We start from the raw sequence: 57,080 nt of genomic DNA, 5'->3' as shown, positions 1-57,080 counted from the left end.
CGTGCACACGTCGGCCGCGAGCATGGCCCGGCGCACGCTTGCAAAGAGCTCGCGCACCGCGGCTTCCGGATGGGCGTTCGACCGGATGCCGTCGATTACCTTGGTGTCGGCCAGGTCCGGTTCGATCATCAGGTCGTCGATGTCGAACACCACCTTCTTGCCTTGGGCGTGCATCAGCTCGACGGCTTTCTCGAGGGCGGGGCTCCACGGGGTGCGCCAGAGGATCATCACGTCGTGCCGCGAGGTCAGCTCGAGCCGCGACGCGAGCTCATCCTGCCGGACCCACTCGGCCGGGACCCCGTTCATGCGTGCCGCATCGACATGCCGCGCGACGCGGTACAGGTGCCCGGGCGTGTCCGCCTCACCCGACACATAGAAGATCGAGAACACCCGGCTGGGCAGCGGCGCACGCGCCGGCTCGGCTTCTTCGACGCCGAGCAGACCGGCACGCCGCCCCTCCTTTGCACCGACCAGCGTGTAGTGGAGCAGCGGATTGAAACCTGCGGCGTCCGGGTAACGGGCCGCGTATTCAGTGCCCGAGAACCACGGGCCGGGGTTGCGCCCTTCGGCCGCGCCGTGGGTCGCGTAGTGCTCCGCGGGGTCGGTGCCGGCCGATGCGACATCGGGGTAGGTCTGCAGGTACCAGTCCCGGTCGAAGTAGGGCGAGAAGCGGATGATTTCCACCGCGCCCAGGTCGACGGGCCGGCCGGAAAGCCGGCGTGCCAGCAACCGCAGGCGCCTGCGCATCTTGGCCTTCACGCTCAGTGCGGGGTCGCCCCGCAGGCGCGCGAAATGCCTCGTCAGCGATTCGATCCGGTCTTCCTTCAGGTCGGCGAGGTGCTTCCAGGCCAGGGCGGTGCGCTGCTGCAGGCTCTTTGCTTCGCTGCTTTCCTTCAGATCGCTCGCCAATCGCGCCACGAGGTTCCGCAACTCGGCCACGCGCCGGTTCGCCTGCTCGTGCGCGAAGCCCGTCGCGCGGGCGGCGGCTTCCGCCTGGGCGGCCTTCGCCTCCGCGTCGCTGGCCTGCCTGTTCAGGGCCTCCAGCCGCGCGGCCTTGTCTGCGACTTCCTGGGACAGGGCGTCCAGCTGGCCTTCGGCGCTGGCGCGGGCTTCGGCCTCGGCGAGACGGGCAGCCGCCACCTGGGCCAACTCCGCTTCGATCGGCGCGCGCTGGGCATTGGCCTCATGCAGGCGCTGATGCAGTTCGGCCGAACCGAGCTGCTCGCGTGTGGCGACGAACCAGCGCGTCCCGAGGTGCGAGAAGCGGGTTCGGGCAGCGTTCGCGCGTTCGGGGTCGAGGTTGCACAGCGCCATGGCCGCGGCCGGTGCGCGATCGCCGACAGCGAGCACGCCGAGCCCGTGACCGTGCAGGAACTCGAAGGAGGGATAGTGCCGCGCCTGTTCGGCAAAGAAGCGGAAGACGCCGAAATTGCCGCTGCGCACATTGGTGTCGTGGAACAGCACGACGGCCCTGTCCGACAGCTTGGGAAGCCAGGTCTCGAAGTCGTGCCTGACCGCCTCGTAGGTATGGAAGCCATCGATGTGCAGCAGGTCGATGGAGCCGTCGGCGAAGTACGGCAGCGCATCGTCGAAGGTGGACTTGAGCAGCTCGGAGAAGGCGCTGAAGTGCTTGTCGTGGAAGTCGCGGAGTTCGTGGTAGACCTGCGCATCGAAGTGCCCGGCATGCGCGTCGCCGGCCCAGGTGTCCACGGCGTAGCAGCGCGTCGCCGACTTGAGCCGGGCCACGGCCTCGCAGAAAGCCGCATACGACACCCCGTTGTGTGTGCCCAGTTCCACCAGCAGGTCCGGCTTGCATGCGGCCACGATCCAGAACGCGAACGGCGTGTGTGTCCACCAGGCGCTCGCCTTGCCGAGCAGGTGGGGCGTCCAGAACAGCGGGTCGAGCACCGGATGGGTCAGCACGTCGAGCGACTTGTCGACCGTGGGAAGGATGAGGGTGGGTTCTTTCATTTTTCTGCCGGACGCATCCGGACCTCCGCAAGAGAATCAATCGATGAAGCCGCTGCGCGCCGCTACGTCAGCGCGCGAGCTGCCACGGCTGGCCGACACTGGTGGCGAGGTGCGCACCCGTGAGCCAGTCGAGCTGGACGTTCGGGTTGTGATACGGGTCGTGCTCGAAGCGATCGATCCATTTGGTGCCGGCGTGCGCCTGCTCGGATCGCGCCCGGCGTTGCCTTTCCTCGGATACGTGGTCATGCCCGCGCGAGGCGCTTTCCAGGTGCAGCAGCGAGGCAAACGGCGTGCAGATGTTGCGGTAGCCCGCGTCGCTCACCTTCAAGCACAGGTCGATGTCGTTGTAGGCGACCGGCAGGTGCTCGCTGTCGAATCCGCCCACCTGCTCGAACACCGTTCGACGCACCGCCAGGCAGGCCCCGGTGACCGCCAGGTAGTTGCGCGTGCCCGCGAGCCGCCCTTCCATGCCAGTCTCGGTGGCGCCGTCGGTACGGCAGACGTGCATCGCCAGCGGGCCGCGCTGCAGGATGACGCCGGCGTGCTGCACCGTGCCGTCGCCATAGAGGAGCTTCGCGCCCACGCAGCCGATGTCCGGGCGCATGACCTCGCCAACCATCTCCCTGAGCCATCCACCCTCCAGTATCTCGATGTCGTTGTTCAGGAAGAGCAGCACCTCGCCCGTCGAGGCCTGCACGCCCGCGTTGTTGATCGACGAGAAATTGAAGGGGCCGGGCACGCGAAGCACGCGCACACGCGGGTCCGCACGGAGTTCGGCGAAGAGCGCAAAGGTCGCCGGCTCGACGCTGTCGTTGTCCAGGATGATGACTTCGAAATCGGGATAGTCGGTCTTGCCCAACAGGCCGTCCATGCAGGCTCTCACCAGAGAGGCGCGGTCGCGTGTCGGGACCAGCACGCTCACGCGCGGGGCGGGCTCCGGCAAGGGGCGGCGCACATGGTTGACGAATTGCGCGATCGGCGAGGGCAGCACCTCGACCGCCACGCCGGCCTGCGCGAACGCTGCCTGCGCCGCCACCTGCCGGGCCGCGGCGGCATAGGCCTCGACGGCGCGATGGGCTTCGGCCGCATCGGCCACCGGCGGCACGCGCCGGTGATACAGCACCGACGGAATGTGGCGGACCTGGCTGCAGTGCAGCGGGAGGGCCACACGGCAATGGAGGTCGTAGCGGGCGGCCGGTTCGAATTCGGCGCGAAACCCACCGGCCTCGAGGATGTGGGCGCGCTTCATCACGCACAGCCCGTCCAGCAGATCGAAACCGAGCTGGGCCTCGGGATCCCAGGCCGACTTGAAGCGCGGCTTGCATCGCGCTCCGTCATGGCCGCTCCAGTCCTCGTCCGCATAGACGACGGCGGCATCGGGCCATTTCGCGAGCGTGAGCTGCAGCGACGACACCGCGTGCGGGGCGAGCTGGTCGCCGGCGGCGATCACCCCGAACCAGGTCTGGACCGCATCCGCGAGTGCGCGCTGCTGCAACGCCAGGGCGCTTGGCGGCTCGCTCGCAGCGACGATGCGGACAGGGACCGCATCGCGAACGAACGACAGCGCGCGGGCGACTGCGGCGCTGCGCGACGCCGCGCACGCTACCACCACGTCGAACTGGCGACAGGCCTGCGCGGCAAGCGAAGCCATCGTCTCGCGCAGCGCCTCGTCGCTGCCACTGTCGGCGATGGCGAAGGTCATGCCGTCCCCGTACGCAAGCCTTTCCAGGTCTGCGCGCAGCGCTGGCTGTTCGGTCTCGTGGCGGGATGCCTCTGCATCAGTCCATGCGCGGTAGGCGGCGTCGGTGAACGGTGAGAACCGGCACGCCGCGGCCCAATGGGCGTATCGCGCTTGATCGATCGGCAAGATTCCCCCTAACGCTGCAAGAGATGGCAAGACAGGGGCCCCGGCGTGCGCACCCCCTTAATGCAGGATAGCGACGCGGAGGAGGCGGAAGCGTAACAAGCCATGCAACAGTCGTTGCGCAGCGGTTCCATTCGTTACTTGAACGGGGGAGTTCGCCGGCCCCTGTGCGGCCGGACGCTCAGCCGGGCGCGGACGGCGAGTCGTACCCGTTCGGATTGCCCTGCTGCCAGCGCCAACTGTCGGCGCACATCTGGTCGAGCCCGCGCTGCGCACGCCAGCCCAGCGTGGCCGCTGCAAGCGATGGATCGCCCCAGTAGGCGGGCACGTCGCCAGGCCGGCGCGGCCCGATCTCGTGGGCCAGTGCGCGACCGCTCGCGCGCTCGAAGGCGTGCACCACCTCCAGCACCGAGGCACCGCGGCCGGTGCCGAGGTTCAGCGTGACCAGGCCGGCACCGCGTTCGGCGTGCCGCAGCGCCGCGACATGGCCTTCGGCGAGGTCCATCACATGCACATAGTCGCGCACCCCGGTGCCATCGGGCGTCGGATAGTCGTTGCCGTGGATCACCAGCTGGTCGCGCCGCCCCACCGCCACCTGGCACACGAAGGGCATCAGGTTGTTCGGCTTTCCTTGCGGATGCTCGCCGATCAGGCCGCTCTCGTGTGCGCCCACGGGATTGAAGTAGCGCAGCAGCGCAATGCGCCAATCGGGCTCCGCCTGATGCAGGTCGATCAGCGCCTCTTCCACCATGCGCTTCGAGCGTCCGTAGGGATTGGCGGGCCTGCAGGCAGCGTCCTCGGGGATCGGCGATTGGTCGGGCTCGCCGTAAACGGTGGCGGACGACGAGAAGACCAAGGTCCGCACGCCGGCCTGCCGCATCGCCGCGGCGAGCACGAGGCTGCCGTGCACGTTGTTGTCGTAGTAGGTGAGCGGGTCGGCGACCGAGTCGCCCACCGCCTTGAGCCCGGCAAAGTGAATCACGGCCGAGAAGTCCCTCCCGGCCAGTACCCGGTCGAGCAGCGCGCGGTCGCGCACGTCGCCCTCGATCAGCTCCGGCCGCGTGCCCGTGATGCGCTGCAGTCGGTCGAGCACGCGGATGTCGCTGTTGCCCAGGTTGTCGAGGATCACCGGCACGTACCCCGCCGCAGCGAGCGCCACGCAGGTGTGGCTGCCGATGAAACCCGCGCCGCCGGTGACCAGAACGTGGTGGGTGGAAGCCATGAGAACCTTTTACGGAATATGGATGGCGCCGATTCTCTACGAGCTTTCCCCGAGCCGGTTGGCACGCGCTCACTGCGCGCCCGTGTGCGAGAATCAATTGATTACATCTTTGCCGTGCTCCCATGCAAAACGAAGAGACAAGCTACCCGGGCATCGATGCCCCCGCCGAGACGCCCGCGACCGTGACCGCCGCCCCCGCCGCGCCGGTGCGCAAGCGGCCCAAGCCCGGCGAGCGGCGCGTGCAGATCCTGCAGGCGCTCGCGGCCATGCTCGAGCAGCCCGGCGCCGAACGCGTGACCACGGCAGCGCTGGCGGCGCGGCTCGATGTCAGCGAGGCCGCGCTCTACCGCCACTTCGCGAGCAAGGCGCAGATGTTCGAAGGCCTGATCGACTTCATCGAGCAGAGCGTCTTCACCTTGGTCAACCAGGTGCTCGAGCGCGAGGGCGTTTCGGGCGCGCAGCAGGCCGCGCGCATCCTCACGCTCGTGGTGCAGTTCGCCGAGCGCAACCCGGGCATGACGCGCGTCATGGTCGGCGACGCGCTGGTGTTCGAGAACGAGCGGCTGCAGCAGCGCATGAACCAGTTCTTCGACAAGATCGAGGCCACGCTGCGCCAGGTGCTGCGCGGCGCGGCGGCGGCAGAGGGCTCGGCCACGCCGAGCGTCGATGCGCAGGTGCGCGCCGCGGCGCTCACCGCCTTCGTCGTCGGCCAGCTGCAGCGCTTTGCGCGCTCGGGGTTCCGCCGTTCGCCATCAGAGCACCTCGAAGCCACGATCGCGCTGATCGTTTGAGCCGGCGCTGCCTCCTATGGGGGTGATAGCTGAATACGATGTTGCGGCGTCGTCTTCATTGACAGAATAGATGGGCTGCCACAACACAGAGGAAAGCCCACATGACCGATCCCCGCACGCTCACGACCGAGAACGGCGCGCCCGTCGAGAACAACCAGCAATCGCAGACCGCCGGCCCCACGGGCCCGGTGCTGATGCAGGACCACCACTTGATCGAGAAGCTCGCGCGCTTCGATCGCGAGCGCATTCCCGAGCGCGTGGTGCATGCGCGCGGCTCGGGCGCCTTCGGCCACTTCGAGGTCACGGCCGATGTGTCGAAATGGACCAAGGCCAAGTTTCTCGCAGGGGTCGGCAAGAAGACCGAAGTGCTGGTGCGTTTCTCGACCGTCGCGCTCGAGCTCGGCTCGGCCGACACGGTTCGCGATCCGCGCGGCTTCGCTGTCAAGTTCTACACCGAAGAGGGCAACTACGACCTCGTCGGCAACAACACGCCGATCTTCTTCATCCGCGATCCGCTGAAGTTCCCCGACTTCATCCACTCGCAGAAGCGCGATCCCTACAGCCACGTACAGGAGCCCAACAACGCCTGGGACTTCTTCTCGCATTCGCCCGAGGCCACGCACCAGTTCACGTGGCTGTTCGGCGACCGCGGCATCCCGAAGAGCTACCGCCACATGGACGGCTTCGGCTCGCACACCTTCCAGTGGGTCAATGCGCAGGGCGAGGCCTTCTGGGTCAAGTACCACTTCAAGACCCACCAGGGCATCGAGACCTTCGTCGCCGAAGAGGCGCAGCGCGTGGGCGGCGAGAACCCGAACCACCACCACCTCGACCTGCTGCATTCCATCGAGCGCGGCGAGTTCCCGAGCTGGCGCGTGCAGGTGCAGATCATGCCGGTGGCCGAGGCGCGCACTTACCGCTTCAATCCCTTCGACCTGACCAAGGTCTGGTCGCACAAGGACTATCCGAAGATCGACATCGGCGTGCTCACGCTCGACCGCAACCCCGACAACTACTTCGCCGAGATCGAGCAGGCCGCGTTCAACCCCGCCAACTTCGTGCCCGGCATCGGCCCCTCGCCCGACAAGATGCTGCAGGGGCGCCTGTTCAGCTACGGCGACACGCAGCGCTACCGGCTCGGCATCAACCACACGCAGTTGCCAGTGAACCGCCCGCGCGCCACCACCGCGCAGAACTACGGCCGCGACGGCGCGATGCGCGGCGACGGCAATGGCGGCCGCGGCCCGAACTACGAGCCCAACAGCTTCAGCGACGCGCCCAAGCAGAGCAACGAGCCGGTGTATGCGCCGCTCGAAATCCATGGCTGGACCGGCAGCCACGCCTGGCAGCAGCACCCCGCCGACAACGACTTCGTGCAGGCCGGCGACCTTTATCGCCTGATGGACGAAACCGCCAAGGAGCGACTCGTGAACAACATCGCTGGCGGCCTTGGCGCGGTGACGCGGCAGGACATCATCGACCGCGCCGTGAGCTACTTCCGACAGGCGGATGCCGACTACGGCGCACGGCTCGAGAAGGCCATCCGTGCGGTGCAAGCGAAGATCAAGGGCGAGGAAGTCAGCGTGCAGGTCGGCAAGCCCGCGCACGACAGCAGCAACAGCTGAGCGCGCAGGTGCCTTTCTCCCTCCCCCGCTGGGGGAGGGCGGGGGTGGGGGCCAGCGGCGTCACCACAGGGCGCATCGCTGTGCCCCCATCCCAACCTTCCCCCAGCGGGGGAAGGAGCAAGACATCAATCGCTGACCGCCACGCCCACCTTGGCGCCCGCAGCCACGATCTCGCCCCAGGTCGCATCGTCCAGCCAGATGCCGTCGCGCTCGCGTGCCACGCGCGCGGCGCGTTCGGGTTCGCCGGCGATCTGCACCTGGTCGAAACCTGCCCCGGGCGGGCTCTGGCGCAGCCAGTCGACGAACGCCGTCGCTTCCTGCGCGAAGCTTTGCTGGGTGCCGAGCCGGGTCGGGTCGATCAGGATGGTGAGCATGCCGTTGAGCACCGTGCGCGCGGCATCGGCCGGCCGGTGCCAGGTGCCGCCGCCGCTGAGCGCACCGCCCAGCAGCTCGCAGGCCATCGCCATGCCGTAGCCCTTGTGCTCGCCGAAGGTCATCAGCGCGCCGAACAGGCCGTTGGACTGCGGCACCACCACCACGCCCGGGTTGTGGGTCGGTGCGCCGCGTTCGTCGATCAGGTAGCCGTCGGGCACCTGTTCGCCCTTGTTGTGGGCGACGCGCATCTTGCCCTGGGCAACGCGGCTGGTCGCGAAGTCGAGCAGGAACGGCTCGGCGCCCGCGAGCGGAATGCCGATGCAGCATGGGTTGGTGCCGAAGCGCCCGTCGCCGCCACCCCAGGGCGCCACCACGGGCCGCGAGAGCACGTTGACGAAGTGCATCGACACCAGCCCTTCGGCCGTCGCCATTTCCGCGAAATGCCCGATGCGGCCCAGGTGGTGCGCATTCGCGAGCGTGAAGATGCAGCTGCCGTGCTGCTTCGCGCGCTCGATGCCCAGAGCCATGGCCTGCACGCCGACCACCTGGCCGTAGCCATGCTGACCGTCGAGCGCGAGCAGGGTGCCGATGTCCGCATTGACCTTCACGGCCGCGTTCGGCACCAGCCCGCCCTCGGCCACCGCATCGACATAGCGCGGCAGCATGCCCACGCCGTGCGAGTCATGGCCACTCAGGTTGGCGAGCACCAGGTTGGCTGCCACCTGTTGAGCTTCGGCCGGCGTGCTGCCGGCGGCTTCGAGGATGCGCGCGCAATCCGCACGCAGCGCGGCAGCGGGAAGGGTTTGGGGCATTGGATGGACTCTGTTGGATTGTTCAATGGCCGCGCAGCGAGGCCCGTTCAGGAAACACCGCGGAACCGGCTCTGCCGGGCCGCTGGTGTTGCCCCCTTGAGGGGGAGGCGGCGACACGAAGTGCGCCGCTTCGGGGGTGGGCTACATCACGGCGCCGACTTGCCATGGGACGAATTCGTTTTGGCCGTAGCCGTGTTTTTCGCTCTTCGACGGTTCACCGGATGCCGTCGCCAGCACCAGTTCGAAGATCCGCTGGCCCATTTCCTGGATCGAGCTCGTGCCGTCGACGATCTCGCCGCAGTTGATGTCCATGTCTTCTTCCTGCCGCTGCCACAGCGCCGAGTTGGTCGCGAGCTTTAGCGACGGCGAGGGCGCGCAGCCGTAGGCCGACCCGCGCCCCGTGGTGAAGCAGATGACGTTCGCGCCGCCCGCCACCTGGCCGGTGGCGCTTACCGGGTCGTAGCCGGGCGTGTCCATGTAGACGAAGCCGTGCGCCGTGACCGGCTCCGCGTATTCGTATACCGCCTCGAGGTTGCTGGTGCCGCCTTTGGCCACGGCGCCGAGCGACTTCTCGAGAATGGTCGTGAGGCCGCCTGCCTTGTTGCCCGGCGAGGGGTTGTTGTTCATCTCGCCCTGGTTGATCTCGGTGTAGTGCTCCCACCACTTGATGCGGTCGACGAGCTTTTGCCCCACTTCGCGCCGCACCGCGCGGCGCGTGAGCAGGTGCTCGGCGCCGTAGACCTCGGGCGTTTCGCTCAGGATGGCCGTACCGCCATGCGCCACCAGCAGGTCGACCGCGGCGCCCAGCGCGGGGTTGGCGCTGATGCCCGAATAGCCGTCGGAGCCGCCGCACTGCAGACCGATCGTGATGTGCGCCGCGCTGCAGGGCTCTCGCTTCACCGCGTTGGCGCGCGGCAGCATCTCGTTGATCAGCGCGATGCCCTTCTCGACCGTCTTGCGCGTGCCGCCGGTGTCCTGGATGTTGAAAGTGCGAAAGTTCTCGCCCTCGGCCAGGTGGCCGGTCGCGAGCCAGGCATTGATCTGGTTCGCCTCGCAGCCCAGGCCCACCACCAGCACGCCCGAGAAGTTCGGGTGCGTGGCATAGCCCGTGAGCGTGCGCTCGAGGATCTGCATGCCCATGCCCTGCGTGTCCATGCCGCAGCCCGTGCCGTGCGTGAGGGCCACCACGCCATCGACGTTCGGGTAGTCCGCCAGCGCCGCGGGGTTCGTCCGGCGCGAGAAATGGTCGGCGATGGCGCGGGCCGCGGTGGCCGAGCAGTTCACGCTCGTGAGCACGCCGATGTAGTTGCGCGTGGCCACGCGGCCGTCCGCACGCCGGATGCCCATGAACGTCGCCTCGCGCTGCGCGGGCGCGGGCTTCACGTCGGCGCCGAAGGCGTAGTCGCGTTCGAAGTCGCCCTTGTCGGGGCCCATGTCGAGGTTGTGTGTGTGCACATGCTCGCCGGGGGCGATGGGCTTGCTCGCGAAGCCGATGATCTGGTTGTAGCGGCGAACCGGCTCGCCGGCGCCGATGGCGCGCGTCGCTACCTTGTGGCCCGCCGGAATCAGGCCGCGCACCGCCAGGCCCTCGACCGTGGCGCCGCCGACCAGCTGGCTGCGCGCGATCACGACGTCGTCGGCCGCATGAAGGCGAATGAAGGGATTCATCGTGGAACTCGTTGTGATGTCGTTGTGGTGTGGGGATCAGAAGAACATTCTCGGCAGCCAGAGAACCATCGACGGCATGTAGGTGATCGCCGCCAGTGCCAGCAGCAGCGGAATCAGCCACGGCAGGATCGCCATCGTCGTGCGCTCGAAGCTCAGGCCCGCCACGCGCGCCAGCACGAACAGCACCATGCCCATCGGCGGATGCAGCAGCCCGATCATCAGGTTCAGCACCATCACCAGGCCGAAGTGGATCGGGTCGACACCCAGCTGGATGGCGATGGGCAGCAGGATCGGCACCAGGATCGTGATCGCGGCCGTGGGCTCGAGGAAGCAGCCCACGAACAGCATCAGCAGGTTGGCCAGCAGCAGGAACACCCAGGCTTCCTTGGTGAAGCCCAGCACCCAGCTCGCGATGTCGGTGGTCACGCCGGTGGCGGTGAGCATCCAGCCGAAGATCGACGCGGCCGCCACGATGAACAGCACGGTCGACGTGGTCTCGACGGTGTCGAGGCAGACCTTGACGAACATCTTCCACGACAGCGTCTTGTACCAGGCGAAGCCGAGGATCATGGCCCACACGCAGGCCGCGATGGCGCCCTCGGTGGGCGTGAACAGGCCCGTGCTCATACCGCCGATCAGCAGCACGGGGGTCATGATCGGGAGCAGCGCCTCGAAGCGGAAGATGCGGTCGAGCACGAACAGCGACGCCAGGCCCGCAAACACCGTGAGCTGCGGCGGCGTGCCGAGCTTGGCCACCAGCAGCCACAGCATGAGCGGCCAGCCGACCACCACGGCCATCTCGCACATCGCCTTGAAGAAGCGCGTGCTCGAGAACTTGATGTCGCCGCCCCAGCCGTTGCGGTGCGCGAAGTAGGCCACCGTCAGCATCATCAGAATGGCCAGCAGCACGCCCGGAAGGATGCCCGCCAGGAACAGTGCGCCCACCGACACGTTGGCCATCATTCCGTAGATCACGAACGGCAGGCTCGGCGGAATGATCGGCCCGAGCGTGGCCGACGCCGCGGTCACGCCGACCGCGAACTCGGTCGAGTAGCCGTGCTCCTTCATCGCCTTGATCTCGATCGTGCCGAGGCCTGCGGCGTCGGCGATGGCCGTGCCGCTCATGCCCGCGAAGATCACCGAGCCCAGCACGTTCACATGGCCCAGGCCGCCCTTGAGCCAGCCCACGAGCGCGAGCGCGAAGTTGTAGATGCGGGTCGTGATGCCCGCGTTGTTCATCAGGTTGCCTGCCAGGATGAAGAAGGGCACCGCGAGCAGCGGAAAGCTGTCGATGCCGCTCACCATGCGGTGAATCACCACGAACGGCGGCAGGTTGCCGCTCACGAGGATGTAGGCCAGCGAGGCGCCGGCCATGGCCACGGCCACCGGAATGCCGCCCGCCATGAAGATCAGGAAGAAGATTTTCAGCATGCGCTTGTTCTTGTTGGAGGTTTCACCGGTCCGCGAGCGTGGACTCGGGGTGTTCGAGCACGCTGTAGCCGCGCTTCCAGTGCAGGCGCATCACCTGGACCGAGCGCCAGGTCATCGCCGCAAATCCGAACAGGCACAGCGCGTAGACGATGTTCATCGGCGCATCGACGATGGTCATGCGCGTGTTGTTGCCGATCTTCAGCATCATCTGCACCGTCATGACGACCGCGGCCGCGAAGAAGGCCGTGCGCAGCACATCGACCGCGCGCGAGAGCCAGCGTCCCATCGCCGCGGGCATGTGGCGGTAGAAGAAGTCGACCTGGATCTGGTTGTTCTTCGCCACCCCGATTGCCGCGCCGACGAACACCACGCCGATCAGCATGTAGCGCGCCACCTCCTCGGTCCAGGCGGCCGAGTCGTTCAGCACGTAGCGCGTGACGAACTGGTAGAACACGGTGAGCCCGAGCGCCCAGAAGATCGCCAGGGCGATCCAGCCCTCTGCGATCGTGTCGGAAAGATCGACGACCTCGTCTTCCGCATGGAAGTGGCCGTCGTCGTCGATGATCTTCTGTTCTGCAGTCAACGCAATCTCCTGGGGGCTCGGCCGTGGCTTACTTGATGTTCGAGATGCGGTCGTAGTCCTGCTGGCGGTAGCCGTGGTCGGTCGGCTTGGTGTTCTTCAGCACGGCTTCGCGGAACGCGGCCTTGTCGACCGTGATCACGTTGAGGCCCTTCTTCTTGAACTCGTCCACCAGGCGCGCTTCCGAGGCGATGACCTCGCGGCCCGTCTTCTCGGCGGCCTCCTGCATCACGTCGGTGAAGATCTTTTTCTCGTCGGCCGACAGCTTGCCCCAGAGCTGGCCCGAGACAATGGTCAGGAGCGAGTCGACGATGTGGCCCGTCAGCGAGATGTTCTTCTGCACCTCGAAGAACTTCTTGGCCTCGATGGTGGGCAGCGGGTTCTCCTGCGCGTCGACCGTGTTGTTCTGCAGCGCGAGGTAGACCTCGGCAAACGCGATCGGCGTGGCGTTGGCGCCCAGCGCCTTGGGGAAGGCCAGGTAGGCAGGCGCATCGGGCACGCGGATCTTCAGGCCCTTCATGTCTTCGGGCTTGGCCACCGGGCGGGCCGCGTTCGAGGTGACGTGGCGCGCGCCGTAGTAGTTGAGCGCCGTGATGTGGTTGCCTGTCTTGTCGTCGTAGCCCTTGGCGAGTTCCTTGAAGACGTCGCTCTTGGCGTACTTCAGCTGGTGCTCGGCGTCGCGGAAGATAAACGGAAAGTACGACACGGCCAGCGGCGGATAGCTGCGGCCCGCGAAGCTCGCGCCCGACAGGATGATGTCGACCGTGCCGAGCGTCAGGCCCTGGTTGATGTCGGCTTCCTTGCCCAGGCTCGAGGCGGGGAACACCTGGATGTCGTACTTGCCGTTGGTGCGCTTCTTGATCTCTTCGGCGGCCCAGACCGAGTACTTGTGGAAAGGCTCCGAGGTTTCGTACACGTGGGCCCACTTGAGCTTGGTCTGCGCGGCGGCGATGCCGGCCGTGCCCAGCGCGGTGGCGGCCAGGGCACAGGCGGCAATGGCTTTGAGGATGTGGCGTTTGCTGTTCATCGGTTTGTCTCCGTTGTGTGGATGAGAAAGAAATGCTGGCGGGTCAGGAGGCTTTCGCGCGGCGCCAGCTCGCGCTGAATCGGTGGTGGGAGTTGTCCAGGTGGGCGTGCATCGCGGCGCGCGCGGCCTCGGCGTCGCGGGCGGCGATCGCGTCGCGGATCGCCTCGTGCTCGGCGATCGCCGAGCGCCACGAGGCCACCGTCTCGAAATACCCGCCCAGCCGCGTGAAGATCGGGCCGTTGCGCGAGTCCCAGAAGCTCTGCACCGTTTCGACCAGCACCGCATTGCCGCTGGCGCCGACGATGGCCAGGTGGAACGCACGGTCGCCATCGAGCGGCAGCACCTCGCGATCGGCAAGCTCGCACATCGTCCTGATGGCGCGGCTCATTGCATCGACATCCTTGCGCTTGCCCTGGACGGCAGCGATGGCGGCGGTCTCGCCCTCGATCACGCGGCGCGCGCGGATCAGCTCGAGCGGGCCCCATTCGGTGGGCGCCACCGGCTTGCTCGCGCGGTGCGTGCGGTCGAGCACATAGACGCCCGAACCGGTGCGCACCTCGACCCAGCCCTCGACCTCGAGCGCGATCAGCGCCTCGCGCACCGACGGCCGGCTCACGCCCAACTGCTTGGCCAGGTCGCGCTCGGCCGGTAGCCGCGCGCCCACGGCAAACTCGCCCTGCCCGATCAGCGCGCGGAGCTGGTCGGCAATCTGGCGGTACAGGCGCTGGGGTTCGACGGTCTGGAGCGGCACGGTGGACGGTTAAGGGTTGTCCTGAATTGGACAAGTGGTAAGGCCAATTCAGAATACGATCCGCACCGCGCCGTCGCCATCGGGCCAAACCCTGAACACCGCCTTGCAGGTGCCCCACTTTTTCCATTCAAGGAGACATGCATGAGACTCAAGGGCAAGACCGCGCTGGTCACGGCCGCCGGGCAGGGCATCGGCCACGCGAGCGTGCTCGCGATGGCGGCCGAAGGCGCGGAAGTCTGGGCGACCGACGTCAACGAGCAGCTGCTCGAACGCTATGCGGGCGTTGCCAACGTGCGCACCGCCCGCCTCGACGTGCTCGACCGGACGGCGATCGACGCCTTCTTCGCGCGCGTGCCCACGCTCGACGTGCTGTTCAACTGCGCGGGCGTGGTGCACAACGGCACCGTGCTCGACGCTACCGACCGCGACCTGGAATTCGCGTTCAGCCTCAATGTGCGCGCGCAGTTCTGGACCATCCAGGCGGCGCTGCCCGGCATGCTGGCGGCCGGCCGCGGCAGCATCATCAACATGGCGAGCGTCTGCTCGAGCATGAAGGGCCTGCCCAACCGCTTCGTCTACGGCACCACCAAGGCCGCGGTGCTCGGCCTCACCAAGAGCGTGGCGGCCGACTTCGTGGCGCGCGGCATCCGCTGCAATGCCGTGTGCCCCGGCACGGTCGACACGCCCTCGCTCGGCGAGCGCATCAACGCCAATGCCGATCCCGACGCCGCGCGCCTGGCATTCATCGCGCGCCAGCCGATGGGCCGGCTCGCGCAGGCCGAGGAGATCGCGCCCGTGGTGGTGTTCCTCGCGAGCGACGAGTCGGTGTTCGCCACCGGCCAGGCCTTCACCGTCGACGGCGGCATCACGATATGAACCGGCTCGACTTCGACGGCCGCCATGCGGTGGTGACCGGCGGCGCCACTGGCCTGGGCTACGGCATCGCCGAACGGCTCATCGCCTCGGGCGGCAGCGTCACGCTGTGGGACCGCGACGAAGCCGCCGCCGCCAAGGCTGCCGCTGCGCTGGGCCCCAATGCCTTTGCCGTGCGCGTCGATGTGGCCCAGCACGATTCCGTGGTTCGGGCGTTGGCCGACACGCTCGCGCAGTCGCCGCGCATCGACGCGCTGGTCAACAGCGCCGGCATCACCGGCCCCAACACCAAGCTGTGGGACTATCCCGTGGACGACTGGCGCCAGGTGATGGAGGTCAACATCAACGGCGTGTTCCTCTGCTGCCGCGAAGTGGTCGCGCAGATGCGCACACAGGGCTACGGCCGCATCGTCAACATCGCTTCGGTGGCCGGCAAGGAGGGCAACCCCAATGCCAGCGCCTACAGCGCGAGCAAGGCCGCGGTGATCGCGCTCACCAAGTCGCTCGGCAAGGAACTGGCCGACACCGGCATCCGCGTCAACTGCGTAACGCCCGCGGCAGTCAAGACTGCCATCTTCGACCAGATGACGCCCGAGCACATCGCGTTCATGCTGTCGAAGATCCCGATGGGCCGCTTCGGCACCGTGGAGGAAGTGGCCGCGATGGTCGGCTGGCTTTGCACCGAAGATTGCGCGTTCGCCACCGGTGCGGTCTTCGACCTTTCCGGCGGCCGTTCGACCTATTGAGTATTTTTCGATTCCCCAAGAAAGGACAGCATGAAACTCGTTCGCTATGGCAACCCCGGCAAGGAGAAGCCCGGCCTCATCGACGACGAAGGCCGCCTGCGCGACCTGAGCGCCCTGGTCGCCGACATCGGGCCCGACCAGCTCGGCGACGCCGCGCTGGCAAAGCTGCGCCGGCAGAAGATCGACAAGCTGCCGCTGGTGCGCGGCAAGCCGCGCTTCGGCTGCCCGGTTGCCAACGTCGGCAAGTTCATCGCCATCGGCCTGAACTATGCCGACCACGCCGCCGAGTCGGGCCTGCCGATCCCGAAGGAGCCGGTGGTCTTCATGAAGGCCACCAGCTGCATCCAAGGCCCGAACGATCCGGTCATGCTGCCGAAGAACTCGGTCAAGAGCGACTGGGAGGTGGAGCTCGGCGTGGTCATCGGCGCGCGCGCCAGCTACGTGTCGCAGAAGGACGCGCTCGACTACGTGGCCGGCTACTGCACCATCAACGACGTGAGCGAACGCGAGTTCCAGATCGAGCGCGGCGGCACCTGGGACAAGGGCAAGGGTTGCGACACCTTCGGCCCGATCGGCCCCTGGCTCGTCACGCGCGACGAAGTGCCCAACCCGCAGAAGCTGTCGATGTGGCTCGACCTCAACGGCAAGCGCATGCAGACGGGCAGCACCAAGACCATGATCTTCAGCATCGCCAAGATCGTGAGTTACCTGAGCCAGTTCATGACGCTGATGCCCGGCGACGTCATCACCACCGGCACGCCGCCCGGCGTGGGCCTGGGCATGAAGCCGCCGCTCTACCTGAAGAAGGGCGACGTGATGACGCTGGGCATAGAAGGGTTGGGCGACCAGCGGCAGGACGTGATTCCGTTCAAGCGCTGACGCACGACACGCTGCGCGCGCCTCAGCGCAGCGCGCGCAGCAGCGCGTCGTAAACCAGCCGCACGCGCGCCGGCACCGGCGCGCGCTGCGAGCGGTAGACATGGATCGGCCAGGGCTCGGGCGCCTCGGCCTCGAGCACCGCCACCAGCTCGCCCGATGCCAGCAGCGGTTCGGCCAGCGGCGCCACGAGCTGGCCGAAGCCCAGGCCCGCGCGCACCGCGGCGCATTCGGCATCGACGTCGTCGGTCACGAACGCGGGCGCGGTGATCGGCATCTGCCGCCCCTTGCTGAAGAACCATGACCATGGACGGCCCGCACTGCGGTCGATCAACCCCGTGAGCGGCAGCCGCGACAGGGCTTCGAGCGTTTCGGGCACGCCGGTGCGCGCCACCAGGGCCGGCGCCGCCACTACGTAGAGCGCCATCTTTCCCACCACGCGTGTGACGAAGCGCGCATCGCGCACCGGGCCGGCGCGCACACCGATGTCGATCTGTTCGTCCACCACGTCGGCATGCTGCTCGGACAGTCGCAGGTCGAGCACCAGCCCCGGATGCTCGGCGAGCATCGGCGCCAGCGCCTCGGGGATCAGCCGGCGGCCGAACACGTTGGGCGCCGTCACGCGCACCGTGCCCGCATGCTGCGAGAGCGCGCGCCGGTCGGTGCGGTGGAACAGCGCATCGACGCCGCCGACCGCCGCGCGCGCGCGCTGCGCGAGTTGGCGGCCGAAGTCGGTGAGCTGCACGCCGCGCGTGCTGCGATGGAACAGCGGCTCGCCGAGCTCGTCCTCCAGCTCGCGCACCGCGCGCGTGACGACCTGCGGCGACACCGACAGCCGCACCGCGGCCTCGCGGAAATTGGCGGCGTCGGCGGCGGCGCAGAACACGCGGAGGGCTTCGAGGCGGTTGCTCATGAGTATTCCTGATTTCGGAATTTTGAAGTCGTGCAAGTTTCATTTACGGGAACACGTGGATTTTCCACACTGCATGCACCTCTTCAACTTCCTCAAGGAAATTCCCATGACATCCGTTCAAGACAACATCCGCGGCAAGGTCGCCATCGTCACCGGCGCGAGCAGCGGGCTCGGCGAATCCACCGCACGCCATCTCGCGCAGCGCGGCGCCAGGGTGGTGCTCGCAGCCCGCCGCACCGACCGGCTCGACAAGGTCGTGGCCGAGATCCGCGAGGCCGGCGGCGAGGCGATCGCGGTGGCGACCGACGTGTCGAAGCGCGACGATCTCGAGCGGCTGGCCGCCGCCACGGTCGAGGCCTTCGGCCGTATCGACGTGCTGGTCAACAACGCGGGCGTGATGCCGCTGTCGCCGATCGAGCGGCTGAAGGTCGACGAATGGAACCGCACCATCGACGTCAACATCAAGGGCGTGCTCTACGGCATTGCCGCGGTGCTGCCGCGCATGCAGGCGCAGGGCAGCGGCCACATCGTCAACATCTCGTCGATCGCGGGGCTCAAGGTGTTCACGCCGATCGGCACGGTCTACAGCGCCACCAAGCATGCGGTGCGTGCGATCTCCGAGGGGCTGCGCGTCGAGGTGGGCGACAGCGGCATCCGCGTGACCATCGTCTCGCCCGGCGCGATCGAGTCGGAGCTGAAGTTCGGCACCACCGATGCCGAGACCGCCGCCGGCGTGCAGGCCTTCTACGAGGCGAGCCAGATCCCGGCCGATTCGGTGGCGCGCGCGGTGGTCTACGCCGTCGAGCAGCCTGCCGACGTGGACATCAACGAAGTGGTGCTGCGGCCGGTATCGCAGGCGTTCTGAGCGGCGCGGGCCACCGCCCGCCGGCCACTGCGATTAACCTAGGAAAACCGAAGGTTAATCGGCCTCAAATCCGGGAAGCCCCTGCAAAATAGAACGACCGTTCGTTTTATTTGAGGTTCCCGATGTCCGTCACCGCAGTCTCCGCCAAGCCACGCGCCGCCCAGAAGGGCCAGCAGACCAAGGCCGTGATCGTCGACGCCGCGCTCGCGCTGGCGGCCCAGATCGGGCTCGAGGGCCTCTCGATCGGCGCGGTGGCCGAAATCACCAAGATGAGCAAGTCGGGCGTGTTCGCCCACTTCGGCTCGCGCGAGGAGCTGCAGATCTCGGTGGTGCGCGAGTATCACGCACGTTTCGAGCAAGAGGTGTTCTATCCCGCGCTCGAGGCGCCGCGCGGCCTGCCCCGGCTGCGCGCGATGTTCGCCAACTGGATGAAGCGCACCTCGGCCGAGATCGACTCGGGCTGCATCTACATCAGCGGCGCCTCCGAGTTCGACGATCGCCCGGGCCCCGTGCGCGATGCCCTCGTGGAGTCCGTCAGCATCTGGCAGGCCGCCGTGCTGCGCGCCATCGTGCAGGCCAAGAGCGAAGGCCACCTGCGCGCCGATGCCGACGAGCGGCAGATCGCCTTCGAGATCCACGGCCTGATCCTCGCGCTGCACTACGAAGCGCGCTTTCTGCAGGTGCCCGGCTCGATCGCGCGCGCCAACGTCGGCTTCGACAACATCCTCGCGCGCGCGGCCACGCCCGAAGCGCCGCCCGCTGCTGCTGCCGCCAAGCCTGCCGCACGCCGCCTCAAGACGGTGCGCTGAGCGGCCACGATTTCGCTTTCTCGCTTTCCCCCTTCTTTTTTTACCCAGCTTCGACCAGGAGAGTCCCGGATGCCGACCTATACCCCACCCGTGCGCGACATGCAGTTCGTGCTGCACGAGATGCTGAACGTTTCCGACGAGCTCAAGGCACTCCCGGCCCATGCCGAGACCGACGCCGACACCATCAACGCGGTGATCGAGGAAGCCGGCAAGTTCGCGGCCGAGGTGACCTTTCCGCTCAACATCAGCGGCGATGAAGAGGGCTGCACGCTCGACAAGGCGACGCACGAGGTGAAGACGCCCACCGGCTTCAAGGAGGCCTATGCCAAGTTCGTCGAAGGCGGCTGGCCGGCGCTCTCGTGCGACCCTGAACATGGCGGTCAGGGCCTGCCCTACGTGGTCAACCAGTGCCTGTATGAAATGCTCAACAGCGCCAACCAGGCCTGGACCATGTACCCGGGCCTCTCGCACGGCGCCTACGAGGCGCTGCATGCCTACGGCACGCCCGAACAGAAGAAGACCTACCTGCCCAAGCTCACGAGCGGCGAGTGGACCGGCACCATGTGCCTGACCGAGCCCCATTGCGGCACCGACCTGGGCCTGCTGCGCACCAAGGCCGAGCCCCAGCCCGATGGCACCTACCGCATCACCGGCAGCAAGATCTTCATCTCGGCCGGCGAGCACGACATGGCCGAGAACATCATCCACCTGGTGCTGGCCCGCCTGCCCGACGCGCCCAAGGGCAGCAAGGGCATCAGCCTGTTCGTGGTGCCGAAATTCCACGTCAAGGCCGACGGCGCGCTCGGTGATCGCAACCCGATCTTCTGCGCCGGCCTGGAGCACAAGATGGGCATCCACGGCAACGCCACGGCGCAGATCGTGATCGAAGGCGCCACCGGCACGCTGGTGGGCGAACCGCACAAGGGCCTGGCCGCGATGTTCGTGATGATGAACGCCGCGCGCCTTGGCGTGGGCAACCAGTCGCTGGGCCTGACCGAAGTGGCCTACCAGAACGCACTGGCCTACGCCAAGGACCGCCTGCAGATGCGCTCGCTCTCGGGCGTGAAGGCCAAGGACAAGGAAGCCGACCCGATCATCGTGCACCCCGATGTGCGCAAGATGCTGCTCACCGCCAAGGCCTACGCCGAGGGCGGCCGCGCGCTGCAGATCTTCTGCACGCTGCTGCTCGACAAGGCGCACCACCATCCCGACGAGAAGGTGCGCAAGGACTCCGACGAGATCGTGGCGCTGCTCACGCCGATCGTGAAGGCCTTCATCACCGACAACGGCCACATCGCGACCAACGCCTGCATGCAGGTGTTCGGCGGCCATGGCTTCATCAAGGAATGGGGCATGGAGCAGTTCGTGCGCGACAACCGCATCAACATGATCTACGAAGGCACCAACACCGTGCAGTCGCTGGACCTGCTGGGCCGCAAGATCCTCGGCAACAACGGCGCGTCGCTCAAGAAGTTCGGCAAGCTCGTGGCGAAGCTGGTCGAGGAAGAGGGCGTGAACGAGAAGATGGCCGAATTCATCAATCCGATCGCGGGCCTCGGCGACCAGCTCACCAAGTTCACGACCGAGATCGGCTTCAAGGGCTTTCAGAACCCCGACGAAGTGGGCGCCGCCGCGGTGGACTACCTGCGCGTGGCCGGGCATTTCGTGTTCGGCTACCTGTTCGCGCGCATGGCGCAGGTCGCGCTGCGCGAGATCGCCGCAGGCAATGCTGATCCCTTCTACGTCGCCAAGCTGCAGACCGCGCGCTTCTACTTCGCCAAGCTGTTCCCCGAGACCGCGACGCTGATGCGCACCGCGCGTGCCGGCAGCAAGGTGCTGATGGACACCGACGCCGCGCTGGCCTGAGCCGACCATGAAAAAAGCAATGCTCGCAGCCCTCGTGCTCGCCGCGGTCTCGTCCGCGGCCATGGCCCAGGCCACGCCCGTGGGCCTGTGGCGCAACGTCGACGACAAGACCGGTGAGGCCAAAGCCGAGATCCGAATCGCCGAAGCCAACGGCGCACTCGTCGGGCGCATCGAGAAGTCGTTGAAGAAGGATGCGAAGCCCGACGCGGTCTGCGACGAATGCAGCGACGACCGCAAGGGCAAGCCGATCGCGGGTCTCGAGATCGTCCGCGGCGGCAAGAAGGCCGAGGGCAAGGACGTCTGGGAAGGCGGCCGGATCCTCGACCCCGAGAACGGCAAGGAATACCGCGCGAGCTTCACGCCCATCGATGGTGGCAAGAAGCTCGAGGTGCGCGGCTACCTCGGTCCGTTCTGGCGCACCCAGACCTGGAACCGCGTGCAGTAAGCCTGCTGCACGCAACCCATCCAAGAAATACGAAGCAACATGTCCCGATTTCAAGTGAAAAAGGTCGCCGTGCTCGGCGCCGGCGTGATGGGCGCGCAGATCGCCGCCCACCTCGTCAACGTGCGCGTGCCCGTCGTGCTGTTCGACCTGGCCGCTAAAGAAGGCCCGAAGAATGGCATCGTCACGCGCGCCATCGACAACCTCAAGAAGCTCAAGCCCGCGCCGCTCGGCGACGTCGGCGACGCGGTGCTGATCGAACAGGCCAACTACGACGACGACCTTGCCAAGCTCGGCGAGTGCGACCTCATCATCGAAGCGATTGCAGAGCGCATGGACTGGAAGCTCGATCTCTACAGGAAGATCGCGCCGCACGTGGCCAAGCATTCGATCCTGGCCTCGAACACCTCGGGGCTGTCGATCACCAAGCTCAGCGAGGCATTGCCCGAGGCGTTGAAGCCACGCTTCTGCGGCATCCACTTCTTCAACCCGCCGCGCTACATGTTCCTGGTGGAGCTGATCAACACGCCCACCACCGAGCCGCAGGTGCTCGACGACCTCGAGGCCTTCGTCACCAGCACGCTCGGCAAGGGCGTGGTGCGGGCGCACGACACACCCAACTTCATCGCCAACCGCGTCGGCATCGCCGGCATGCTGGCCACGCTGAAGGAAGTCGAGAAGTTCGGCCTCACGCCCGACGTGGTGGACGACCTCACGGGCAAGAAGCTGGGCCGCGCAAGTTCGGGCACCTTCCGCACGGCCGACGTGGTGGGCCTGGACACCATGGCCCACGTCGTCAAGACGCTGCAGGACAACCTGAGCGCCGAGACCGATCCGTTCTACGCCAACTTCGCGACGCCGCCGGTGCTCGCCAAGCTGCTCGAACTCGGCCACCTGGGCCAGAAGACCAAGGCCGGCTTCTTCAAGAAGGTCGGCCGCGACATCCTGCGCTTCGACCAGGCCAGTGGCGAGTACGTGCCCGCGGGCGCCAAGGCCGACGAGGTCTACGGCCGCATGCTCAAGAAGCCCGCGGGCCAGCGCCTGAAGCTGCTGCGCGAGGCCGAAGGGCCGCAGGGCCAGTTCCTCTGGGCGATCCTGCGCGACAGCTTCCACTATGCCGCCGTGCACCTGGCCGAGATCGCCGAGAGCGCGCGCGACATCGACTTCGCGATGCGCTGGGGCTTCGGCATGAAGCAGGGCCCGTTCGAGCTCTGGCAGGAAGCCGGCTGGACCCAGGTCGCGCGCTGGATCCAGGACGACATCGATGCGGGCAAGGCATTGAGCACCGCGCCGCTGCCGAAATGGGTGTTCGAGGGCCCGGTCGCCGAGGCCGGCGGCGTGCACACGCCCGAAGGTTCGTGGAGCGCGTCGCAAGGCAAGTTCGTGCCCCAACGCAAGCTGCCGGTGCATGCGCGCCAGCTGTTCCCCGAGAGCGTGCTCGGCGCCGACGCGACCGATGCGAACACCGCGGGCACCACGATCAGCGAAGAGGGCGACGTGCGCGTCTGGACGCTCGACGGCGAGGTGCTGATTGCCAGCATCCAGTCGAAGATGCATGCGATCAGTCCCGACGTGGCCGAGGCGCTCGGCGCCGCGGTCGAACTGGCCGAAGCCGAATACAAGGGCCTCGTGATCTGGTCGCCCGACGAGATGTTCTCGGTCGGCGCCGACCTGCAGGCGATGCTGCCGGCCTTCGTCGTCGCCGGGATCGGTGCGGTCGAAGGGGCCGAGGAAGAGCTGCAGAACGTGATGCTCAAGATCCGCTACGCCAGCGTGCCGGTGGTGTCGGCCGTGCGCGGCATGGCGCTCGGCGGCGGCTGCGAGCTGGCGGTGTATTCGGCCAGGCGCGTGGCGGCGATGGAAAGCTACATCGGCCTGGTCGAAGTGGGCGTGGGCCTGATCCCGGGCGCAGGCGGCCTGACCTACATCGCGCGCCGCGCGGCCGAGAACGCCGCGGCCTCGACCGGCAGTGACCTGCTGCCGTTCCTGACCGAAGGCTTCACCGCCGCCGCGATGGCCAAGGTCGGCACCGGCGCGCTCGATTCGAAAAAACTCGGCTACCTGCTCGACAGCGACGTGATCGTGCCCAACAAGGACGAGCTGCTGTACGTGGCGCTGCAGCAGGCCAAGGCCATGGCCGATGCCGGCTGGCGCCCGCCGCTGCGCCGCAGCTTCCGCGTGGCGGGCCGCAGCGGCGCCGCGACGATCAAGGGCCAGCTCGTGAACATGCGCGACGGCGGCTTCATCAGCGCGCACGACTTCCACATCGCGAGCCTGATCGCGCACGTGGTCACCGGCGGCGACGTGGATGCCGGTTCGCTCGTGACCGAGGAATATGTGATGGCGCTGGAGCGCAAGGCGTTCTGCTCTCTGATCGTGCATCCCAAGACGCAGGAGCGGATCATGGGGATGCTGAGCACGGGGAAGCCGGTGCGCAACTGAGCCGGCGAAGACCATGAGCGAAGACCTCGATCCGTCCGGTTCCCTCTCCCGCTTGCGGGAAAGGGCCAGGGTGAGGGCGAGAGCGCTTCGCGGAGCCCCGACCGACGCCGAATCGCTACTCTGGTTTCATTTGCGCGATCGCCGCCTCGGCGGCTTCAAATTCCGTCGCCAACGACCTATCGGCCCTTACTTTGCCGACTTCGCATGCCTCGAAACGAAGTTGGTCGTCGAACTGGATGGCGGACAGCATGCAGAAGCTGCCGTCTACGACGAGCGTCGTACACGCTTCATCGAAGCGAAAGGCTGTCGTGTTCTTCGCTTCTGGAACAACGAAGTGCTGACGCAGACAGATGCTGCTCTCGAACGGATCCTGCTGGCGCTCCAAGACGGCAACCCTCACCCCAGCCCTCTCCCGCAAGCGGGAGAGGGGGCAAGACAAGATACAAGGACTGAAAAGCCATGAAACAAACCCAAGACGCCTACATCGTCGCCGCCACCCGCACCCCCATCGGCAAGTCCCACCGCGGCTACTTCCGCAACCACCGCCCCGACGACCTGCTCGCGACCACGCTCAAGGCCGCACTCGCCGCGGTGCCCAGCCTCGACCCGCAGGCCATCGAAGACATCATCTGCGGTTGCGCTATTCCAGAAGCGCAGCAGGGCCTCAACGTCGCGCGCATCGGCGCGGTTCTGGCGGGCCTGCCGACCAGCGTCGGCGGCATCACCGTCAACCGCTTCTGCGCCTCGGGGCTGTCGGCCGTGCAGATGGCGGCCGACCGCATCCGCGTGGGCGAGGCCGACGTGATGATCGCGGCCGGCGTCGAGAGCATGAGCATGGTGCCGATGATGGGCAACGCGCCGTCGCTTTCGCCGTCGATCTTCGAACGCGACGGCGACGTCGGCATTGCCTACGGCATGGGCCTCACGGCCGAGAAGGTCGCGCAGCAGTGGAAGGTCGGCCGCGAGGCGCAGGACGCGTTTGCGCTCGCCTCGCACCAGAAGGCACTGGCAGCGCAGAAGGCCGGCAAGTTCGCCGACGAGATCACGCCGATCGAGGTGACCGACCGGGTGCCGAACCTCGAGACCGGCGAGTCGGTCGCGACCACGCGCACGGTGACGCTCGACGAAGGCGCGCGCCCCGACACCAGCCTCGAAGGCCTGGCGAAGCTGCGCACCGTGTTCGCCGCGCGCGGCACGGTCACGGCCGGCAACAGCTCGCAGACGTCCGACGGCGCAGGCGCGCTGATCCTCGCGAGCGAGAAGGCGGTCAAGCAGTTCGGACTCGTGCCGCTCGCGCGCTTCGTGAGCTTCGCGAGCAAGGGCGTGCCGCCGCACATCATGGGCATCGGCCCGATCGAAGCCATTCCGGCCGCGCTGCGCTATGCCGGCCTGAAGCACGAGGACATCGACTGGTTCGAGCTCAACGAGGCCTTTGCGGCGCAGTCGCTCGCGGTGATCGATACGCTGGGGCTCGACCCGTCGAAGGTCAACCCGATGGGCGGCGCGATCGCGCTTGGGCATCCGCTCGGTGCGACCGGGGCGATCCGCTCGGCGACGGTGGTGCATGCGCTGCAGCGCGAGAAGCTCAAGTACGGCATGGTCACGATGTGCGTGGGCATGGGCCAGGGCGCCGCGGGCATCTTCGAACGCGTCTGACGGCCATGCAGGCACACCCGCACAAGCTCCCGGTCGACGGCGGCAGGCAGCAGATCGCGGTGCGCCACTACGCGCCCACGGCCGCGGCCGAGGCGCGCGCGAGCATCGTCATCGGCGGTGCGATGGGCGTGCGCCAGTCGTTCTACGAGCCGTTCGCGCGCTGGCTCGCCGCGCAGGGGTTCAGCGTTTGGACCTTCGACTACCGGGGCTCGGGCGATTCGCGCGCGGGTGCTTCGCTGCGGGGCTTCGACGCCGACCTCTTCGACTGGGCGCGCGACTACGAAGCGGTGGTCGATGCCGCCAATGCCGCGCTGCCTTCGCAGCCGCTCTACCTGCTCGGCCACAGCCTCGGCGCGCAGCTGCCGGGCTTGCTGCAGCGGCCAGAGCAGGTCGACGGCCTGGTGAGCATTGCCGCGGGCAGCGGCTACTGGCGCGAGAACGCGCCGCGCCTGAAGCGCAGCATCCTGTATTTCTGGTTCGTGCTGGTGCCGCTGGCGACCCGGCTCTGGGGCTACTTTCCGGGCCGCCGGCTGCGCAAGGTGGGCGACCTGCCGCGCGGCGTGATCCTGCAATGGCGCCGCTGGTGCCTCGACCCGCGCTACAGCGTGGGCGCCGAGGGCGAGCGCGCGGCGCGCAGCTACAGCCGCGTGCGCTTCCCGGTGCTGGCGCTGTCGATGACCGACGACGAACTGATGACGCTGGCCGGCACGCGCAGCCTGCTGAGCTTCTACGACCAGGCGCCGCGGGCGATGGAGCGCATCGCGCCGGCCGACGTGCAGGCGTCGCGCATCGGCCATTTCGGCTTCTTCCGCGAGCAGTTCAGCGCCACCCTCTGGCCGAGCACGGTCGACAAGCTGCACCGGCTCGCGGCGATCACTGCGCCGTCGCTGGCGGGCGTCCCGCAGACGACTGCATGAGTCCACCCACCGGAGGCACACTGCGACCATGACGAGCACCCATCCCTTCGACAAGGCCCTGGCGCTGCAGCACAGCGACCTGCGTGCCGGCCACTTCACAGGCGCCACGAGCGCCGAATACTGGAACATGGTGGGGCCCTTCGGTGGCGCCACCGCGGCGATCGCGCTGCAGTCGGTGCTGCAGCATCCCGACCTGCTTGGCACCCCGCTCGCGCTGACGGTCAACTTCGCGGCCGCCCTCGTGGCCGGACCGTTCGACGTGCAGGCCACGGCCGTGCGCACCAACCGCTCGACGCAACACTGGACGGTGCAGATCACGCAGCCCGGTGCCGACGGCACGCCGAACATGACGACCACCGCCACCGTGGTCACGGCCGCGCGGCGCGAGACCTGGAGCCAAAGCGACCTGCCAATGCCCAAAGATGTGCCGCAGCCCGAGTCGGTCGAGCGCTTCAGCATCGGCCCGGCCGGCGTCGCCTGGCTCGATCGGTACGAGATGCGTCCGGTCAGCGGCTTCATCCCCACGCAGTGGGACGGCAGCGAGCAGCACAGCGAAAGCCTCTACTGGCTGCGCGAGGCCGAGCCGCGGCCGCTCGACTTCGCCTCGCTCGCGGCGATGAGCGATGTGTTCTATCCGCGCGTGTGGCTGCGCCGCGCGAAGCATGTGCCCGCGGGCACGGTGTCGATCACCACCTACTTCCATGCCGGTGACGCGCAGTTTGCCGAGGTCGGCACCGGCTACCTGCTGGGCCGCGCGACGGGCCAGCAGTTCTTCAACGGCTTCTTCGACCAGGCCGCGCAGCTCTGGAGCCAGAATGGCGTGCTGCTTGCCACCTCGAACCAGATCGTCTACTACAAGGAATAGACACCGCCCATGACGAAATCCGTCGACTTCTATTTCGACTTCGGCAGCCCCGCCGCCTACCTCGCCGCCACGCAGCTGCCGCACGTGTGCGCCGACACCGGCGCCGCACTGGTGTGGAAGCCGATCCTGCTCGGCGGTGTGTTCCAGGCCACCGGTAACCGCTCGCCGGCCGAGGTCAGGCCCAAGGGGCCCTACATGACGACCGACCTGCAGCGCTTTGCGAAGCGCTATGGGGTGCCTTTCGTCCACAACCCGCACTTCCCCGTCAATACGCTGCTGCTGATGCGTGGCGCCACGGGCGTGCAGATGAAGAACCCCGAGCGTTTCGGGGCCTACGTCGATGCCGTGTTCCACGCCATGTGGGTTGCACCGCAGAACATGAACGACCCGGCCACCGTGGGTGCGGTCCTGCAGAACGCCGGATTCGACGCCCAGCAACTGCTCGCGCTGGCCGGCGCGCAGGAAACCAAGGACCGGCTGAAGGCCGTCACGCAGGAAGCTGTCGAGCGCGGCGTGTTCGGTGCACCGACCATGTTCGTCGGCAGCGAGATGTTCTGGGGCCAGGACCGGCTCGATTTCGTGCGCGAGGCGCTCTCGGCCTGAGCGGCCCGGTCGCCCATTCCTTCCAGTTCTCTCCTCCAAGGATCCATTCCATGAGCGACATCCTCGTCCACACCGAAGCCGGCGTGATGACCCTGACCTTCAACCGTGTCGAGAAGAAGAACTCGATCACCAGCGGCATGTACGCCGAGCTGGCCGACGCGCTCGCCACGGCCGAGGGCGATGCCGCGGTGCGCTGCGTGCTGATCCAGGGCGACCCGACGATCTTCAGCGCCGGCAATGACATCGGCGACTTCCTCAATGCGCCGCCGGCCGGCGAGAACTCGCCCGTATTCCGTTTCCTGCGCGGCATCGCGGCCTTTCCGAAGCCGATCGTCGCCTCCGTCTGCGGCCCGGCCGTGGGCATCGGCACCACGATGCTGTTCCATTGCGACCTGGTCTATGCCGGCGACAACGCAGCCTTCTCGATGCCTTTCGTGAACCTGGGGCTGTGTCCCGAGGCGGCGTCGAGCCTGCTGGTGCCGCAGATGTTCGGCCATCACCGCGCCGCCGAGGCGCTGCTGCTCGGCGAGCCCTTCATGGCCGAAGCCGCGCTCGAGGTCGGGCTGGTGAACCGCATCGTGCCGCCGACCGAGGCCAATGCCATCGCGCAGGGACAGGCCCGCAAGCTCGCGGCCAAGCCGCTCTCCGCACTCGTCGAGACCAAGCGCCTGCTCAAGAAGGCGCAGTTGCCCGCGGTGATCGAGCGCATGGACGAGGAGGGCGCGAGCTTCGGCCGGATGCTGCGCGAACCCGCTGCGCGCGAGGCCTTCCGCGCTTTCATGGAGAAGCGCAAGCCAGACTTTTCGAAGGTCTGATCGTAGTTCCACGCATTGCCCCGCCCTGGTGCATGCGTACACTGGGCGGCGTGCACATCTTCCAGTCAGGATCGGTCGCAGCCCCCGGCCAGCATGTCGGTACAGCTACTGAAAAAGTAGCAACCGGCGTCACGCGCCGGCGTACTTTCGGCTTGCTCGCGGGGGCGCTGGTGGCGTCGCCCGCGGTGGTCCGGGCCCGCGTGCGTCCGTTGCGCATCGGGCTCATCGGCTCGTGGTCCGGGCCCTATGCGGGGGGCGGGCGGCAGTTCGATGCCGGCATGTCGGCCTGGCTGGCCGCGCACAACCAGGCCATCGCGGGGCGTCCGGTCGAACTGCTGCGGCGCGACGTGCCGGGCAGCGCACCCGAGCAGGCGCGGCGCCACGCACAAGACCTCGTCGAGGGCGAGCGCGTGGACCTGCTGGCGGGACTCGACTTCAGTTCCAACGCCTATGCCGTCGGTGCCGTCGCCACGCAGGCCAAGGTGCCGCTCCTGGTGATGAACGCGGCTTCCTCGGGCATCACGGCGCGCTGCCCGTTCGCGGTGCGGCTGTCGTTCACCATCTCGCAGGTCACGATGCCGCTCGCGCGCTGGGCGCTGCAGCAGGGGCTGCGCGATGTCTGCACGGTGGTGGCCGACTATGCCGCGGGCGTCGACGCCGAGGCCGCGTTCGTCTCGGGCATCACCGCGGGCGGTGGGCGCGTGGGCGCGATGCTGCGCGTGCCGCTCGCCACGCTCGACTATTCGGCCTACATGCTGCGGCTGCGCGAGCTCAAGCCGCAGGCGGTGTTCTTCTTCCTGCCCTCGGGACAGATGCCCGCGACCTTCCTCAAGTTCTGGCGCGACCGCGGCATGGCCGGCACCGGCATCCGCCTGCTCGCCACGGGCGACGCGACCGACGACCATTACCTCGAGGGCATCGGCGAACTGGCGGACGGCCTCGTGACCAGCCACCACTATTCGTTCGCGCATGATTCCGCGGCCAATCGGGCCTTCACCGGCGCCTTCGAGGCCGAGTACGGCAGCCACCTGCGGCCCGGCTACTTCGCGGTGGCGGCGCACGACGCGCTGGCGGCCACCGACGCCGCGATGCGCTCGGCACGCGGCAGCAATGCCCGCGGCGAGAAGCTCGTCGACGCCTTCCGCGGGCTCAAGCTCGAGAGCCCGCGCGGGCCGATCGAGATCGACGCCTACACCCGCGACATCGTGCAGGCGGTGTACATCCGCCGCACCGAGCGGCAGGACGGGCGCTGGATCAACCGCGAATTCGAACGCTTCGACAGGGTGCGGGACGCCGCCGGCTGAGCCGCCGCGGCGGGGCCCGTTCGGCCTTCAGGCTGCCGGCTGCTCGATCGGCCGCGGCCGGCCGTTGTCGTCGATGGCCACGTAGGTGAAGGTGGCCTGCGTCACCTTGATGTACTCGCCCTGCGCGCGAAAGCGCTCGGCAAAGACCTCGACCGTCACGGTGACCGAGGTGCGCCCGATGCGCACCAGCTTCGAATAGAACGAGAGGATGTCGCCGAGCCGCACCGGCTGCTTGAAGATGAATTCGTTGACCGCCACCGTGGCCTGCCGGCCCTTGGCATAGCGCGCCGGAATGACCGAACCGGCCAGGTCGCACTGCGCCATGACCCAGCCGCCGAAGATGTCGCCGTTGGCATTGCAGTCGGCGGGCATCGGAATGACCTTGAGCACCAGCTCCATGTCGGTGGGCAGGCTTTTCAACGGGGCGGCAGCGGCGCTGCTGGAAATATCGGACATGGGCACAATCGGGAGCAAATAAGCAACCACGATTGTCCTTCATGCGCCGCAGCGGCGAAGCCCTCCCACCCCCTTCTCATTCCGCACACGCCCCGGGCCACGCGCCGGCGCGCAGCGACCGTTCCGACTGGGCCACGCTGCGGCGGCTGTTCCCCTACCTGTGGCAATACAAGTGGCGGGTGGCCGCGGCGCTGGCCTTCATGGTGGGCGCCAAGGTGGCCAACGTCAGCGTGCCGGTGCTGCTGAAGGACCTGGTCGACACCATGACGCCCAAGCCCGACGTGGCCGCGGCGATCCTCGTGGTTCCCATCGGGCTGCTGGTGGCCTATGGCCTGCTGCGCTTCTCGACCTCGCTGTTCGGCGAGCTGCGCGAGCTGATCTTCGCCAAGGCCACCGAGGGCACGGCGCGGCAGATCGCGCTCGAAGTGTTTCGGCACCTGCATTCGTTGAGCCTGCGCTTTCACCTGGAGCGCCAGACCGGCGGCATGACGCGCGACATCGAGCGCGGCACGCGCGGCGTGCACTCGCTGGTCTCGATGTCGCTCTACAGCATCGTGCCGACGTTCATCGAACTGGTGCTGGTGCTCACCATCCTGGGCGTCAAGTTCGACGCCGCGTTCGTCTGGATCACGCTGGCCGCGCTGGTGCTGTACATCGGCTTCACGGTCACCGTGACCGAATGGCGCACCCAGTTCCGCAAGATCATGAACGAGCTCGACTCGGTCGCGCAGAGCCGCGCGGTCGATTCGCTGCTGAACTACGAAACCGTCAAGTACTTCAACAACGAAGACTTCGAGGCCGGCCGCTACGACGCGAGCCTCGACCGCTACCGCAAGGCTGCGATCAAGAGCCAGCGCACGCTGAGCATGCTCAACATCGGCCAGCAAATGCTGATCGCCGTGAGCCTGGTGCTGATGCTGTGGCGTGCCACCGCGGGCGTGGTCGAGGGGCGCATGACGCTCGGCGACCTGGTCATGGTCAACGCCTTCATGATCCAACTCTACATCCCGCTCAACTTCCTGGGCGTGATCTACCGCGAGATCAAGCAGAGCCTGACCGATCTCGACAAGATGTTCGTGCTGATGGAAAAAGACCGCGAGGTGCGCGACGCACCGGACGCACAGCCGCTCGGCGGCGCCGATTCGGCGGTGCGCTTCGAGGACGTGAGCTTCGCCTACGAGCCCGCGCGGCCGATCCTCAAGCATGTGAGCTTCGAGATACCGGCCGGCAAGACGGTGGCGGTGGTCGGCCCGTCGGGTTCGGGCAAGTCGACGCTCGCGCGCCTGCTCTACCGCTTCTACGACGTTCAGGATGGGCATATCACCATCGGCGGCCAGGACATCCGCGAGGTGCAGCAGTCGAGCCTGCGCCGCGCCATCGGCATCGTGCCGCAGGACACGGTGCTGTTCAACGACACCATCGAATACAACATCGCCTACGGCCGCCCCGGCGCGTCGCGCGAAGAAGTCGAGACGGCTGCGCGCGCGGCGCGCATCCACGACTTCATCTCGGCCACGCCGAAGGGCTACGAGACCACGGTCGGCGAGCGCGGGCTCAAGCTCTCGGGCGGCGAGAAGCAGCGCGTGGCCATTGCGCGCACGCTGCTCAAGAACCCGCCCATCGTGATCTTCGATGAAGCCACCTCGGCGCTCGATTCGGCCAACGAGCGCGCGATCCAGTCGGAACTCAAGAGCGCCGCGCAGGACAAGACCACGCTGGTCATCGCGCACCGGCTGTCGACGGTGGTCGACGCGCACGAGATCCTGGTGCTCGATGCCGGCACGATCATCGAGCGCGGCACGCATGCCGAACTGCTCGCGAAGCAGGGCCGCTATGCGCAGATGTGGGCCTTGCAGAAAAGCGAAGCCGCACCGCTGCTGTAGCGGCTGATCACCTATTTTTATTGATTCTCCCAGGAGTTCAGACGTGTCGACGAAGATTCCCCTGCTGGTGCTCAACAGCCTCTCGAGCGCACACCAGGCCCAGATTGCCCAGGTCTACGACATGACCTATGCCCCCGGCGAGGCCGAGCGTGCCGCCGCGATCGCGACGCACGGCAAGCAATTTCGCGCCGTGCTGACCATCGGCGTGATAGGCATCACGCCCGAGGAGATCGCGGCCATGCCGGCGCTCGAGCTGATCTGCTGCATGGGCGCGGGCTACGAAGGCCTGCCGCTCGAGGTCACGCGCGCACGCGGCATTGCCACGGCCAATGGCGCGGGCACCAACGACGACTGCGTGGCTGATCATGCCTTCGGCCTCCTGATCGGCATCGTGCGCGAGTTCCGCAAGCTCGATCGGCTGTGCCGCGAAGGTGTGTGGCGCGAGGCGATCCCGCAGGCGCCGAACGTCTCGGGCAAGAAGCTCGGCATCCTCGGGCTCGGCACCATCGGCCAGAAGATCGCGAAGCGCGCAGCCGGCTTCGACATGGAAGTCGGCTACCACAACCGCAACCCCAAGGAAGGCGTGCCGCACCGCTACTTCGGCGACCTGAAGTCGCTCGCCGCCTGGGCCGACTTCCTGATCCTGGCGGCGCCGGGCGGCGCCGCGACGAAGCACCTGGTGAATGCCGAGGTGCTCGACGCGCTCGGGCCGCAGGGCTACCTGGTGAACATCGGCCGCGGCAGCGTGGTCGACACCGAGGCGCTGGCCGCGGCGCTGCGCGAGAACCGCATTGCGGGCGCGGGGCTCGACGTGTACGAAAGCGAACCGAAGCGGCCCGAGCTGCTGGTCGGCCTGGACAACGTGCTGCTCACGCCGCACATGGCGGGCTGGTCGCCCGAGGCGACGCAGAAGTCGGTCGACCATTTCCTTGCGAATGCCGAAGGGCACTTCGCGGGGCGCGGCGTTCTCACCCCGGTCTGACGCCGGTCTGACGTGCCTCAGCGGCGCCAGAACTGCGGCGTCAGCAGCACCAGCAGCGACAGCAGTTCGAGCCGCCCAAGCGGCATGGCGAAACTCAGCACCCAGGTCTGGAAGTTGGTGAGCCCCGCGTAGTTCACGGCCGGCCCGACGTCGCCGAGGCCCGGGCCGATGTTGTTCAGGCAGGCAATCACGGCGGTAAAAGCCGTCACCACGTCCAGCCCGCTGAACAGCATCACCATGGTCAACGCGACGATGGTCATGCCGTAGAGCATCATGAAGGCGATCACGCTGTGCATCACGCGCGGCGGCACGGTGACGCCGCCGAGCACCACCGGGTTGACCACGTTCGGATGGATGATGCGCACCAGCTCGCGCTGCGACTGCTTGAGCAGCAGCAGCACGCGCAGCATCTTGACGCCGCCGCCGGTCGATCCCGCGCAGGTGGCAAAGCAGCCCAGCAGCATCATCAGGAACGGCACGAAGGTCGGCCACAGCGCGTAGTCGTGGGTGGCGTAGCCGGTGGTGGTGGCAACCGAGACCACATGGAACAGGGTGCGCCGCAGCGTGCGCAGCACGTCGCCGTCCGGCGCGTTGGCCAGCAGGTAGCCGGTGATCAGCGCCACGCTGCCCGCCAGCACCAGCACGTAGGTGCGCAGTTCGGCGTCGCGCCACAGCACGGTGAGCGAGCGGCGCTTCCAGGCCAGGAAGTAGAGCGCAAAGTTGACGCCGGCCAGCAGCATGAAGACCACCGCCACCATCTCCACCTGCGGCGAGTTGAAGTAGCCGAGGCTCGCGTCGTGGGAGGAGAAGCCGCCCAGGCTCATCGTCGAGCACATGTGCATGAAGGCGTCGGCCCAGCTCATGCCGGCCCAGCGGTAGGCCAGCAGGCAGGCGCTCGAGGCGAGAAAGTAGACCGTCCACAACCCGCGGGCCGTGTCCGAGATGCGCGGCGTGAGTTTCTGGTCCTTCATCGGGCCCGTGATCTCGGTGCGAAACAATTGCGAGCCGCCCACGCCGAGCATCGGCAGCACGGCCACGGCCAGCACCACGATGCCGAGCCCACCGACCAGGTTGAGCAGGCAGCGCCACACGTTCACTGCCATCGGCATGTGGTCGAGGCCGACCAGCACGGTCGCGCCGGTGGCGGTGAAGCCGCTCATGGCTTCGAAGTAGGCGTCGGTCACGCTCAGGCCGGGAATGGCCAGCAGCAGCGGCACGGCGGCAAAGGTCGGCAGCAGGAACCAGATCACGCCGACCATCACGAAGCCGTCGCGCGGGCGAAGTTCGCCCAGATGGCCGCGCGTCAGGACAACCATCGCGAGGCCGCTGGCCAGCGTGGCGAGCAGCGACCATGAAAAAGCCTGCAGCGCGCGGCCACCGTCGAGCCAGCTGGCAAAAAGCGGCGCCAGCATCAGCAGTGAGAACAGGACGACGAGGCGTCCGACCAGGGCAACGATGGCCTGCGGTGAAGACATGGATGGCGGCGCCTGGCGGCGTTCAGAACAGGAAGATCGCGCTGACTTGGAACAGCCGCTCGATGTCGCGGATCATGCCCTTGTGCGGCACGAAGACGACGACGTGGTCGTTGCTGGCGATCACCGTGTCGCGGTGCGGAATGATCACCTCGCGCGGTCCCTCGTCGGGGCCGCGCACGATGGCACCGATCTGCGCGCCGTCGGGCAGCTTGATCTCGCCGACGGTCCGCGTCGCCACCTTGCTGGTCTTGCGGTCGCCGCGCACCACCAGCTCCAGCGCTTCGGCGGCGCCGCGGCGCAGGCTGTGCACCACCTCGATGTCGCCGCGCCGCACGAAGGCCAGCAGTTCCCCGATGATGGTGTGTGCCGGCGAGATGGCGATGTCGATCTGCGTGCCCTGCACCAGGTCGGCGTAGGCGCGGCGGTTGATCAGGGCCAGCACGCGGCGCGCGCCAAGGCGCTTGGCCAGCAGGCAGGCCATGATGTTGTCTTCGTCGTCGTTGGTGACGGCCATGAAAAGGTCCATGCCGGCCACCTGCTCGGTGGCCATCAGGTCGGCATCGGTGGCGTCGCCGTTGAGCACCAGCACATCGCTGGGCAGGCTCTCTGCCAGCAGCGCGCAGCGGGGCAGGTCGCGCTCGATCAGCTTGATGGCGCAGTTGCCGTGCAGCTCCCGCGCCAGCCGCATGCCGACCCGGCCGCCGCCGGCCATCATGATGCGGGCCACCGGCCGGTCCATCTGGCGCAAACCGCCCAGCACGCCGCGGATGTGCTGCGTGGCGGCGAGCACGAAGACTTCGTCGCCGGCGCGGATGCGGGTTTCGCCGTGGAGCACGCCCAGCGCGCGGTCGTTGCGGTAGATCGCCACGATGCGCATGTCGGCATTGGGCACCAGGCTCGGAATCTCAGCCAGGCTGTGGCCCACCAGCGAGCCGCCCTCGATCGCGCGCACCGCGATCAGGCTGACCAGCCCCTGCGCGAACTGGATCACCTGCAACGCCTCGGGGTATTCAACCAGCTTGTGGATGTAGTTGGTCACCGAGCGCTCGGGGCAGATCACCTGGTCCACCGCGAAGCCGGTCTTTTCCAGCAGTGCGTTGTCGTGGAAGGCGGTCGAGCGCACGCGCGCCACGGTGGTCTGCACGTTGAAGAGATCGCGTGCGAACTTGCAGGCCAGCAGGTTGGTCTCGTCGAGCGGCGCGCAGGCGATCAGCATGTCGGCGTCAGGAGCGCCGGCCTCGCGCAGCACCTCGGGCTCGATGCCGCTGCCGAGCACGCCGCGCAGGTCGAACTGCTCCTGCAGCCGGGCCAGGCGGCCGGCGTCGGTGTCGATGACGGTGATGTCGTTGCGCTCCGACAGCAGGCTCTCTGCCGCGCTTTCCCCGACGCGGCCGGCTCCCACGATGATCATTTTCATGCGCGCATTCTGCATGCGTCGCAGGGGTTGCGCACCGGGCGGCGATCAGCCTGCGCTCAGCAGCGCCGGCGGACGCACCGCCGACCAGGCGCATGCGCGGTCGTAGGCATGCCCGGCGCGCAGCACGGCAAGGTCGGCATTCACCGGCCCCGCGAGCGAGATGCCCATCGGCAGGCCGCCTTCGCCGAAGCCGGCGCGCAGATTGAGCGTCGGCAGCCCTGCCAGCGTGAACGGCGTGACGATCTCCATCCAGCGGTGGTAGGTGTCGCTTGCGACGCCGTTCACCTCGGCGGGCCAGTGCAGTTCGGCGTCGAACGGAAACACCTGCGCACTCGGCGCCACCACGAAATCGAAGCGCTCGAACAGGCGTGCGAACGCGCGGTACACGTTCGAGCGGTAGAGCGAGGCCTGGTAGAGCGAGGCTGCGTCGAGCTGCCGGCTCTGTTCGACCTCCCACTGTGCCTCGGGCTTGAGCTGGGCGAACAGCTTCGGATCGTTCATGAAGGCGCCGAGCTTGCCGCCCACAAGCAGCTGGCGCAGGCGCAGCCAGGCGCTCCAGTTCTGCTCGCGCGGCACGTCGAGCGTGCAGGCTTCGACCTCGCAGCCGAGGCTGCGGAAGATGCCGAGCGCCTGCTCCCCGAGCGCGCGGATGCCGGGCGCGAGCGGCAGGTCGGGCCAGATGCTGCCGAGCCAGCCGATGCGCAGGCCGCGTGCCTCGCCTTCGAGTTGCAGCGCGTCGGGCGAGGGCAGCGCGTCGGGCGACGAGAGCGGCACGCGCGCATCGAAGCCCGCCTGCACCGCGAGCAGCCGCGCGGCGTCTTCCACGGTGCGCGCCATCGGGCCTTCGATGCCGAGCTGCTGGAAGAACAGCTCCTGCTCCGGATCGCCCGGCACACGCCCGCGCGAGGGCCGCATGCCGATGACGTTGTTGAACGCGGCCGGGTTGCGCAGCGACCCCATCATGTCGCTGCCGTCGGCCACCGGCAGCATGCCGAGCGCCAGGGCCACGGCCGCGCCGCCGCTGCTGCCGCCGGCGCTGCGCTCGGGCGCATGGGCGTTGCGCGTGATGCCGAACACCGTGTTGTAGGTGTGCGAGCCGAGGCCGAATTCGGGCGTGTTGGTCTTGCCGATCACGATGGCGCCGGCCGCGCGCATGCGCGCGACGTGCAGGCTGTCGGTGCGCACCGGCGAGCGCGGCGACAGCGGCGAGCCCATCGAGGTCGGCAAGCCGGCTGCATGGCTCAGGTCCTTCACCGCGAGCGGGAAGCCATGCATCCAGCCGCGCCGCTCGCCGCGCGCCAGTTCGGCGTCGCGTTCGCGTGCATCGGCCAGCAGGTCCTCGGGCGGGCGCAGCGACACGATGGCATTGAAGCGGGGGTTGAGCGCCTCGATGCGGGCCAGTGCGGCCTGCATCAGTTCATGGCAGGACACGCCGCGCGCGGCGATCCGGCGCGAGAGTTCCGTGGCACTGAGGTCGAGGATATCGGTGGGCGTCATGGCGGTCCGGGGCGGAATGGCGGCGGACACAGTATCGACCAGGAGCCCGCAGCGGGCGGCGCGCGCACATAATCGCCGCGTATGGAAACCAAGTGGCTCGAAGACTTCATCAGCCTGGCGGAAACGCGCAGCTTCAGCCGCTCGGCCCAACTGAGGCATGTCACACAGCCTGCGTTCTCGCGGCGCATCCAGGCGCTCGAGGGCTGGGCCGGCACCGACCTGGTCGACCGCAGTTCGTACCCGACGCGGCTCACGCCAGCGGGCCAGACGCTCTACAGCCAGGCCATCGAGATGCTGCAGGCGCTGCAGAGCACCCGCGCCATGCTGCGCGGCCACTCGGCCGCCGGGCAGGACGTGATCGAGATCGCGGTGCCGCACACGCTGGCGTTTACGTTTTTCCCCTCGTGGGTGACCAGCCTGCGCGAGCACTTCGGGCCGATCAAGAGCCGGCTCATCGCACTCAATGTGCACGACGCGGTGCTGCGCCTCGTCGAAGGCAGCTGCGACCTGCTGATCGCCTACCACCACCCCTCGCAGCCGCTGCAGCTCGACGCCAACAAATACGAGATGGTCAGCCTGGGCGAGGAGGTCGTGAGCGCGTGGGTCCGGCCCGATGCCGACGGCGCGCCGCGCTTCCGGCTGCCGGGGCGTCCGGGCCAGCCGCTGCCTTACCTGGGCTATGCACCCGGCGCCTACCTGGGGCGCGTGGTCGACCAGCTGCTCAAGGAATCGGGCACCGCCATCCACCTCGACCGGGTCTACGAGACCGACATGGCCGAAGGCCTCAAGGTGATGGCGCTCGAAGGCCACGGCATCGCCTTTCTGCCGCAGAGCGCGGTGCGCAAGGAGATCAAGGCCCGCAAGCTCGTGAGCGCGCTGCCGCCCGAGATCGACAGCCTCGAAGCGACGATGGAGATCCGCGCCTACCGCGAGCGGCCTGGCGCGCCGGTTCCGGCGAAGCCCGCCGGCAGCCGCTCGGCCAAGGCGCTGGCCTCGGAAGGCCTACAGCCCAAGCGCACGGCCGACGCCTTGTGGTCGTACCTGGTCAGCGCCGAGCCGCTGCGTTGAGGCGGAATTTGTGCGATGCACAATCTATGAACCCGATGCATAACCGGCGCCGCAAACGGCATTGGCGTGCTGGCCGGGGGTTCTCTACAGTCGCGGCAGTTTTCCAACGCTGCCACACGAACCGACGAAGCCCAGACCGTGCAATTCTCCACATGCGCGTGTCCACGGCGAGAGAACAGGCACAAAGGCTGCTTAGCTTCAGTCCGACAATGCCGCTGCACCGGGATGGCCCGGGTATTCCCGGCCTGCCAACTGTCTAGAATTTCGTTTGGTTTCCAATTTCCCCTTTCTGTCACCATCAGGAGTCTCTGTATGAAAAAACAAGTGTTGGCATTGGCCGTTGCAGTGGTCGCTACCGGCAGCGCTTTCGCCCAGGATGGCACGCTGGCCAAGATCAAGAACAGCGGCGCCATCAGCCTCGGCGTGCGCGATTCGTCGGCGCTGTCGTTCTCCGTCGGCGGCGGCAAGTACGGCGGCTTCCACACTGAAATGGCCGAACGCATCGCTGAAGACCTCGGCAAGACTGCCGGCAAGAAGCTGGCGGTCAACTACACCCCGGTCACCTCGCAGAACCGCATTCCGCTGGTGCAGAACGGCACGGTCGACCTGGAGTGCGGCTCCACCACCAACAACGCCACGCGCCAGAAGGACGTCGATTTCGCCCACACCACCTACGTGGAAGTGGTGCGCATGGTCATCAAGAAGAATTCGGGCATCAAGGACCTGAAGGACCTCAACGGCAAGACCATCGCCACCACCACGGGCACGACCTCGGTGCAGACCCTGCGCAAGAACGAGCGCGCCCAAGGTATCGACTTCAAGGAAGTGCTGGGCAAGGACCACGCCGACAGCTTCCTGCTGCTCGAGTCCGGCCGTGCCGACGCCTTCGTGATGGACGGTTCGATCCTGGCGGCCAACGTCGCCAAGTCGAAGAACCCGGCTGATTTCGCCATCGTCGGTCCCGAGCTGTCGGTCGAGCCGATCGCCTGCATGGTGCGCAAGGGCGACGACGCGTTCCTGAAAGCCGTCAATGCCAGCATCGAGCGCCAGATCAAGGACGGCTCGCTCGCCAAGCTGTACGACAAGTGGTTCATGCAGCCGGTGCCGCCAGCCAACGTGAACATGAACCTGCCGCTGTCGGAGGCCACCAAGGCCGCCTGGGCCAGCCCCAACAACAAGCCGATGGAAGACTACGCCAAGAAGTAATCTGCATGGATGAACGACAGACGCCCGCCCATCGAGGCGGGCGTTTGTTTGGTGCGTAGTCAAAGCAAACAGACCGAGGAGTGCCCGATGGGAAATTGGGATTGGCAGGTGTTCTGCAAGGACACCATCGACGGCACGGTGGTGCCGTCGTGTTACGGAACGGGCGGTGCGTACACCTACCTGAACTGGATGATCGACGCCTGGGGGTGGACGGTGGCCGTCGCGCTCGTGGCGTTGCTCGTCGCACTGGTGTTCGGCTCGATCATCGGCATCCTGCGCACGCTGCCCGACAGCCCGTGGCTGGTGCGTTTCGGCAACGCGTGGGTAGAGCTGTTCCGCAATATCCCGCTGCTGGTGCAGATTTTCCTGTGGTACTTCGTGGTGCCCGCGCTCGTGCCGCCGATGCGCGACTTTCCGCCCTTCGTGCTGGTGGTGCTGGCGCTGGGCCTGTTCACCTCGGCACGTATCGCGGAGCAGTTGCGCTCAGGCATCCAGGCGCTGCCACGCGGCCAACGCTATGCCGGCATGGCCGTGGGCTTCACCACGGTCCAGTACTACCGCTACGTGCTGCTGCCCATGGCCTACCGCATCATCCTGCCGCCGCTGACCAGCGAGTCGATGAACATCTTCAAGAACTCCTCGGTGGCATTCGCGGTGTCCATCTCCGAACTGACCCAGTTCTACCTGCAGGCCGGCGAAGAGACGGCGCGCAACCCGGAGATCTACATCGCCGTGGTGGTGCTCTACGTCATCTCGGCCATGGTGATCAACCGCCTGATGGCCTTCATCGAGAAACGGGCGCGCGTCCCGGGCTTTGTCGTTGCCGGCGGAACGGGAGGACACTGACATGGATCTCCAATTCTCCGTCTACACCTGGGACGTCATTCGGAACTATGTTCTCAATGGTCTGTACTTCAGCATCTTCCTGACCGTCGTCGCAACCCTGGGTGGCATCTTCTTCGGCACCATCCTCGCGCTGATGCGCCTGTCGGGAAAGAAGTGGCTGGACATGCCGGCCGCGTTCTACGTCAACGGCATGCGCTCCGTTCCGCTGGTGATGGTCATCCTGGGCTTCTTCCTGCTGGTGCCGTTCGTCATCGGACGGCCCATCGGGCCGGAGTACTCGGCGGTGATCACCTTCATCGCCTTCGAGGCGGCGTACTTCAGCGAGATCATGCGTGCCGGCATCCAGTCGATTCCGCGCGGCCAGGTCTCGGCCGGCCTGGCGGTGGGCATGACCTACGGCCAGAACATGAAGCTGGTGATCCTGCCGCAGGCGTTCCGCAACATGCTGCCGGTGCTGCTCACGCAGACCATCATCCTGTTCCAGGACACCTCGCTGGTGTACGCCATCGGTGCATACGACCTGCTCAAGGGTTTCGACAACGTCGCCAAGAATTTCGGGCGGCCTTACGAGTCGTACCTGCTGGCAGCGGTCGTCTACTTCGTGATCTGCTATTCGCTGTCGTATCTCGTCAAGCGTCTGCACAAGAAGATCGCCATCATTCGCTAGTGAAAGAATCGAAGAGGAAAAGCCATGGCTGAACAAATGATCAGTATCAACAACGTCTCCAAGTGGTACGGACCCGTGCAGGTGCTCAACGACTGCTCGGTCAGCATCGCCAAGGGCGACGTGGTGGTGGTGTGCGGCCCGTCGGGTTCGGGAAAGTCCACCCTCATCAAGACCGTCAACGCGCTCGAGCCTTTCCAGAAAGGCGAGATCATCGTCAACGGCATTCCGCTGCACGACCCCAAGACCAACCTGCCCAAATTGCGTTCCAAGGTCGGCATGGTGTTCCAGCACTTCGAGCTGTTCCCGCACCTGTCGGTCACCGAAAATCTGACCATCGCGCAGATCAAGGTGCTGGGCCGTTCGCAGGACGAAGCCAAGGTGCGTGGGCTCAAGATGCTCGACCGCGTGGGCCTGATGGCACACAAGGACAAGTTCCCGGGCCAGCTCTCGGGCGGCCAGCAGCAGCGCGTGGCGATCGCCCGCGCGCTCAGCATGGACCCGGTGGTGATGCTGTTCGACGAACCGACCTCGGCACTCGACCCCGAAATGGTCGGTGAAGTGCTCGACGTGATGGTCGCGCTTGCCAAGGAAGGCATGACCATGATGGTGGTCACGCACGAGATGGGCTTCGCGCGCAAGGTCGCCAGCCGCGTGATCTTCATCGACGTGGGCGGCCGCATCCTGGAAGACTGCTCCAAGGACGAGTTCTTCAACCACCCCGAGAACCGTCAGCCGCGCACCAAGGACTTTCTCGACAAGATCCTGCAGCACTGACGGCGGGCTGCCCCTGCGGGCAGCATCAGCACTGCCCCGGCCCGCGTCGTCAGGGTAGTCGCGCCGCGTGCGCCGTCAGCAGGTCGAAAAAGCCTGCTGCATCCCCCTCCACGATCCAGTTCACGTTCGCCGGCCGGCCCAGGCTGCCGTGCCAGTCGGCCACCGTCTGCCCGAAGCCCATGCCTTCGCGGCTGTCGACCTCGACGTGGATCCGCCGTCCCTTGAACAGATCGGGCGCGAGCAGGTAGGCGATCACTGTCGCGTCGTGCACCGGCCCGCCCGGCAGGCCGTAGTGCGCCATTTCCTGCGGCGCATAGGCGTCGAGGATGTCGGCCACGGTGCGGCCGGCGCGGTTGCCGATGCCGCGCAGCCGCGCGATGCGTTCCTCGCTCGTGAGGATCCGGTGCGTCACGTCGAGCGGCAGCATCGTGATCGGCACGCCGCTGGCGCCGCATTTGTCGAGCACCAGTTCGGCCGCGTGCGGATCGGCAAACACGTTGAACTCGGCGACCGGCGTGATGTTGCCGCCGTTGAAGTGCGCGCCGGCCATCAGCACCAGTTCGCGCAGGCCGCCGACGATGTCGGGCGCCCGCTCGAGCGCCAGCGCCAGGTTGGTCTGCGGCCCGAGCATGGCGAGCGTCACGCTGCGGGCAGGCGCGGCGCGCAGCGTGCGGACCAGGTGGTCGACGGCATGGCCTTCGGCGAGCGGCGCGGCGGGCTCGTGCACTGCTACGCCCGTGATGCCTTCCTGGCCGTGGACATGGGCGGCGTGGATCGGCGCACGGCGCAGCGGGCGCTCGGCGCCGGCGTACACCGGAATGCCGGGCCGGCCGGCCCATTCGCAGGCGAGGCGCGCATTGCGCGCGGTCTTGGCCAGCGGCACGTTGCCGGCCACCACGGTCAACGCCTCGATGCCGAGTTGCTCGGGCGCCGCCATCGCGAACAGCAGCGCGATCACGTCGTCCGCGCCGGGGTCGGTGTCGATGATCAGGGTGTGCATCGCACCATTGTCGCGGCGGGCGCGGCTGCCCGCCGCCTCGCTGCTTCGTCTACTTCTTGCGCGCCGCGATCGCCTTCTCGGCCTTCGCCACGAGGTCGGCACCCACGGTCGACTTCCACTTCTCGTAGACCGGACGCGTGGCCTTGACGAAGGCCTCGCGCTCGGTCGGCGTGAGCTGCGTGACGGTCACGCCCATCGCGGCGATGTCCTTGAGCACGGGCTTGTCGGCTTCGACCAGGCCCTTGCGCGCGATCTCGATCTCCTGCTTGCCAGCGTCGATGGCGGCTTGCCGCACGATCGCCTGGTCGGCCGGCGTCCACGAGGCCCAGATTTCCTTGTTGACCACGAACACCAGCGGGTCGGCCACGTAGCCCCAGGTGGTGACGAACTTCTGGCCCACGTTCTGCATCTTGAGCACGGTGAACAGGAACAGCGGGTTCTCCTGGCCGTCGACCGCGCCACTCGAGAGTGCCGGCTGCGCATCGGCCCAGCTCATCTGCGTCGGATTGGCGCCGAGCGCGGTGAGCATGTCGGAGTAGATGGGCGAGCCGACCACGCGGATCTTCATGCCCTTCAGGTCGTCGGGCGACTTGATCGGCTTCTTGGAATTGGTGATCTCGCGGAAGCCGTTCTCGCCCCATGCGAGCGGCACCACGCCGGCCTTGTCGAGCGTCTTGAAGATGTCCTTGCCGACCTCGCCCTGCGTGAGCGCGTCGATGGCCGCGTAGTCGGGCATCAGGAAGGGCATCGAGAACAGGTTGAGCTGCTTGACCTGCGGCGACCAGTTGATGGTCGAACCCACGGCCATGTCGATCACGCCCTGGCGCAGTGCGCTGAACTCGCGCGTCTGGTCGCCCTGGATCAGCGACACGCCCGGGTACAGCTTGATGTTGATGCGGCCCTGGGTGCGCTCCTTCACGAGGTCGGCCCAGATCTTCCCGGCCTGGCCCCAGGGGGTCGGCGGGCCGAGCACGAGCGACATCTTGTATTCGGCCTTGTAGGCGGCCTGCGCCATGGCGCCGGTCGAGAACATGCCCAGGGCGGTGGCGACGGCGGCAAGGCCGAGAAGGGTGCGACGGAATTTCATTTTGTCTAGTCTCCAGTTGTCAAAGTCAATAACCGAGCTTGCGCGGCAGCCACAGCGCCAGCTCGGGGAACGCGATCACGAGCACCATCACGATGAACATCGAGAACAGCAGCCAGCCGACCCAGCGCACGGTTTCCTCCATGCGCACCTTCGCGATGCGGCAGGAGACCATGAGGTTGACCGCGAGCGGCGGCGTGAACTGCCCCAGCGCGACCTTCAGCGTGAGGATCACGCCGAACCACACCGGGTCCCACTTGTAGTGCTGAACGATCGGCAGCAGGAGCGGCACGAAGATCAGGAAGATCGAGACGCCGTCGAGGAACATGCCGACCGTGATGAGCAGCAGGATCAAGAGCGCCAGGATGCCGTATTCGCCGAGGCCCGAGTCCACGATCGCGCGCGTCACCGGGTCGATCACGCCCAGCGTCGAGAGCGAGTACGCGAAGATGCCCGCGAGCGACACCACGAGCAGGATCACCGCCGAGAGCTCGCCCGATTCGCGCAGGATGACGAACAGGTCGCGGACCTTGATGGTCCGGTGCACGCACATGCCAACGAACAGGCCGTAGAACACCGCCACCACCGCGGCCTCGGTCGGCGTGAACCAGCCGGCGCGCATGCCGCCCAGAATGAGCACCGGCGCCGCGAGGCCCCAGCTCGCGTCGCGCAGGCTGGCCCAGAACGGCGGGCGCGGCAGCGTGGATTCGAGCGCACCCATCTTGTGATGGCGCGCCATCAGCACGGCCGGGATCATCAGCGCCAGGCCGGCCATCACGCCCGGGATCATGCCGGCCGCGAACAGCGCCGGCACCGAGGCGCCGGGCACCAGCACCGAGTACACGATGAAGGCCACCGACGGCGGGATCAGGATGTCGGTGGCCGCGGCGGCGCCCACCACGCTGGCCGAGAAGGCGGGCGGGTAGCCGGCGCGCGACATCGCCGCGATCATCACCGCGCCCACGGCGGCGGCATTGGCCGGGCCCGAGCCCGAGATGCCGCCGAGGAACATGGCGACCGCAATGGCGACCAGCGGCAGCATGCCCGGGCCGCGGCCGACGATCGCCACCGCGAAGTTCACCAGCCGGAGCGCCACGCCCGAGCGGTCGAAGATCGAGCCGACCAGCACGAACATCGGAATCGCGAGCAGCGGGTACTTGCCCAGGCCGGCATAGAAGTTCTGCGGCACGGCCAGGAGGCCGAACCACTGCGCGTCGGCGTTGGCGAGCGCGATGCAGGCGGCGCCCGCCAGCCCCAGCGCCGCGCCGATGGGCACGCCCACCAGCATCATCGCCACGAAGGCGACGAAGAGCAGCGTCGCGATCACAGGGCGCCGCCCTGGCCATTGGCCGTGTCGTCATCGCTGCGCGCGTTCTTGCGGCCGCGCCGGATCATCAAGCCCACCGCGCGCAGCGCGATCGCGAACGACACGATCGGCAGCCAGATCGAATACCACCAGGCCGGCAGCCCGATGCCGGGCGTGGTCTCCTCATAGCGGTAGTCGTCCCAGACCATGCGGATGCTCAGTGTGCCGATCAGCGCGAAGAGGATCGCGATCATCAGCGCGCCGAACTGCGCGAGCCGCCGGCGCCGCGCCATGCTGCCGCTTTCGGAAAAGAACTCGATGCGGATGTGCCGGTCGCGCGCAACGGCGGCCGAGCCGGCCACGAGCGCGAGCATGATCATCAGGAAGACCGAGAACTCCTCAGTCCAGGCGAACGACGAATCGGTGAAGTAGCGCACCAGCACGTTCGCGAACGTGATGAGCGCGAGCGCGCCCATGATGATCACGGTGAGCCAGTCCTCGATGGCGAGCGGCACCTTCGCGGGCTCGTCGGCAGCTTCGATGTCGGGGGGAAGGGGGCTGGCAGCGTCCAGCACCGGGCCGGACTCATTGGGAGTGGTCATCGAAGGGGAAAAGGGGAAGCGGCGACAGATGTTACCGGTGCATGCCCTTTCCTCCATCGGGGTTTTCCTATGCGATCCGCGCGCGCGACGCCGTCCCCCGAACCGGCGCTATTCGAGCTTGGCGCCCGACGCCTTGATCAGGCGTTCCCAGACCGGGGCTTCCTTCTTGACGACGGCCGCGAACGCCTCGGGCGAGCTGTCCTGCAGGTCGAAGCCCATGGCGGCCACGCGCGTCTGCACGTCGGGCTGCCGCGTGGCCTTGCGCACTTCCTCGGCGATGCGCGCCACGATCGGCTTCGGCGTGCCGGCCGGCATGGCGATGGCCAGCCAGCCCGCCACGCGGTAGGCCTCGTCGTCCAGGCCCTGCTCGGCCAGCGTGGGCACGTCGGGCAGCGTGGCCATGCGCCGCTCGCCCGTCACGCCGAGCGCCCTGAGCTTTCCCGCCTCGATGTGGGGCTTGGCCACCAGCGCGCTCGCGAACGACATCTGGATCTGGCCGCCGATCAGGTCCTGCAGCATCGGCGACTCGCCCTTGTAGGCGACGTGGTTCATTTCGGCGTTCTGCGCCAGGCTCATGTGCGCGCCCGCGAGGTGCGGATAGGCGCCGACGCCGTACGAACCGTAGGCCATCTTGCCCTTGTTGGCGGCGACGTACTTCAAGAGCTCGGGCCCGGTCTTGACCGGCACGCTCGGATGCACCACCAGCACCAGCGGCGCCACCGCGATCTGGTAGACCAGCGCAAGGTCGCGCTGCGTGTCGTAGGGCAGCTTCTGGTAGAGGAACTGGTTGGTGAGCAGCGAATTGGAGAGCGCCAGCACCATCGTGTAGCCATCGGCCGGCGCCTTGGCCACTGCGTCGGTGCCGATGATGCCGGCCGCGCCGGGCTTGTTGTCGACGATGACCGGCTGGCCCAGCCCCGCGGCCATCTTCTCGCCGATGATGCGGGCCAGCACGTCGGTCGCGCCGCCCGCGGCGAAGGGCACCACCATGCGGATCGGCTTGCTGGGGTAGGCCGGCTGCGCCCAGCCGGCGGTGGAAGTGGCGGCGAGCGCGAGCGTGGCGACGGCGCCTTGCAGGGTGCGGCGGCGGGTGGGGAATGCGGCGTTCATGATTTCTCTTTGTCTCCGAGGGTTGATTGTTCTTGGGTGTGCAAGGGGCTGCCGCCGCCGGCGCTATGCCGACAGCACGCGGGTCTTGAATGGCAGCGGCAGGAGGTCGGCCTCGATGCGCTGCTGCAGCGGCACGGCGAGCGAACCGGTCGCGGCGGCATCGATGCGCACCTCGATCAGGCGCTCGCCCTCGTGCGCCACGTGCGGCCGCGCGGCCGGCGCCACGCCGAGTTCGCCGCACGCCTGTTCGACCATGGCCGCCACAACGCGGTTCGCCGCCATCGCGCGCAGCTCGGGCTTGTAGATCTTGCCCACGTTGGTCACCGGCATCTGCTCGATCACCACCACAGAGCGCGGCTTGGCGGGCGCCTCGTCCACGCGCTCGGCCGTGAAGGCCAGCAGTTCCTCCTCGGTGACCGAGGCGCCGGGCACCAGCGTCGCGAACACCACCGGCAGTTCGCCCGCATAGGCGTCGGGTGCGCCCACGGCCGCACACAGCTGCACGGCCGGATGGGCGCCGATCGCGTCCTCGATCACCTTCGGGTCGATGTTGTGGCCGCTGCGGATGATCAGGTCCTTCGAGCGGCCGCTGAGGTTGAGCCGGCCTTCGCCATCGATCCAGCCCAGGTCGCCGGTCGCGAGCCAGCCGTCGGGCGTGAAGGCCTTCGCGTTGTCGGCCGGATCGACGAAGCCCGAGAACAGGTTCGGCGACTTGAACAGCACCATGCCCTGTTCGCCCGCCGGCAGGTCGCGGTCGCTCGCATTGCCGTTCTCGTCGAGCGCCACGATGCGCATCTGCATGTAGGGCAGCGCAAAGCCGACGCAGCCCGCGGGCCCGTCGACGCCCGGCGGCGTGATGGTCGAGATGCCCGCCATCTCGGTCATGCCGAGGCTCTCGTGCACATGCAGCCCGAACAGGCGCTCGAAGCGCGCGGCGAGCTCGGGCGACAGCACCGCCGCACCCGTGCGGCAGTACACGATCGACGAGATGTCGGCGCCTTCCAGCGGCACGTTGGCCAGCGCCGCGAGCACCGTCGGCACCGCCGACAGCGAGGTCGGCCGGTACTTCTCGACCAGCTTCCAGTAATTGGCGATCACCTCCTTGTTGCGCAGCAGCGAAGGCGTCGGAATGATCACTTCCACCCCGGCCGACAGCGAGGCCAGCGAGGCCGGCAGCACGCCTGCCACATGGAACAGCGGATAGCCGTTGATCGAGATGCCGTTCTCGTTCATGCCCGCCACCTGCACGCTGGCCCAGGCCGTGAACACCTGCGCGCCGTGGCTGTGGCGGGCGAGCTTGGGCGCACCCGTGGTGCCGCCGGTGTGAAAGTAGGCTGCGATGTCGCCGGGCGCGATGTCGCGGCCGCTCACGAGGCGGTCCGAGGGCTGGGCCGCGCGCAGCACGTCGAACTCGGCCACGCCGTCGGGCAGCGTGCCGGGGCCCCCGGGTGGCTCGTCGTGCGGCGCCACGCGCAGCACGGTCGTGAGCGTCGGCACCTGGCCGCGCAGCCGCATCGCCTTCGACCACATGCCCGATTCGGCGTCGGAGCCGTAGGCGATCAGCACCTTGGCGCGCGCCGCGGTCATCAGCGCCACGAGCTTCTCGTCGGTCAGGAGCGGATTGAGCGGTTGCACGATGCCGGCCGCCTCGCCGCCCCAGAGCGCCAGGTGGTACTCGAGGCAGCCCGGCAGCAGCACCGCCACCGCGTCGTCGGGACCGACGCCGAGCGCATGCAGCATGTTCGCCGTCTGGTGGATGCGCGCGAGCAGCTCGGCGTACGACCAGCGGATCGGTTCGTCGGCCGGATTGCCGGTGCGCAGGAAGGTCAGCGCGGTCTTGCTGCCGAAGGCATGCCCCGCGCTGCGGAAGATTTCGTAGGTGCTGCGCACCGAGAGCGCCTGTTCGAGCGGCGTCTCTTCGAGCCGGCGGATGTCGGCCAGGCTGCGGACCGGGAACCGGGGGCGGAACGGGGCGCCGCCCGCGTTCTGCGTGTTGTTGTGGTCGTCGCCTGTCATGTCGTCTCCTGAGGTTTTTTTTGATTTCCGGCGGGCGCGGTGCGCGCCCTGTTTTTACTGGTTCGTGATCTTGTTGTCGCGAATGACCTTGCCCCAGCGCTCGAAGTCCTGGCGCATGCGCTCGCCGGTCTTTGCGGGCGTGCCGTAGGCCGCGAACGAGCCCACGCCCTGCAGCTTGTCCTGCACCTCCTTGTCGGCCAGCGCGGTCTTGAGCTCGGCGCTCATGCGCTCGACCACGTCCTTCGGCGTGCCGGCCGGCGCGAGCAGGCCGCCCCACGAGGTGGCGTCGAAGCCTGCAAAGCCCTGCTCGGCCACCGTCTTCACGTCGGGCAGCAGGCTCACGCGCTTGCCCGAGCCGACCGCGATGGCGCGCAGCGTGCCCGCGCGGATGTGCGAAATCACCGCCACCAGGTCCGAGAACATCGCGGGCACCTGGCCGCCGATCAGATCGGTCACCGCGGGCGCGCTGCCGCGGTAGGGCACGTGCTGCATCTCGAACTTGCCGATGTTCTTGAGCTGCTCGGTCGTCAGGTGGCCGAAGCTGCCCGCGCCCGCCGTCGTGTAGTTGAGCTTGCCGCCTTCGGCCTTGGCCTTGGCGATCAGGCCCTGCAGGTCCGTGACCTCGGGCAGCGACTTCGGGTTGACCACCATCACGATCGGCAGGTCGTACACCGTGCCCACGGGCGTGAAGCTCTTGAAGATGTCGTAGGGCGTCTTGCCGTACAGGTGGTCGGCCAAAAGCGTCGGCGTGGCCAGCATCACGAAGGTGTAGCCGTCGGGCGCGGCCTTGGCCGCCACGGCCGCGCCGATGGTGCCCGAGGCGCCGCTGCGGTTGTCGATCAGGATGTTCTGCTTCAGGCTCTGCGACATCTTCTGCGCCACGATGCGCGTCGCGACGTCGGTCGGGCCGCCCGGCGGGAACGGCACGACGATGGTGATGGGCTTGGTCGGCCAGGCCTGCTGGGCGAAGGCGGTGCCGGCCACGAGCGGGAGGGCGGCCAGTGCGAGCAGCGCGCGGCGCGAGGGGTTGCGAAGGGAAGCGAAAGAGGAGAAAGCCATGGGGTTCTGTTTCAGGGGATCAGGATGTACGGAAAGGCGTCGTTCGCGAGCTTCTCAGACGACGCCGCTGGATTTCAGCGCGGCGAGTCGTTCTTCCGACAGGCCGAGCAGGGACGTGAGCACGTCGCGCGTGCCTTCGCCCAGGGTGGGCGGCGCGCTGCGCACCGGCAGGCGCTCGCCATCGAAACGGTAGGGCGGCGCAAGCACGTCGACCGTGCCGGCCACCGGGTGCGGCTGCTGGGTGACCAGCCCGGCCTCGGTCGCGCGCTTGCTGCGCAGCGCCTCGTGCAGGCCCAGCACCTCGCCGCAGGGAATGCCCGCCGCCGTGAGCTTCTCGAGCAGCAGCGCGCGCGGGCGCTTCGCCAGCTCGGCGTGCAGTTCGGGCAGCAGCACCGCGCGGTTTGCCGAGCGCAGGATGTTGGTCTTGAAGCGCTCGTCGGCCGCGAGGTCGGGCCGCTCGATCACCTCGGTGCAGAAGCGCGCGAACTGCGCGTTGTTGCCCACGGTGATCACCACCGGGCCGTCGGCCGCGTCGAACACGCCGTAGGGCACGATCGACGGATGCGAGTTGCCGAAGCGCGGCGGGTCCTCGCCCATCAGGAGCGCCTCGAGGCCGTAGTAGGCCGTGATCATCAGCCCGCAGTCGAACAGCGCCATCTCGACGTGGCGGCCGCGGCCCGTCTTCTCGCGCTGGTAGAGCGCCGCGAGCACGGCCTGCGCCGAGTACATGCCGGTGAACAGGTCCACCGCGGCCACGCCGAACTTCAGCGGCGGCTGGTTCGCCTCGCCGTTGATCGCCATCAGGCCGGCCTCGCCCTGCACCACGAGGTCGTAGCCCGGGCGTGCCGCCTCGGGGCCGGTGCGGTCGTAGCCCGAGATCGAGCAGTAGATGAGGCGCGGGTCCTCCTGGCTGAGCTGCGCGTAGCCGAGGCCGAGCTTGTCGATGCCGCCGTACTTGAAGTTCTGCAGCACCACGTCGCATTGCTTTGCGAGGTCGCGCGCGATCTGCTGCCCCTCGGGCGTCTGCAGGTCGAGCGTGACCGAGCGCTTGTTGCGGTTCACGCTGTTGAAGTAGGCCGTCTCGGTGTCGCCGACGCGCAGGCCCCAGTCGCGCGTGTCGTCGCCGCGGCCCGGGTGCTCGACCTTGATGACCTCGGCGCCCATGTCGGCCAGCACCATGCCGCACCAGGGGCCGGCCAGGATGCGGGACAGATCGAGCACGCGCACGCCGGCCAGCGGCAGGGATGAATTCAGTGAAGCCATGGCAGAGAAGATGTCTTTCGGAAAACAGGAAAGCCCCGCACGGCGTGCGAGGCAGGCATGAGAAACGGTGGGAGTCTTGGCGTCAGCTGGCGTTCCCGCCGCCGCGGCGCAGCGCCACGAAATCGGCCTTTCGCTTGCCCAGGAAGGCACCGATGCCTTCGGCCGCTTCGGCATCGCCCTGCGACTCGACCATGAACACCGCCTCGGCATCGAGCTGTTCCTCGAGCGTGGCATGGTGCGCCTGGCGGCACAGCGCCTTGATGCGCGTGGTGGCCCGCTGCGGACCGGTGGCGATGCGCGCCGCCAGCGCGACGGCCTCGGCCAGCGCCGCGCCCTTGTCGGTCAGTCGGTTGACCGCGCCGAGCTCGTTCAGGCGCTCGGCCGTCATGCGGTCGCCGGTCAGGCACAGCTCGGTCAGCACCTGGCGCGAGACGAACTCGGCCAGGAACGCCGTGGCGCCGCCGTCGGGCGTGAGGCCGACCTTGACATAGGCCACGGTGAAGAAGGCATCGCGCGCCGACACCAGCATGTCGCAGGCCAGCGCCATCGACAGCCCCGCGCCCGCGGCACCGCCTTCGACGGCCGCGATCACCGGCTTCTTGCAGTCGCGCAGCGCACGGATCAGGTTGTTGAGGCCTTCGAGAATCTTGCGCCGCTCGGCGACCGGCAGTTCGCGCCGCGTGGCGAGCAGGTTCAGGTCGCCGCCCGAGCAGAAGAAATCGCCCGCGCCGGTGAACACCACCGCGCCCACTTCGGGGTCGCGCTCGGCGTCGGTCAGCGCGGCAGACAGTTCGGCATACAGCGTCGGCGTGATCGCGTTGCGCGCGCCGGGGTTGCTGTTGGTCAGGATGCGCACGGCGCCTTCCTGCGAGACGAGCACGGTCTTGGGGGGGGTCATGCCGGTTCCTTTGCGAGTGCGATGTAGCGCTGCAGGTGGTGGTCTTCGTCGCCGAGCTGGTGATCGATCATCACGAGGCGCTTGGCGTAGTGGGGCAGCGGCAGCTCCCAGGTCATGCCGATGCCGCCGTGCATCTGGATGCTCTCTTCGGCCACCAGCGCGCCGATGCGGCCGATGCTGAACTTCGCTGCCGACAGCGCGCGCTCGCGCGCCACGCGGTCGCTGCCGTCGATGGCCGCGGCGGCATTGATGACGGCCGAGCGCGCCTGCTCGATCTCGAGCAGCAGGTCGGCCATGCGGTGCTGCAGGGCCTGGAAGCTGCCGATCAGCAGGCCGAACTGCTTGCGCGTGCGCAGGTACTCGAGCGTGGCCGTCTTGGCCGCTTCCATCGCGCCCAGCGCCTCGGCGCACAGCGCGAGCACGCCGCGGCCGATCGCGCGTTCGAGCACCGCATGGCCTTGGCCTTCGCTGCCGAGCAGCGCATCGGCGCCGAGCTTCACGCCGTCGAGCGTGATCTCCGCGACCCGGCCGCCGTCGATCGCGGGGCAGCCGCGCACCGCGACACCGGCGGTCTTCGCAGGCACGAGGAACAGCGAGATGCCGGCCGCGTCGTCGACATTGCCCGCGGTGCGCGCCGAGACCAGCAGCAGGTCGGCCTGCTCGCCCTGCGGCACCACGGCCTTGGCGCCGTTCAGCACCCAGCCGTCGCCGCTCTTTACGGCGCGGGTCGCGACACGCGTGCGTTCGTGGTGCGTGTCGGCCTCGTCGTGCGCAAAGGCCGCGACGAGGGCGCCGTTGATCATGTCGCCGAGCTTCTCCTTCTGCGCGCCGCTGCCGGCGGCGCTGATCGCCTCGCCGACCATCAGCGCGCCGAGCAGCGGCTCGACCACGAGGCCGCGGCCGAGCGCCTCGAAGACCACGGCGATGTCGAAGCCGCTGCCGCCGAAGCCGCCATCGGCCTCGCTGAACAGCGCGCCGATCACGCCGAGTTCGGCGAACTGCTGGAAGATCTCCTTGCTGAACCCGTGCTCGGATTGCGCGATGCGGTCGCGCGCATCGAAGGCGTACTGCTCGGCGATGAAGCGGTTCAGGCTGTCGGCGAGCATGCGCCGGTCTTCGGTGTGTTCGAAGTTCATGCCGTTCCTTTAAAGACCGAGGATCATCTTCGAGATGATGTTCTTCTGGATTTCGTTCGAGCCGCCGAAGATCGACAGCTTGCGGTTGTTGAAGTAGCGCGAGGCGGCGGCCGATGCGTAGTCGGGGCCGAAGGCCTCGCCGTCATGGCCGTCCTTCAGTGCCTCGGCCACGAAGGGCCGGCCGTACACGCCCATCGCGCGGCGCGCGAGCGACGAGATCTCCTGGCGGATCTCGGTGCCGCGGATCTTCAGCATCGAGCTCTCGGCGCCCGGCACGCCGCCGCCGGCCACCGCCGCGATCACGCGCAGGTTGGTGGTCCTCATGTTCTCGAGATCGATCTCCACGCGCGCCATCCGCGCCGCGAAGGCCGGGTCGTCGGCCAGCGGCCGGCCGTTCTTCGTGCGCGAGGCCGCGATGCCCTTGAGCTGTTCGAGCGCGGCCACCGAGAAGCCCACGCCCGCGATGTTGGTGCGCTCGTAGGTCAGCAGGTACTTGGCGCAGGTCCAGCCCTTGTTCTCCTCGCCGACCAGGTTCTCGGCCGGCACGCGCACGTCGGAGAAGAACACCTCGTTCACTTCATGCTCGCCGTCGAGCGTGATGATCGGGCGCACTTCCACGCCGGGCGAGGCCATGTCGATCAGCAGGAAGCTGATGCCTTCCTGCTTCTTCGCCTCGCGGTTCGTGCGCACCAGGCAGAAGATCATGTTGGCATGCTGGCCCAGCGTGGTCCAGGTCTTCTGGCCGTTCACGATGAAGTGGTCACCCTGGGCGTCGATGCCGCGCACGGCCGAGGTCTTGACCGCGGCAAGGTCGGAACCCGCGCCGGGTTCCGAATAGCCCTGGCACCACCAGTCGTCACCGTTCAGGATGCGCGGCAGCCAATGGCGCTTCTGCGCCTCGTTGCCGTACTTGATGAGCACCGGGCCCAGCATGTTCACGCCGAAGGGCACGATGCGCGGCGCGAAGGCGAGCGCGCATTCGTTCTCGAAGATGAACTTCTCGATCGCGCTCCAGCCCGGGCCGCCGTACTGCTCGGGCCAGTGGTTGGCGAGCCAGCCGCGCGCATTGAGGATGGCGTGCCACTCGGCCATGTCGGCCTTCTCGAGGATCTTGCCGCTCTTCACCTTGTCGGAAAGGCGCGCGGGCAGCTTGTCGGCGAGGAAGGCGCGCACTTCGGCGCGGAAGGCTTCTTCTTCGGGGGTGAAGTTCAGGTCCATGAATTCTCGGTCTCAGTAAATCTCGAAGAGGCCCGCCGCGCCCATGCCACCCGCGATGCACATCGTGACCACGGCGTACTTCGCGCCGCGGCGCTTGCCTTCGATCAGCACATGGCCCGTGAGGCGCGCGCCGGTCATGCCGAAGGGGTGGCCGATCGAGATCGCACCGCCGTTCACGTTCAGCCGCTCCGAGGGGATGCCGAGCTTGTCCTGGCAGTAGATCGACTGCGAGGCGAAGGCTTCGTTGAGCTCCCAGAGGTCGATGTCCTCGACCTTGAGGCCGTGGCGCGCGAGCAGCTTGGGCACCGCGAACACCGGGCCAATGCCCATCTCGTCGGGCTCGCAGCCCGCCACTGCGAGGCCGCGGAAGACGCCCAGCGGCTGGAGGTTGGCGCGCTCCGCGTCCTTGGCTTCCATCAGCACGCAGGCCGAGGCGCCGTCGGACAGCTGCGAGGCGTTGCCCGCGGTGATGAACTTGTCGTCGCCCATCACGGGCTTGAGTTTGGCGAGCGCCTCGTAGGTGGTGCCGCGGCGGTTGCAGTTGTCTTCGGTGGCGGTGACTTCGCGGTAGCTGACTTCCTTCGTTTCCTTGTCGGTCACCGCCATGGTGGTGGTGCAGGCCACGATCTCGTCCTTGTAGCGCCCGGCGAGCTGCGCCTCTTCGGTGCGGCGCTGGCTCTCGGCCGAGAAGCGGTCCTGCGCCTCGCGGCTGATGTCGTAGCGCTGGGCCACGATGTCGGCGGTCTCGATCATCGCCATGTAGAGCGCGGGCTTGTGCTCGACGATCCACGGGTCCATGCCGTTGTCGCCCGCATCGGTGGCGCTGCGGCCGCGGATCTGCGAGATGCTTTCGACGCCGCCCGCGATCATGGCCGGCGCGCCGTCCACCACGATGCGGCCCGCCGCCATCGCGATGGCCTGCAGGCCCGAAGCGCAGAAGCGGTTGACGGTGGTGCCGGCGATCGAGATCGGCAGGCCCGCGCGAATGATGGCCTGGCGCGCGATGTTGCGCCCGGTCGTGCCCTCGGGGTAGCCGCAGCCGAGGATCGCGTCCTCGATCAGCGCCGGATCGAGGCCCGAGCGTTCGACCGCGGCCTTCACCGCGAAGGCCGCGAGCGTCGGGCCCGGGGTGATGTTGAACTCGCCGCGGTGCGCCTTGGTGAGCGGGGTGCGGGCGGTGGAAACGATGACGGCTTCGCGCATGGCAGTGTCCTTAGTCTTTGTTCAAACTCGAAAAATCGGCACCGCGCTCGACCAGGTCGACCAGCAGCGGCGAGGGCTGCCAGAACAGCGGGTCTTCCTTGGCGAACTCGCGGATGTCGGCCAGCACCTTCGCCAGGCCCACCGTGTCGGCGTATTTCATCGGGCCGCCGCGATGGCGCGGGAAGCCGTAGCCGTAGAGGAAGGTCACGTCCACGTCGAGCGGGCGCAGTGCGATGCCCTGGTGCACCACGTTTGCGCCTTCGTTGACCATCGCGGCCATGTAGCGGCGCATGATTTCGTCCTCGGTGAAGGCGCGCGGTGTGACGCCCGCACGCTGGCGCTCGGCGTCGATGATGGCCAGCACTTCGGGGTCGGGCTGGCCGGTGCGTGCGCCCTCGGGGTAGAGGTAGTAGCCGCGCTGCGTCTTCTGGCCGAACCAGCCGCGCTCGCAGATGCGGTCGGCGATCTGCACGTAGCGCGCCTTCGGGTCGCGCGTGGCGGCCTTGCGCTTGCGCGTGGCCCAGCCGATGTCGCCGCCGGCCAGGTCCGACACCTGGAACGGCCCCATCGGGTAGCCGAAGTTGCGCACCGCCTCGTCGATCTGGTAGGGCGAGGCACCGTCTTCCATCATGTGGTCGGCCGCCTGGCGGTACACCGCGAGGATGCGGTTGCCGATGAAGCCGTCGCACACGCCCGCGCGCACCGGCACCTTCTTGAGCTTCTTGGCGAGCTCGAAGCCCGTCGCGACCACGTCGGCGCTGACCTTGGCGGGCACCACGATCTCGAGCAGCTTCATGATGTTGGC

At 67.8% G+C, this 57,080-nt stretch carries 51 protein-coding genes (2 of these 51 cut by a window edge); 24 read left to right on the top strand and 27 right to left on the bottom strand.

The window, feature by feature from the left end:
- The 3 genes from AC3A6J_RS20420 to galE all read right to left on the bottom strand — a co-directional run.
- Positions 1-1,971, bottom strand: the 5' portion of a protein-coding gene (locus AC3A6J_RS20420) for a class I SAM-dependent methyltransferase (protein ID WP_487861806.1). 2,424 nt of this gene lie to the left of the window's left edge; only the first 1,971 of its 4,395 coding nucleotides appear in the window; its start codon is at positions 1,969-1,971; its stop codon lies off the left edge, out of view.
- A gap of 67 nt (positions 1,972-2,038) precedes the next feature.
- Positions 2,039-3,673, bottom strand: a complete 1,635-nt coding sequence (locus AC3A6J_RS20415; protein WP_487861805.1) for a glycosyltransferase family 2 protein — start codon at positions 3,671-3,673, stop codon at positions 2,039-2,041.
- A gap of 343 nt (positions 3,674-4,016) precedes the next feature.
- On the bottom strand, positions 4,017-5,057 hold the full coding sequence (gene galE, locus AC3A6J_RS20410) for a UDP-glucose 4-epimerase GalE (protein ID WP_487861804.1): 1,041 nt from the start codon (positions 5,055-5,057) through the stop codon (positions 4,017-4,019).
- A 122-nt stretch (positions 5,058-5,179) separates the two neighbouring features.
- Here galE and slmA point away from each other — a divergent pair, with 122 nt between their 5' ends.
- Complete coding sequence (gene slmA / locus AC3A6J_RS20405; RefSeq protein ID WP_487861803.1) at positions 5,180-5,848, top strand: nucleoid occlusion factor SlmA; 669 nt, start codon at positions 5,180-5,182, stop codon at positions 5,846-5,848.
- A 101-nt stretch (positions 5,849-5,949) separates the two neighbouring features.
- Positions 5,950-7,473 carry a catalase gene (locus AC3A6J_RS20400; RefSeq protein WP_487861802.1) on the top strand — a complete coding sequence of 508 codons (1,524 nt, stop codon included), beginning with the start codon at positions 5,950-5,952 and terminating at the stop codon, positions 7,471-7,473.
- A 125-nt stretch (positions 7,474-7,598) separates the two neighbouring features.
- On the opposite strand, the gene AC3A6J_RS20395 is transcribed toward AC3A6J_RS20400, so the two are convergent.
- The 6 genes from AC3A6J_RS20395 to AC3A6J_RS20370 all read right to left on the bottom strand — a co-directional run bounded on the left by AC3A6J_RS20395 (position 7,599) and on the right by AC3A6J_RS20370 (position 14,117).
- Entirely contained in the window at positions 7,599-8,660 is a 1,062-nt protein-coding gene (locus tag AC3A6J_RS20395) for a malate/lactate/ureidoglycolate dehydrogenase (RefSeq protein WP_487861801.1), read from the bottom strand.
- Between the two features lie 141 nt (positions 8,661-8,801).
- Positions 8,802-10,328: a UxaA family hydrolase gene (locus tag AC3A6J_RS20390; protein ID WP_487861800.1), complete on the bottom strand. Its 1,527-nt coding sequence runs from the start codon at positions 10,326-10,328 to the stop codon at positions 8,802-8,804.
- 36 nt (positions 10,329-10,364) lie between these two features.
- Complete coding sequence (locus AC3A6J_RS20385; protein ID WP_487861799.1) at positions 10,365-11,759, bottom strand: TRAP transporter large permease; 1,395 nt, start codon at positions 11,757-11,759, stop codon at positions 10,365-10,367.
- A 22-nt stretch (positions 11,760-11,781) separates the two neighbouring features.
- A complete protein-coding gene (locus AC3A6J_RS20380; protein ID WP_487861798.1) occupies positions 11,782-12,342 on the bottom strand; it encodes a TRAP transporter small permease in 561 nt (186 codons plus the stop codon).
- Positions 12,343-12,370: 28 nt separating this feature from the next.
- Positions 12,371-13,366, bottom strand: coding sequence for a sialic acid TRAP transporter substrate-binding protein SiaP (locus tag AC3A6J_RS20375; protein WP_487861797.1), 996 nt, complete (start codon positions 13,364-13,366; stop codon positions 12,371-12,373).
- A 43-nt stretch (positions 13,367-13,409) separates the two neighbouring features.
- Positions 13,410-14,117 (bottom strand): FadR/GntR family transcriptional regulator, encoded by a 708-nt coding sequence (locus AC3A6J_RS20370; protein ID WP_487861796.1) that lies wholly within the window; start codon positions 14,115-14,117, stop codon positions 13,410-13,412.
- Positions 14,118-14,258: 141 nt separating this feature from the next.
- Here AC3A6J_RS20370 and AC3A6J_RS20365 point away from each other — a divergent pair, with 141 nt between their 5' ends.
- The 3 genes from AC3A6J_RS20365 to AC3A6J_RS20355 are packed head-to-tail and all read left to right on the top strand — an operon-like array spanning position 14,259 to position 16,615.
- Positions 14,259-14,993: an SDR family oxidoreductase gene (locus AC3A6J_RS20365; RefSeq protein WP_487861795.1), complete on the top strand. Its 735-nt coding sequence runs from the start codon at positions 14,259-14,261 to the stop codon at positions 14,991-14,993.
- Positions 14,990-15,736, top strand: a complete 747-nt coding sequence (locus AC3A6J_RS20360) for an SDR family NAD(P)-dependent oxidoreductase (protein ID WP_487861794.1) — start codon at positions 14,990-14,992, stop codon at positions 15,734-15,736. The genes AC3A6J_RS20365 and AC3A6J_RS20360 overlap by 4 nt, the downstream gene beginning before the upstream one ends.
- Positions 15,737-15,766: 30 nt before the next feature.
- Positions 15,767-16,615 carry a fumarylacetoacetate hydrolase family protein gene (locus tag AC3A6J_RS20355; RefSeq protein ID WP_487861793.1) on the top strand — a complete coding sequence of 283 codons (849 nt, stop codon included), beginning with the start codon at positions 15,767-15,769 and terminating at the stop codon, positions 16,613-16,615.
- A 22-nt stretch (positions 16,616-16,637) separates the two neighbouring features.
- Here AC3A6J_RS20355 and AC3A6J_RS20350 read toward each other — a convergent pair whose 3' ends face one another.
- Positions 16,638-17,525 (bottom strand): LysR family transcriptional regulator, encoded by an 888-nt coding sequence (locus AC3A6J_RS20350; protein WP_487861792.1) that lies wholly within the window; start codon positions 17,523-17,525, stop codon positions 16,638-16,640.
- A 106-nt stretch (positions 17,526-17,631) separates the two neighbouring features.
- Here AC3A6J_RS20350 and AC3A6J_RS20345 point away from each other — a divergent pair, with 106 nt between their 5' ends.
- The 12 genes from AC3A6J_RS20345 to AC3A6J_RS20290 all read left to right on the top strand — a co-directional run bounded on the left by AC3A6J_RS20345 (position 17,632) and on the right by AC3A6J_RS20290 (position 30,109).
- The gene (locus tag AC3A6J_RS20345) at positions 17,632-18,390 is read left to right on the top strand and encodes an SDR family oxidoreductase (protein ID WP_487861791.1); all 759 of its coding nucleotides are present in this window, start codon (positions 17,632-17,634) and stop codon (positions 18,388-18,390) included.
- A 122-nt stretch (positions 18,391-18,512) separates the two neighbouring features.
- A complete protein-coding gene (locus AC3A6J_RS20340) occupies positions 18,513-19,199 on the top strand; it encodes a TetR/AcrR family transcriptional regulator (protein WP_487861790.1) in 687 nt (228 codons plus the stop codon).
- Between the two features lie 69 nt (positions 19,200-19,268).
- Entirely contained in the window at positions 19,269-21,065 is a 1,797-nt protein-coding gene (locus tag AC3A6J_RS20335) for an acyl-CoA dehydrogenase C-terminal domain-containing protein (RefSeq protein WP_487861789.1), read from the top strand.
- Between the two features lie 19 nt (positions 21,066-21,084).
- Entirely contained in the window at positions 21,085-21,510 is a 426-nt protein-coding gene (locus AC3A6J_RS20330) for a DUF2147 domain-containing protein (RefSeq protein WP_487861788.1), read from the top strand.
- A 39-nt stretch (positions 21,511-21,549) separates the two neighbouring features.
- Positions 21,550-23,949, top strand: a complete 2,400-nt coding sequence (locus tag AC3A6J_RS20325) for a 3-hydroxyacyl-CoA dehydrogenase/enoyl-CoA hydratase family protein (RefSeq protein ID WP_487861787.1) — start codon at positions 21,550-21,552, stop codon at positions 23,947-23,949.
- Positions 23,950-23,962: 13 nt separating this feature from the next.
- Positions 23,963-24,412, top strand: coding sequence for an endonuclease domain-containing protein (locus AC3A6J_RS20320; protein ID WP_487861786.1), 450 nt, complete (start codon positions 23,963-23,965; stop codon positions 24,410-24,412).
- Entirely contained in the window at positions 24,409-25,605 is a 1,197-nt protein-coding gene (locus tag AC3A6J_RS20315; RefSeq protein WP_487861785.1) for an acetyl-CoA C-acyltransferase, read from the top strand. The genes AC3A6J_RS20320 and AC3A6J_RS20315 overlap by 4 nt, the downstream gene beginning before the upstream one ends.
- 5 nt (positions 25,606-25,610) lie before the next feature.
- A complete protein-coding gene (locus AC3A6J_RS20310; RefSeq protein ID WP_487861784.1) occupies positions 25,611-26,522 on the top strand; it encodes an alpha/beta hydrolase family protein in 912 nt (303 codons plus the stop codon).
- A 28-nt stretch (positions 26,523-26,550) separates the two neighbouring features.
- Positions 26,551-27,387 (top strand): acyl-CoA thioesterase, encoded by an 837-nt coding sequence (locus AC3A6J_RS20305; RefSeq protein WP_487861783.1) that lies wholly within the window; start codon positions 26,551-26,553, stop codon positions 27,385-27,387.
- Between the two features lie 9 nt (positions 27,388-27,396).
- Entirely contained in the window at positions 27,397-27,990 is a 594-nt protein-coding gene (locus AC3A6J_RS20300; RefSeq protein WP_487861782.1) for a DsbA family protein, read from the top strand.
- A gap of 50 nt (positions 27,991-28,040) precedes the next feature.
- The gene (locus tag AC3A6J_RS20295) at positions 28,041-28,805 is read left to right on the top strand and encodes an enoyl-CoA hydratase (RefSeq protein ID WP_487861781.1); all 765 of its coding nucleotides are present in this window, start codon (positions 28,041-28,043) and stop codon (positions 28,803-28,805) included.
- A 200-nt stretch (positions 28,806-29,005) separates the two neighbouring features.
- Positions 29,006-30,109, top strand: coding sequence for an ABC transporter substrate-binding protein (locus AC3A6J_RS20290; protein ID WP_487861895.1), 1,104 nt, complete (start codon positions 29,006-29,008; stop codon positions 30,107-30,109).
- 27 nt (positions 30,110-30,136) lie between these two features.
- Here the strand turns inward: AC3A6J_RS20290 and AC3A6J_RS20285 are convergent, their stop codons facing one another.
- Positions 30,137-30,565, bottom strand: coding sequence for an acyl-CoA thioesterase (locus tag AC3A6J_RS20285; protein ID WP_487861780.1), 429 nt, complete (start codon positions 30,563-30,565; stop codon positions 30,137-30,139).
- Positions 30,566-30,606: 41 nt separating this feature from the next.
- On the opposite strand from AC3A6J_RS20285, the gene AC3A6J_RS20280 reads away from it, so the two are divergent.
- Positions 30,607-32,448, top strand: a complete 1,842-nt coding sequence (locus AC3A6J_RS20280; RefSeq protein WP_487861779.1) for an ABCB family ABC transporter ATP-binding protein/permease — start codon at positions 30,607-30,609, stop codon at positions 32,446-32,448.
- Positions 32,449-32,491: 43 nt separating this feature from the next.
- A complete protein-coding gene (locus tag AC3A6J_RS20275; protein ID WP_487861778.1) occupies positions 32,492-33,430 on the top strand; it encodes a 2-hydroxyacid dehydrogenase in 939 nt (312 codons plus the stop codon).
- Between the two features lie 17 nt (positions 33,431-33,447).
- Here the strand turns inward: AC3A6J_RS20275 and AC3A6J_RS20270 are convergent, their stop codons facing one another.
- Genes AC3A6J_RS20270 through AC3A6J_RS20260 form a run of 3 tightly spaced genes read right to left on the bottom strand, consistent with a single transcriptional unit; the run spans position 33,448 to position 37,819 of the window.
- Positions 33,448-34,905, bottom strand: coding sequence for a TrkH family potassium uptake protein (locus AC3A6J_RS20270; protein WP_487861777.1), 1,458 nt, complete (start codon positions 34,903-34,905; stop codon positions 33,448-33,450).
- A 22-nt stretch (positions 34,906-34,927) separates the two neighbouring features.
- A complete protein-coding gene (gene trkA, locus AC3A6J_RS20265; RefSeq protein ID WP_487861776.1) occupies positions 34,928-36,322 on the bottom strand; it encodes a Trk system potassium transporter TrkA in 1,395 nt (464 codons plus the stop codon).
- Between the two features lie 45 nt (positions 36,323-36,367).
- Complete coding sequence (locus AC3A6J_RS20260) at positions 36,368-37,819, bottom strand: amidase (protein WP_487861775.1); 1,452 nt, start codon at positions 37,817-37,819, stop codon at positions 36,368-36,370.
- An 81-nt stretch (positions 37,820-37,900) separates the two neighbouring features.
- Between AC3A6J_RS20260 and AC3A6J_RS20255 the strand changes: the two genes are divergently transcribed.
- From AC3A6J_RS20255 to AC3A6J_RS20235, 5 genes are all read left to right on the top strand, one after another.
- Positions 37,901-38,887, top strand: a complete 987-nt coding sequence (locus tag AC3A6J_RS20255; protein WP_487861774.1) for a LysR substrate-binding domain-containing protein — start codon at positions 37,901-37,903, stop codon at positions 38,885-38,887.
- Between the two features lie 312 nt (positions 38,888-39,199).
- On the top strand, positions 39,200-40,093 hold the full coding sequence (locus AC3A6J_RS20250; protein WP_487861773.1) for a transporter substrate-binding domain-containing protein: 894 nt from the start codon (positions 39,200-39,202) through the stop codon (positions 40,091-40,093).
- 87 nt (positions 40,094-40,180) lie between these two features.
- A complete protein-coding gene (locus AC3A6J_RS20245; RefSeq protein ID WP_487861772.1) occupies positions 40,181-40,939 on the top strand; it encodes an amino acid ABC transporter permease in 759 nt (252 codons plus the stop codon).
- A 1-nt stretch (position 40,940) separates the two neighbouring features.
- Positions 40,941-41,606 carry an amino acid ABC transporter permease gene (locus AC3A6J_RS20240; protein WP_487861771.1) on the top strand — a complete coding sequence of 222 codons (666 nt, stop codon included), beginning with the start codon at positions 40,941-40,943 and terminating at the stop codon, positions 41,604-41,606.
- 36 nt (positions 41,607-41,642) lie between these two features.
- Entirely contained in the window at positions 41,643-42,380 is a 738-nt protein-coding gene (locus tag AC3A6J_RS20235; RefSeq protein WP_487861894.1) for an amino acid ABC transporter ATP-binding protein, read from the top strand.
- 49 nt (positions 42,381-42,429) lie between these two features.
- Here AC3A6J_RS20235 and AC3A6J_RS20230 read toward each other — a convergent pair whose 3' ends face one another.
- The 13 genes from AC3A6J_RS20230 to AC3A6J_RS20170 all read right to left on the bottom strand — a co-directional run.
- Complete coding sequence (locus AC3A6J_RS20230; RefSeq protein WP_487861770.1) at positions 42,430-43,380, bottom strand: nucleoside hydrolase; 951 nt, start codon at positions 43,378-43,380, stop codon at positions 42,430-42,432.
- Between the two features lie 49 nt (positions 43,381-43,429).
- Complete coding sequence (locus tag AC3A6J_RS20225) at positions 43,430-44,467, bottom strand: DctP family TRAP transporter solute-binding subunit (RefSeq protein WP_487861769.1); 1,038 nt, start codon at positions 44,465-44,467, stop codon at positions 43,430-43,432.
- Between the two features lie 25 nt (positions 44,468-44,492).
- Entirely contained in the window at positions 44,493-45,791 is a 1,299-nt protein-coding gene (locus AC3A6J_RS20220; protein ID WP_487861768.1) for a TRAP transporter large permease, read from the bottom strand.
- A complete protein-coding gene (locus AC3A6J_RS20215; RefSeq protein WP_487861767.1) occupies positions 45,788-46,372 on the bottom strand; it encodes a TRAP transporter small permease in 585 nt (194 codons plus the stop codon). Before AC3A6J_RS20215 ends, AC3A6J_RS20220 begins: the two co-directional genes overlap by 4 nt.
- Positions 46,373-46,480: 108 nt before the next feature.
- Entirely contained in the window at positions 46,481-47,482 is a 1,002-nt protein-coding gene (locus AC3A6J_RS20210) for a Bug family tripartite tricarboxylate transporter substrate binding protein (RefSeq protein ID WP_487861766.1), read from the bottom strand.
- A 63-nt stretch (positions 47,483-47,545) separates the two neighbouring features.
- Positions 47,546-49,498, bottom strand: coding sequence for an acyl-CoA synthetase (locus AC3A6J_RS20205; protein WP_487861765.1), 1,953 nt, complete (start codon positions 49,496-49,498; stop codon positions 47,546-47,548).
- Between the two features lie 54 nt (positions 49,499-49,552).
- The gene (locus AC3A6J_RS20200; protein WP_487861764.1) at positions 49,553-50,557 is read right to left on the bottom strand and encodes a Bug family tripartite tricarboxylate transporter substrate binding protein; all 1,005 of its coding nucleotides are present in this window, start codon (positions 50,555-50,557) and stop codon (positions 49,553-49,555) included.
- Between the two features lie 54 nt (positions 50,558-50,611).
- Entirely contained in the window at positions 50,612-51,820 is a 1,209-nt protein-coding gene (locus tag AC3A6J_RS20195; protein WP_487861763.1) for a CaiB/BaiF CoA transferase family protein, read from the bottom strand.
- An 82-nt stretch (positions 51,821-51,902) separates the two neighbouring features.
- Entirely contained in the window at positions 51,903-52,718 is an 816-nt protein-coding gene (locus AC3A6J_RS20190; RefSeq protein ID WP_487861762.1) for an oxepin-CoA hydrolase, alternative type, read from the bottom strand.
- The gene (locus AC3A6J_RS20185) at positions 52,715-53,854 is read right to left on the bottom strand and encodes an acyl-CoA dehydrogenase family protein (protein ID WP_487861761.1); all 1,140 of its coding nucleotides are present in this window, start codon (positions 53,852-53,854) and stop codon (positions 52,715-52,717) included. Before AC3A6J_RS20185 ends, AC3A6J_RS20190 begins: the two co-directional genes overlap by 4 nt.
- Before the next feature lie 9 nt (positions 53,855-53,863).
- The gene (locus AC3A6J_RS20180; protein WP_487861760.1) at positions 53,864-55,072 is read right to left on the bottom strand and encodes an acyl-CoA dehydrogenase family protein; all 1,209 of its coding nucleotides are present in this window, start codon (positions 55,070-55,072) and stop codon (positions 53,864-53,866) included.
- Positions 55,073-55,084: 12 nt separating this feature from the next.
- Positions 55,085-56,275 carry an acetyl-CoA C-acyltransferase gene (locus tag AC3A6J_RS20175; RefSeq protein ID WP_487861759.1) on the bottom strand — a complete coding sequence of 397 codons (1,191 nt, stop codon included), beginning with the start codon at positions 56,273-56,275 and terminating at the stop codon, positions 55,085-55,087.
- Positions 56,276-56,285: 10 nt separating this feature from the next.
- Positions 56,286-57,080 carry the 3' portion of a 3-hydroxyacyl-CoA dehydrogenase NAD-binding domain-containing protein gene (locus AC3A6J_RS20170; RefSeq protein ID WP_487861758.1) on the bottom strand. Its footprint extends 1,341 nt past the window's final position, so the window shows 795 of its 2,136 coding nt (coding positions 1,342-2,136); its start codon lies beyond the right edge, outside the window; its stop codon occupies positions 56,286-56,288.

The sequence above is a fragment of the Variovorax sp. Soil_C_39 genome (genome assembly GCF_057656815.1).
Note: the sequence above shows the minus strand (reverse complement) of the source record. Positions and strands in the feature narration are given on the sequence as shown.

Coding starts and splice junctions, on each gene's coding strand:
- AC3A6J_RS20295 (WP_487861781.1), top strand. CDS start 28,041: ATGAGCGACATCCTCGTCCACACCGAAGCCGGCGTGATGACCCTGACC.
- AC3A6J_RS20310 (WP_487861784.1), top strand. CDS start 25,611: ATGCAGGCACACCCGCACAAGCTCCCGGTCGACGGCGGCAGGCAGCAG.
- AC3A6J_RS20235 (WP_487861894.1), top strand. CDS start 41,643: ATGATCAGTATCAACAACGTCTCCAAGTGGTACGGACCCGTGCAGGTG.
- AC3A6J_RS20195 (WP_487861763.1), bottom strand. CDS start 51,820: ATGGCTTCACTGAATTCATCCCTGCCGCTGGCCGGCGTGCGCGTGCTC.
- AC3A6J_RS20385 (WP_487861799.1), bottom strand. CDS start 11,759: ATGCTGAAAATCTTCTTCCTGATCTTCATGGCGGGCGGCATTCCGGTG.
- AC3A6J_RS20350 (WP_487861792.1), bottom strand. CDS start 17,525: ATGAGCAACCGCCTCGAAGCCCTCCGCGTGTTCTGCGCCGCCGCCGAC.
- AC3A6J_RS20400 (WP_487861802.1), top strand. CDS start 5,950: ATGACCGATCCCCGCACGCTCACGACCGAGAACGGCGCGCCCGTCGAG.
- AC3A6J_RS20325 (WP_487861787.1), top strand. CDS start 21,550: ATGTCCCGATTTCAAGTGAAAAAGGTCGCCGTGCTCGGCGCCGGCGTG.
- AC3A6J_RS20245 (WP_487861772.1), top strand. CDS start 40,181: ATGGGAAATTGGGATTGGCAGGTGTTCTGCAAGGACACCATCGACGGC.
- AC3A6J_RS20305 (WP_487861783.1), top strand. CDS start 26,551: ATGACGAGCACCCATCCCTTCGACAAGGCCCTGGCGCTGCAGCACAGC.
- AC3A6J_RS20270 (WP_487861777.1), bottom strand. CDS start 34,905: ATGTCTTCACCGCAGGCCATCGTTGCCCTGGTCGGACGCCTCGTCGTC.
- galE (WP_487861804.1), bottom strand. CDS start 5,057: ATGGCTTCCACCCACCACGTTCTGGTCACCGGCGGCGCGGGTTTCATC.
- AC3A6J_RS20215 (WP_487861767.1), bottom strand. CDS start 46,372: ATGACCACTCCCAATGAGTCCGGCCCGGTGCTGGACGCTGCCAGCCCC.
- AC3A6J_RS20355 (WP_487861793.1), top strand. CDS start 15,767: ATGAAACTCGTTCGCTATGGCAACCCCGGCAAGGAGAAGCCCGGCCTC.
- AC3A6J_RS20250 (WP_487861773.1), top strand. CDS start 39,200: ATGAAAAAACAAGTGTTGGCATTGGCCGTTGCAGTGGTCGCTACCGGC.
- slmA (WP_487861803.1), top strand. CDS start 5,180: ATGCAAAACGAAGAGACAAGCTACCCGGGCATCGATGCCCCCGCCGAG.
- AC3A6J_RS20335 (WP_487861789.1), top strand. CDS start 19,269: ATGCCGACCTATACCCCACCCGTGCGCGACATGCAGTTCGTGCTGCAC.
- AC3A6J_RS20300 (WP_487861782.1), top strand. CDS start 27,397: ATGACGAAATCCGTCGACTTCTATTTCGACTTCGGCAGCCCCGCCGCC.
- AC3A6J_RS20340 (WP_487861790.1), top strand. CDS start 18,513: ATGTCCGTCACCGCAGTCTCCGCCAAGCCACGCGCCGCCCAGAAGGGC.
- AC3A6J_RS20175 (WP_487861759.1), bottom strand. CDS start 56,275: ATGCGCGAAGCCGTCATCGTTTCCACCGCCCGCACCCCGCTCACCAAG.
- AC3A6J_RS20365 (WP_487861795.1), top strand. CDS start 14,259: ATGAGACTCAAGGGCAAGACCGCGCTGGTCACGGCCGCCGGGCAGGGC.
- AC3A6J_RS20330 (WP_487861788.1), top strand. CDS start 21,085: ATGCTCGCAGCCCTCGTGCTCGCCGCGGTCTCGTCCGCGGCCATGGCC.
- AC3A6J_RS20280 (WP_487861779.1), top strand. CDS start 30,607: ATGCGCCGCAGCGGCGAAGCCCTCCCACCCCCTTCTCATTCCGCACAC.
- AC3A6J_RS20205 (WP_487861765.1), bottom strand. CDS start 49,498: ATGACAGGCGACGACCACAACAACACGCAGAACGCGGGCGGCGCCCCG.
- AC3A6J_RS20395 (WP_487861801.1), bottom strand. CDS start 8,660: ATGCCCCAAACCCTTCCCGCTGCCGCGCTGCGTGCGGATTGCGCGCGC.
- AC3A6J_RS20210 (WP_487861766.1), bottom strand. CDS start 47,482: ATGAACGCCGCATTCCCCACCCGCCGCCGCACCCTGCAAGGCGCCGTC.
- AC3A6J_RS20360 (WP_487861794.1), top strand. CDS start 14,990: ATGAACCGGCTCGACTTCGACGGCCGCCATGCGGTGGTGACCGGCGGC.
- AC3A6J_RS20180 (WP_487861760.1), bottom strand. CDS start 55,072: ATGGACCTGAACTTCACCCCCGAAGAAGAAGCCTTCCGCGCCGAAGTG.
- AC3A6J_RS20230 (WP_487861770.1), bottom strand. CDS start 43,380: ATGCACACCCTGATCATCGACACCGACCCCGGCGCGGACGACGTGATC.
- AC3A6J_RS20390 (WP_487861800.1), bottom strand. CDS start 10,328: ATGAATCCCTTCATTCGCCTTCATGCGGCCGACGACGTCGTGATCGCG.
- AC3A6J_RS20315 (WP_487861785.1), top strand. CDS start 24,409: ATGAAACAAACCCAAGACGCCTACATCGTCGCCGCCACCCGCACCCCC.
- AC3A6J_RS20415 (WP_487861805.1), bottom strand. CDS start 3,673: ATGACCTTCGCCATCGCCGACAGTGGCAGCGACGAGGCGCTGCGCGAG.
- AC3A6J_RS20190 (WP_487861762.1), bottom strand. CDS start 52,718: ATGACCCCCCCCAAGACCGTGCTCGTCTCGCAGGAAGGCGCCGTGCGC.
- trkA (WP_487861776.1), bottom strand. CDS start 36,322: ATGAAAATGATCATCGTGGGAGCCGGCCGCGTCGGGGAAAGCGCGGCA.
- AC3A6J_RS20345 (WP_487861791.1), top strand. CDS start 17,632: ATGACATCCGTTCAAGACAACATCCGCGGCAAGGTCGCCATCGTCACC.
- AC3A6J_RS20255 (WP_487861774.1), top strand. CDS start 37,901: ATGGAAACCAAGTGGCTCGAAGACTTCATCAGCCTGGCGGAAACGCGC.
- AC3A6J_RS20200 (WP_487861764.1), bottom strand. CDS start 50,557: ATGGCTTTCTCCTCTTTCGCTTCCCTTCGCAACCCCTCGCGCCGCGCG.
- AC3A6J_RS20285 (WP_487861780.1), bottom strand. CDS start 30,565: ATGTCCGATATTTCCAGCAGCGCCGCTGCCGCCCCGTTGAAAAGCCTG.
- AC3A6J_RS20240 (WP_487861771.1), top strand. CDS start 40,941: ATGGATCTCCAATTCTCCGTCTACACCTGGGACGTCATTCGGAACTAT.
- AC3A6J_RS20375 (WP_487861797.1), bottom strand. CDS start 13,366: ATGAACAGCAAACGCCACATCCTCAAAGCCATTGCCGCCTGTGCCCTG.
- AC3A6J_RS20185 (WP_487861761.1), bottom strand. CDS start 53,854: ATGAACTTCGAACACACCGAAGACCGGCGCATGCTCGCCGACAGCCTG.
- AC3A6J_RS20320 (WP_487861786.1), top strand. CDS start 23,963: ATGAGCGAAGACCTCGATCCGTCCGGTTCCCTCTCCCGCTTGCGGGAA.
- AC3A6J_RS20225 (WP_487861769.1), bottom strand. CDS start 44,467: ATGAAATTCCGTCGCACCCTTCTCGGCCTTGCCGCCGTCGCCACCGCC.
- AC3A6J_RS20260 (WP_487861775.1), bottom strand. CDS start 37,819: ATGACGCCCACCGATATCCTCGACCTCAGTGCCACGGAACTCTCGCGC.